This is a genomic window from Streptomyces sp. NPDC091281, from assembly GCF_044757425.1.
GTDB lineage: Bacteria > Actinomycetota > Actinomycetes > Streptomycetales > Streptomycetaceae > Streptomyces.
Map to the genome: position 1 here is coordinate 1 of NZ_JBIVUY010000018.1, position 56,042 is coordinate 56,042.

General features: G+C 74.6%; 51 protein-coding genes, 1 pseudogene and 1 riboswitch (1 of these 53 running past the window's edge). Of the genes and pseudogenes, 27 read left to right on the top strand and 25 right to left on the bottom strand.

The features are described 5' to 3' along the window. The first annotated feature begins 378 nt into the window (after positions 1-378). On the top strand, positions 379-753 hold the full coding sequence (locus tag ACIQPQ_RS34845; RefSeq protein WP_383778832.1) for a hypothetical protein: 375 nt from the start codon (positions 379-381) through the stop codon (positions 751-753). A 213-nt stretch (positions 754-966) separates the two neighbouring features. After that, positions 967-3,753 carry a SpoIIE family protein phosphatase gene (locus ACIQPQ_RS34850; protein ID WP_401312233.1) on the top strand — a complete coding sequence of 929 codons (2,787 nt, stop codon included), beginning with the start codon at positions 967-969 and terminating at the stop codon, positions 3,751-3,753. Positions 3,754-3,777: 24 nt separating this feature from the next. On the opposite strand, the gene ACIQPQ_RS34855 is transcribed toward ACIQPQ_RS34850, so the two are convergent. After that, positions 3,778-4,428, bottom strand: coding sequence for a peptidoglycan-binding protein (locus ACIQPQ_RS34855; protein WP_401312235.1), 651 nt, complete (start codon positions 4,426-4,428; stop codon positions 3,778-3,780). A 113-nt stretch (positions 4,429-4,541) separates the two neighbouring features. Beyond that, a complete protein-coding gene (locus ACIQPQ_RS34860) occupies positions 4,542-5,372 on the bottom strand; it encodes a hypothetical protein (protein ID WP_401312237.1) in 831 nt (276 codons plus the stop codon). 234 nt (positions 5,373-5,606) lie between these two features. On the opposite strand from ACIQPQ_RS34860, the gene ACIQPQ_RS34865 reads away from it, so the two are divergent. From ACIQPQ_RS34865 to ACIQPQ_RS34880, 4 genes are all read left to right on the top strand, one after another. Further along, positions 5,607-6,455 carry a bifunctional methylenetetrahydrofolate dehydrogenase/methenyltetrahydrofolate cyclohydrolase gene (locus tag ACIQPQ_RS34865; protein WP_401312240.1) on the top strand — a complete coding sequence of 283 codons (849 nt, stop codon included), beginning with the start codon at positions 5,607-5,609 and terminating at the stop codon, positions 6,453-6,455. Positions 6,456-6,549: 94 nt separating this feature from the next. Further along, positions 6,550-7,356: a TetR family transcriptional regulator gene (locus tag ACIQPQ_RS34870; protein ID WP_401312243.1), complete on the top strand. Its 807-nt coding sequence runs from the start codon at positions 6,550-6,552 to the stop codon at positions 7,354-7,356. A 284-nt stretch (positions 7,357-7,640) separates the two neighbouring features. Then, the gene (locus ACIQPQ_RS34875) at positions 7,641-8,057 is read left to right on the top strand and encodes a Zn-ribbon domain-containing OB-fold protein (protein WP_401312529.1); all 417 of its coding nucleotides are present in this window, start codon (positions 7,641-7,643) and stop codon (positions 8,055-8,057) included. A gap of 130 nt (positions 8,058-8,187) precedes the next feature. Beyond that, entirely contained in the window at positions 8,188-10,998 is a 2,811-nt protein-coding gene (locus tag ACIQPQ_RS34880; RefSeq protein ID WP_401312246.1) for a hypothetical protein, read from the top strand. 116 nt (positions 10,999-11,114) lie between these two features. Here the strand turns inward: ACIQPQ_RS34880 and ACIQPQ_RS34885 are convergent, their stop codons facing one another. Together ACIQPQ_RS34885 and ACIQPQ_RS34890 are read right to left on the bottom strand one after the other, a co-directional pair. Continuing rightward, positions 11,115-11,495: a PPOX class F420-dependent oxidoreductase gene (locus ACIQPQ_RS34885; RefSeq protein WP_383781857.1), complete on the bottom strand. Its 381-nt coding sequence runs from the start codon at positions 11,493-11,495 to the stop codon at positions 11,115-11,117. A gap of 31 nt (positions 11,496-11,526) precedes the next feature. Then, entirely contained in the window at positions 11,527-12,705 is a 1,179-nt protein-coding gene (locus tag ACIQPQ_RS34890; RefSeq protein WP_401312249.1) for a MalY/PatB family protein, read from the bottom strand. Between the two features lie 25 nt (positions 12,706-12,730). Here ACIQPQ_RS34890 and ACIQPQ_RS34895 point away from each other — a divergent pair, with 25 nt between their 5' ends. Continuing rightward, positions 12,731-13,801, top strand: a complete 1,071-nt coding sequence (locus tag ACIQPQ_RS34895; RefSeq protein WP_401312250.1) for a DUF3800 domain-containing protein — start codon at positions 12,731-12,733, stop codon at positions 13,799-13,801. A gap of 160 nt (positions 13,802-13,961) precedes the next feature. Beyond that, on the top strand, positions 13,962-15,380 hold the full coding sequence (locus tag ACIQPQ_RS34900; RefSeq protein WP_401312253.1) for a S1 family peptidase: 1,419 nt from the start codon (positions 13,962-13,964) through the stop codon (positions 15,378-15,380). Between the two features lie 185 nt (positions 15,381-15,565). Here the strand turns inward: ACIQPQ_RS34900 and ACIQPQ_RS34905 are convergent, their stop codons facing one another. Together ACIQPQ_RS34905 and ACIQPQ_RS34910 are read right to left on the bottom strand one after the other, a co-directional pair. Then, positions 15,566-15,739: a hypothetical protein gene (locus ACIQPQ_RS34905; RefSeq protein ID WP_383781848.1), complete on the bottom strand. Its 174-nt coding sequence runs from the start codon at positions 15,737-15,739 to the stop codon at positions 15,566-15,568. 156 nt (positions 15,740-15,895) lie between these two features. Next, a complete protein-coding gene (locus tag ACIQPQ_RS34910; protein ID WP_401312256.1) occupies positions 15,896-16,591 on the bottom strand; it encodes a L,D-transpeptidase family protein in 696 nt (231 codons plus the stop codon). A gap of 322 nt (positions 16,592-16,913) precedes the next feature. On the opposite strand from ACIQPQ_RS34910, the gene ACIQPQ_RS34915 reads away from it, so the two are divergent. Further along, positions 16,914-18,305, top strand: a complete 1,392-nt coding sequence (locus tag ACIQPQ_RS34915; RefSeq protein WP_401312258.1) for a pyridoxal phosphate-dependent decarboxylase family protein — start codon at positions 16,914-16,916, stop codon at positions 18,303-18,305. A gap of 112 nt (positions 18,306-18,417) precedes the next feature. After that, positions 18,418-18,969 carry a hypothetical protein gene (locus ACIQPQ_RS34920; protein WP_401312261.1) on the top strand — a complete coding sequence of 184 codons (552 nt, stop codon included), beginning with the start codon at positions 18,418-18,420 and terminating at the stop codon, positions 18,967-18,969. 121 nt (positions 18,970-19,090) lie between these two features. Here the strand turns inward: ACIQPQ_RS34920 and ACIQPQ_RS34925 are convergent, their stop codons facing one another. The 4 genes from ACIQPQ_RS34925 to ACIQPQ_RS34940 form a co-directional block, all read right to left on the bottom strand. Beyond that, complete coding sequence (locus ACIQPQ_RS34925) at positions 19,091-20,005, bottom strand: SDR family oxidoreductase (RefSeq protein ID WP_401312263.1); 915 nt, start codon at positions 20,003-20,005, stop codon at positions 19,091-19,093. A 157-nt stretch (positions 20,006-20,162) separates the two neighbouring features. After that, a complete protein-coding gene (locus ACIQPQ_RS34930; protein WP_401312265.1) occupies positions 20,163-20,543 on the bottom strand; it encodes a DUF4180 domain-containing protein in 381 nt (126 codons plus the stop codon). A gap of 120 nt (positions 20,544-20,663) precedes the next feature. Then, positions 20,664-21,293, bottom strand: a complete 630-nt coding sequence (locus ACIQPQ_RS34935) for an MBL fold metallo-hydrolase (RefSeq protein WP_383781831.1) — start codon at positions 21,291-21,293, stop codon at positions 20,664-20,666. Next, entirely contained in the window at positions 21,293-22,381 is a 1,089-nt protein-coding gene (locus tag ACIQPQ_RS34940; RefSeq protein ID WP_401312269.1) for an S-(hydroxymethyl)mycothiol dehydrogenase, read from the bottom strand. The genes ACIQPQ_RS34935 and ACIQPQ_RS34940 overlap by 1 nt, the downstream gene beginning before the upstream one ends. Positions 22,382-22,599: 218 nt before the next feature. Here ACIQPQ_RS34940 and ACIQPQ_RS34945 point away from each other — a divergent pair, with 218 nt between their 5' ends. Next, complete coding sequence (locus ACIQPQ_RS34945) at positions 22,600-24,393, top strand: ABC transporter ATP-binding protein (RefSeq protein ID WP_401312531.1); 1,794 nt, start codon at positions 22,600-22,602, stop codon at positions 24,391-24,393. 91 nt (positions 24,394-24,484) lie between these two features. On the opposite strand, the gene ACIQPQ_RS34950 is transcribed toward ACIQPQ_RS34945, so the two are convergent. Then, a complete protein-coding gene (locus tag ACIQPQ_RS34950) occupies positions 24,485-24,781 on the bottom strand; it encodes a hypothetical protein (protein ID WP_401312271.1) in 297 nt (98 codons plus the stop codon). A gap of 246 nt (positions 24,782-25,027) precedes the next feature. Here ACIQPQ_RS34950 and ACIQPQ_RS34955 point away from each other — a divergent pair, with 246 nt between their 5' ends. The 6 genes from ACIQPQ_RS34955 to npdG all read left to right on the top strand — a co-directional run bounded on the left by ACIQPQ_RS34955 (position 25,028) and on the right by npdG (position 30,642). Further along, positions 25,028-25,393 (top strand): nuclear transport factor 2 family protein, encoded by a 366-nt coding sequence (locus ACIQPQ_RS34955; RefSeq protein WP_401312273.1) that lies wholly within the window; start codon positions 25,028-25,030, stop codon positions 25,391-25,393. Positions 25,394-25,614: 221 nt separating this feature from the next. After that, a riboswitch (ZMP/ZTP riboswitch) is annotated at positions 25,615-25,697 on the top strand. 22 nt (positions 25,698-25,719) lie between these two features. Next, positions 25,720-26,577, top strand: a complete 858-nt coding sequence (locus ACIQPQ_RS34960) for a bifunctional 5,10-methylenetetrahydrofolate dehydrogenase/5,10-methenyltetrahydrofolate cyclohydrolase (protein WP_401312275.1) — start codon at positions 25,720-25,722, stop codon at positions 26,575-26,577. A 479-nt stretch (positions 26,578-27,056) separates the two neighbouring features. Next, positions 27,057-27,428: an antibiotic biosynthesis monooxygenase family protein gene (locus ACIQPQ_RS34965; protein WP_401312278.1), complete on the top strand. Its 372-nt coding sequence runs from the start codon at positions 27,057-27,059 to the stop codon at positions 27,426-27,428. A 28-nt stretch (positions 27,429-27,456) separates the two neighbouring features. Then, positions 27,457-28,167 carry an EthD domain-containing protein gene (locus ACIQPQ_RS34970; protein ID WP_401312281.1) on the top strand — a complete coding sequence of 237 codons (711 nt, stop codon included), beginning with the start codon at positions 27,457-27,459 and terminating at the stop codon, positions 28,165-28,167. Between the two features lie 262 nt (positions 28,168-28,429). After that, positions 28,430-29,899 (top strand): MFS transporter, encoded by a 1,470-nt coding sequence (locus ACIQPQ_RS34975; RefSeq protein ID WP_401312283.1) that lies wholly within the window; start codon positions 28,430-28,432, stop codon positions 29,897-29,899. Continuing rightward, positions 29,896-30,642, top strand: a complete 747-nt coding sequence (gene npdG, locus ACIQPQ_RS34980) for an NADPH-dependent F420 reductase (protein WP_401312286.1) — start codon at positions 29,896-29,898, stop codon at positions 30,640-30,642. Before ACIQPQ_RS34975 ends, npdG begins: the two co-directional genes overlap by 4 nt. A 239-nt stretch (positions 30,643-30,881) precedes the next feature. Here npdG and ACIQPQ_RS34985 read toward each other — a convergent pair whose 3' ends face one another. The 9 genes from ACIQPQ_RS34985 to ACIQPQ_RS35025 form a co-directional block, all read right to left on the bottom strand. Beyond that, positions 30,882-31,598 carry an antibiotic biosynthesis monooxygenase family protein gene (locus tag ACIQPQ_RS34985; protein WP_401312289.1) on the bottom strand — a complete coding sequence of 239 codons (717 nt, stop codon included), beginning with the start codon at positions 31,596-31,598 and terminating at the stop codon, positions 30,882-30,884. Positions 31,599-31,679: 81 nt separating this feature from the next. Then, positions 31,680-32,123 carry a TIGR03618 family F420-dependent PPOX class oxidoreductase gene (locus tag ACIQPQ_RS34990; protein WP_401312292.1) on the bottom strand — a complete coding sequence of 148 codons (444 nt, stop codon included), beginning with the start codon at positions 32,121-32,123 and terminating at the stop codon, positions 31,680-31,682. Between the two features lie 250 nt (positions 32,124-32,373). Then, complete coding sequence (locus tag ACIQPQ_RS34995; RefSeq protein WP_401312295.1) at positions 32,374-34,008, bottom strand: FAD-dependent monooxygenase; 1,635 nt, start codon at positions 34,006-34,008, stop codon at positions 32,374-32,376. Beyond that, complete coding sequence (locus ACIQPQ_RS35000) at positions 34,005-35,105, bottom strand: alcohol dehydrogenase catalytic domain-containing protein (RefSeq protein WP_401312298.1); 1,101 nt, start codon at positions 35,103-35,105, stop codon at positions 34,005-34,007. Before ACIQPQ_RS35000 ends, ACIQPQ_RS34995 begins: the two co-directional genes overlap by 4 nt. 63 nt (positions 35,106-35,168) lie before the next feature. Next, positions 35,169-36,152, bottom strand: a complete 984-nt coding sequence (locus ACIQPQ_RS35005; protein ID WP_401312301.1) for a hypothetical protein — start codon at positions 36,150-36,152, stop codon at positions 35,169-35,171. Positions 36,153-36,227: 75 nt separating this feature from the next. Beyond that, entirely contained in the window at positions 36,228-37,019 is a 792-nt protein-coding gene (locus ACIQPQ_RS35010) for a dienelactone hydrolase family protein (protein ID WP_401312303.1), read from the bottom strand. Between the two features lie 162 nt (positions 37,020-37,181). Then, positions 37,182-37,889, bottom strand: a complete 708-nt coding sequence (locus ACIQPQ_RS35015; RefSeq protein ID WP_401312306.1) for a class II aldolase/adducin family protein — start codon at positions 37,887-37,889, stop codon at positions 37,182-37,184. After that, positions 37,886-38,899, bottom strand: coding sequence for a TAXI family TRAP transporter solute-binding subunit (locus ACIQPQ_RS35020; RefSeq protein WP_401312309.1), 1,014 nt, complete (start codon positions 38,897-38,899; stop codon positions 37,886-37,888). Before ACIQPQ_RS35020 ends, ACIQPQ_RS35015 begins: the two co-directional genes overlap by 4 nt. Before the next feature lie 268 nt (positions 38,900-39,167). Continuing rightward, complete coding sequence (locus ACIQPQ_RS35025; RefSeq protein ID WP_401312312.1) at positions 39,168-39,896, bottom strand: FadR/GntR family transcriptional regulator; 729 nt, start codon at positions 39,894-39,896, stop codon at positions 39,168-39,170. A 306-nt stretch (positions 39,897-40,202) separates the two neighbouring features. Between ACIQPQ_RS35025 and ACIQPQ_RS35030 the strand changes: the two genes are divergently transcribed. The 4 genes from ACIQPQ_RS35030 to ACIQPQ_RS35045 all read left to right on the top strand — a co-directional run bounded on the left by ACIQPQ_RS35030 (position 40,203) and on the right by ACIQPQ_RS35045 (position 43,940). Next, entirely contained in the window at positions 40,203-40,733 is a 531-nt protein-coding gene (locus tag ACIQPQ_RS35030) for a flavin reductase family protein (protein WP_401312314.1), read from the top strand. A 174-nt stretch (positions 40,734-40,907) separates the two neighbouring features. Beyond that, a complete protein-coding gene (locus ACIQPQ_RS35035) occupies positions 40,908-42,080 on the top strand; it encodes an acyl-CoA dehydrogenase family protein (protein ID WP_401312317.1) in 1,173 nt (390 codons plus the stop codon). A 67-nt stretch (positions 42,081-42,147) separates the two neighbouring features. Next, entirely contained in the window at positions 42,148-43,005 is an 858-nt protein-coding gene (locus ACIQPQ_RS35040) for a fumarylacetoacetate hydrolase family protein (protein WP_401312320.1), read from the top strand. A gap of 14 nt (positions 43,006-43,019) precedes the next feature. Beyond that, on the top strand, positions 43,020-43,940 hold the full coding sequence (locus tag ACIQPQ_RS35045; RefSeq protein WP_401312323.1) for a VOC family protein: 921 nt from the start codon (positions 43,020-43,022) through the stop codon (positions 43,938-43,940). 155 nt (positions 43,941-44,095) lie between these two features. Here the strand turns inward: ACIQPQ_RS35045 and ACIQPQ_RS35050 are convergent, their stop codons facing one another. Beyond that, positions 44,096-44,899, bottom strand: a complete 804-nt coding sequence (locus ACIQPQ_RS35050) for an IclR family transcriptional regulator (RefSeq protein ID WP_401312326.1) — start codon at positions 44,897-44,899, stop codon at positions 44,096-44,098. Between the two features lie 87 nt (positions 44,900-44,986). After that, positions 44,987-45,499, bottom strand: a complete 513-nt coding sequence (locus ACIQPQ_RS35055) for a VOC family protein (protein ID WP_401312328.1) — start codon at positions 45,497-45,499, stop codon at positions 44,987-44,989. Positions 45,500-45,658: 159 nt separating this feature from the next. Between ACIQPQ_RS35055 and ACIQPQ_RS35060 the strand changes: the two genes are divergently transcribed. The 6 genes from ACIQPQ_RS35060 to cofC all read left to right on the top strand — a co-directional run bounded on the left by ACIQPQ_RS35060 (position 45,659) and on the right by cofC (position 52,801). Next, complete coding sequence (locus tag ACIQPQ_RS35060; protein ID WP_401312331.1) at positions 45,659-46,516, top strand: fumarylacetoacetate hydrolase family protein; 858 nt, start codon at positions 45,659-45,661, stop codon at positions 46,514-46,516. A gap of 332 nt (positions 46,517-46,848) precedes the next feature. Next, positions 46,849-47,220: an antibiotic biosynthesis monooxygenase family protein gene (locus tag ACIQPQ_RS35065; RefSeq protein ID WP_401312334.1), complete on the top strand. Its 372-nt coding sequence runs from the start codon at positions 46,849-46,851 to the stop codon at positions 47,218-47,220. A gap of 46 nt (positions 47,221-47,266) precedes the next feature. Continuing rightward, on the top strand, positions 47,267-47,713 hold the full coding sequence (locus ACIQPQ_RS35070) for a MarR family winged helix-turn-helix transcriptional regulator (RefSeq protein ID WP_401312337.1): 447 nt from the start codon (positions 47,267-47,269) through the stop codon (positions 47,711-47,713). A gap of 360 nt (positions 47,714-48,073) precedes the next feature. Continuing rightward, positions 48,074-49,135: a pyridoxamine 5'-phosphate oxidase family protein gene (locus ACIQPQ_RS35075; RefSeq protein WP_401312340.1), complete on the top strand. Its 1,062-nt coding sequence runs from the start codon at positions 48,074-48,076 to the stop codon at positions 49,133-49,135. 221 nt (positions 49,136-49,356) lie between these two features. Continuing rightward, positions 49,357-52,092 (top strand): bifunctional FO biosynthesis protein CofGH, encoded by a 2,736-nt coding sequence (locus tag ACIQPQ_RS35080; RefSeq protein ID WP_401312343.1) that lies wholly within the window; start codon positions 49,357-49,359, stop codon positions 52,090-52,092. Between the two features lie 4 nt (positions 52,093-52,096). Then, on the top strand, positions 52,097-52,801 hold the full coding sequence (cofC, locus tag ACIQPQ_RS35085; protein WP_401312345.1) for a 2-phospho-L-lactate guanylyltransferase: 705 nt from the start codon (positions 52,097-52,099) through the stop codon (positions 52,799-52,801). Here the strand turns inward: cofC and ACIQPQ_RS35090 are convergent. From ACIQPQ_RS35090 to ACIQPQ_RS35100, 3 genes and pseudogenes are all read right to left on the bottom strand, one after another. Next, positions 52,776-53,468, bottom strand: a complete 693-nt coding sequence (locus ACIQPQ_RS35090; RefSeq protein WP_401312348.1) for a response regulator — start codon at positions 53,466-53,468, stop codon at positions 52,776-52,778. The genes cofC and ACIQPQ_RS35090 overlap by 26 nt on opposite strands. Continuing rightward, the gene (locus ACIQPQ_RS35095; protein WP_401312351.1) at positions 53,465-54,739 is read right to left on the bottom strand and encodes a sensor histidine kinase; all 1,275 of its coding nucleotides are present in this window, start codon (positions 54,737-54,739) and stop codon (positions 53,465-53,467) included. Before ACIQPQ_RS35095 ends, ACIQPQ_RS35090 begins: the two co-directional genes overlap by 4 nt. 116 nt (positions 54,740-54,855) lie before the next feature. Further along, positions 54,856-56,042, bottom strand: a pseudogene (locus ACIQPQ_RS35100) (MMPL family transporter) (it continues 1,152 nt past the right edge of the window).

Consider the following 56,042-nt stretch of genomic DNA (forward strand, 5'->3'; position numbering starts at 1 on the left):
CGGATCAACGTGCTGTTCGCGATGCTCCGCGACGGCACCTTCTACGAACCCCGAACCCCACGCCTCGCTTGACGAAAGACATAGAGGCACCCCCCACTGGTACAACCCAGAGGGCTCATTGCGGACCAATCGAGCATGAATGTTTTCATACTCCTTGAAAAGACGACGGCATATATAAATACTGCTCACGGCCGCACCCGCCCACCAAGGGCGCACACACGGGCACCCGGTGTCGCCGTCTCCCGCCCGGGACGGCGACCGGGGTGTTCGGGGCCTCGCCCGTGCGAGTGCCCGTGGCGGCCCCGGCCGACCCCTGGGCCGGGGCCGCCCCGAACCGTCGGACCACCGTCCCGACGCCACACACCGGAAGCGAAGATCATGCCCCTGACGACTACGCGCATCAGCCCGGACTGGCCGTGCCAGGTCAAGACGCCGGGCAGCTACGACTGGGAGCGCTCGGCCGCCAAGTGGCTGCGCGAGCTGGTGCCCGCGCGCTACGCGAGCTATCCCGCGCTCCTGCGTCATCCGGTGCTGCTGGCCCGCCACGCGCAGATCCAGGTCCAGCACGAGATCCGGGTGGCCCGTACCGCGCTCCAGACCGCGCGGGCCGACCTGCCCCGGCTGGGCATGCCCGAGTCCGTCATCGAACACACGATCAAGCTGTACGCCGCCGAAGTCCTTCAGCTCCAGCACATCGCGCGCAGTGTCCGCGCGGTCAGCGACGCGCTCGTGGAGAGCAGCGTCGGACGCTGAGCCGCAGCTGAGCCCCCCTCCCCCGGCTCACTCCGGCCGTCCCCGGGCGCCCGTCCGGCCGGTCTTCGCGGCCCGCCCGGCCGCCGTCCGGGGCGTGGTGGCGGGGGACGTCCGCGCGGCTCCCCGGCCCGCGCGCGTCGGCCCGCGTCCTCGCCTACGAGAGGGTTTCGCCGGACCGTGATCGGAACGCGGCGGCTGTGCCATGCTCAAGTCGTGACGAGCGAATCCGCCCGGGCCGCCCCCTCCGGCGCCGCTCCCGGACCGACACCCCCGACCCAGGTCGCGGCCCTGGCCGAGGTCGTGGCCCGCCAGCGCGCCGAACTGGACCGGCTACGCGAGTCGGCCGCCAACACGGCCTTGGTCGAGCGCGCCACGGGCGCCCTCATGGCCCGCACGGGCCGCTCCCCGGACGCGGCCCGCGAGGCGCTGTCGCGCCGGGCGAAGGAGAACGGCCGGAGCCTGCTGGAGGAGTGCTGGGCCACGCTGGGCGCGCTGGGCGGCGGTCCGGGCCCCGAGGGTCCCGGTCCGGGTCCCGACCCGGGCGACGGTCCGGACGCGGGCGACGGTCCGGGCCGGGACGCGGGCATCGCCCAGGACAGGACCCCTGCCAGCACTCCCGGCACCCCCGACAGCACCGGCCCGGCGCCCGCGTTCGCGGGCGGGCCGGCCCCGGACCGGGCCGAGGCCGAGGCGCGCGCCCGGCTCGCCCGCGCCTTCCTGCGCGCCGACGGCCCGCACGGTCTCGCCCGCGTCCTGCTGAAGCACCTCGGCCCGGACACCGGGGCCGACGCGGTGGTCCTCCTCGCCCGGCAGCCCGGCGGAAGGGAACCGGAACTGATCGGGCACGCCGGGATCGACGACGCCGACGCGCGCAGGTGGAGCATCGTGCCGCCGCTGTCCACCGGCGCCGGACCGGACGGCCCCGACCCCGGACTCGACCTCGCCCTCGACCTCGGTGAGGCCCGTTGGCTGGAGGGCCCGGCCGATCCGGCGCACCGCTCCCCGGCCGGGGAACCGCCCGCGCCCTGGGGCTCGGTGGCCTGGCTGCCGGTGACGGCCGACGGCCCGCCCGGCACCGACCGCGAGGCCGCCCCCACCCACCGGACCACCCAGGTCGCCCGAGGTGCCCAGGGCTCCGAGACCCGCCCGGTGCTGGGCGTGCTCGGCGTCCTGCGCCGTCGGGAAGGGCCCTTCGGCCCTGCGGCCCGGCAGCGGCTGACGGCCGCCGCACGGCTCTGCGCGGGCCCCTTGCGCACCCTCGCACCACGGCTCCCGGAGCAGGACCTCACGGCGGGCGGTACCGTCGACGCCGTACGCGCGGTGTTCGAGCGGCTGCCAGTCGCCGCGGTGCTGCTCACCCCGGTGCGGACGGCGGACGGGGCGACCGAGGACTTCCGGATCGCGGCGGCGACCGCGGGCACCGCCGACAGCCTGGGCCGCGTCGGCCGTGACCTGGTCGGACTGCGGTTCCTGGAGTGCTGGCCGGCCGTGGCCGCGTCGCCGTTGTGGCACGGCTGCCTGGGCACGCTGGCCTCCGGGCGCACCTTCGAGGGCGAGCTGTCCGCCCGGCGCCGCACCGCGACCGGACCGGTGACCGCGGCGATGTCCGCCCCCCGCGCGCGGGACACCGGGACGGGACCGGTCGAGGACACCAGAGACACCAGGGACGCGAGGGACACGCCGGACGCGAAGGACGCGAAGGACGCCGCGGAGTCCGGCGACTCCGCGGCCGACGCCGAGACGCCGCACGTCGCGTCGGTGTCGCGGGTCGGGGACGCGCTGGTCGTCAGCTGGATCCGGCTCGACCCCTCGGCCCGCCAGCGGCAGCGCCTCGCGGACGTCCAGCGGCTGGGAAACCTCGGCTGGGCCGACTGGAACCTGGTCACCGGCGAGGTGACCTGGTCCGCTCAGGTCTTCCGGGTCTTCGACCGGGACCCGGCCGGGGGTGCCGTGGCGCTCGCCGGGCTGCCCGCGCTGGCCCTGCCCGAGGAGGTGTCCGCGCTGGCCCGCGCCATCGGGCTGCTGGTGCGGGAGGGGCTCCCCTGCGACCTGCCGTTCCGGACGGTCGCGCGCGACGGCGGCATCCGGCACCTGCGGGTGGTCGCCGAGGCGGTGTGCGACGAGCGGGGCGTGCCCGTCGAGGTGCACGGCTTCGTGCAGGACCTCACCGCGCAGCGCAGCGCCGAACTCGCCCTAGTCGCCAGCGAGCGGGCCAACCTGGTGCAGCACGGGGTGCTCCAGTCCGAGCGGACGGTGGCCGGTCGCCTCCAGGAGGCGCTGCTGCCGCTGCCGAGCAGGCCCGTCCTGCTGTCCGGGCTGCGGGTCGACATCGCCTACCTGCCCGCGCAGGCCGGGCTCAACGTCGGCGGCGACTGGTTCAGCGCCGTCGCCCTGCCCGACGGGGACGCCCTGTTCGTCGTCGGCGACGTCGCGGGGCACGGGATCGACGCGGTCGCCACGATGGCGCTGCTGCGGTTCACCGCGAAGGGCATGGTGATCACCGGTTCCTCGCTCACCGGGGCGCTCACCCGCCTCAACGCGCTGCTGCTGCACTCCCGTGACCCGCTGGGCACCGCGACCATGGTCCTGGCCCGCTACAGCCCGCGCGAGCGGCGGCTGACCTGGGCCCAGGCCGGGCATCCGCCGCCGCTGCTGCTGCGCGACGGCACGGCCCGCTACCTCGCCCGCCCGGTCGGCATGCTGCTCGGCGCGGGCGACACCCCGCGCTACGACGAGGCCGAGTGCCTGCTCACGCCGGGCGACCGGATCGTGCTGTACACCGACGGTCTGATCGAGCGGCCCGGGGAGAGCATCGACCGCGGTCTGGAGCGCCTCGCGCGCGCCGCGACGACGACCTCCGTACCGGTCCCGGGCACGCCGCCGCCCGACGAGCACCGCGCCGAGCCGCTGGAACGGCTCCTCGGCGCGCTGCTGGACCCCGAGCGGCGCGACGACGTCTGCGTCCTGGACATCCGGCTGCCGCCGGACGCTCCTGCCTGAGCGGCGGCCCTCCCGGCGGGCGGGTCAGGTGCGCGCCTCCAGGTCGCGGCGCGTGTCGTCGCCGTAGACGCCGCTCTCGTCGCCGCGGACGCCGTACCAGAGCTGGAAGCGGGCCACCGCCTCGGTGAGGAGGGTGTCGTAGCGGCCGTCGGTGGCGCCGTCGGCGTAGACGTCGGGGACGCGCCGCAGGCGCTGCTGGAGGTCGGTGACCTCGGGGCCAGTGGCTCCCTCGCGGAGGGTTCCGGGGCCGTCGGGGTCGTCGGCCGCCGCGGGCGGCGGGTCGGGGACCGGGGCGGTGGCCGGGGGTATGCGGGCGGTCGCCGGGTCGCCGTCGCCGCCGTCCAGCAGCAGGGCGGCGCCGAATCCGGCGAGGGCCGCGGTGAGGACGACGCCCGCGGCGACGAGCGCGCCGCGCGGCCCGGCCCGCCGCCGTCCCGCGCGCCGTTCCGCACGGCGGCCCGGGGGCGGGACGGCGGCGGGGACCGGGGGGATCTCCTCGGTCGGCGTCTCCGCCAGGGGCTCCACGGCCTCGTAGGGGCCGCCGTCCTCGGTCAGCTCGCGGAACAGCTCCGCGAGGGCGTCGGTGTTGCGGGGTCTGAGCACCCGGACGGGCTCCAGGACGGGGCCGCCCCCGCCGGTCCCGTCCTCCGGTCCGGGCCTCGCTGGTGCCGGCACGCCGCTCTCCCTCCGTCCGTACCGGAATTCCTCGGGGAGGGATACGGAGGGCGGGCGCCCCGGGTTCAACGGGCCGGGCGGGGCCACGCGGCCCGGTCGGCCCGGCGCGCCGTTCAGTCGGCGAGGAAACGGTGCAGGGACCGGACGAAGGCGGTGACGAAGGCGTCGCGGCGCGTGTCGTCCAAGGCGTCCAGCGACAGGTACGGGTTGAGGTCCTCCAGCTCGACCAGGAGGAGTCCGCCGTCGCGCGTGCGGCAGGCGTCGACGCGCTGGATGCCGTGCGCGAGGCCGTTCCACTCGACGAAGCGGCGCGCGAACTCCAGGTCGGCGACGGTGGCGTCGTACGGCTCCAGCCGCCAGCGGCGCTCGGGGTCGGGGGCGTAGAGGGCGTACTGGTAGTCGTGGTCGACGAAGTAGAACGACACCTCGTGCTCGAAGTCGACCAGCGGCTGGACCAGGGTGGCGCCGTCGCCGAGATCGGGCAGGGCGTCGGCGGCGACCACGCGCAGGCCGATGGAGTCGGCGCCGAGCTTGGGCTTGACGACGTAGCGGTCGGCGGCGGGCAGCCGGTGCAGGTCCTCGGCGCGGTCGACGGTGGGGACGACCGGGAAGCCCTGGGCGCTCAGGTCGGGCAGGTACTGCTTGCCCGCCATGTCCGCGCGCCCGGTGAGCGGGTTGTAGACGCGGGTGCCCGCGGCCAGGGCCCGCGCGCGGAAGGCCTCGTACTCCTTGCGGTGGCCGAGGACGGGGCCGCTGTTGCGGACGACGACGCCGTCGAAGGCGTCCATCAGCGCGGCGGCGTCCAGCGGGTGGCAGAGGGCGAGATCGAAGTGGGCGCGCAGCCGGGAGGTGAGGAGGACGTCCTCGTCGCCGTAGCGGCGCCCGCGGGCCTCGTAGGCGAGGTCGGTGACGTAGAGGAGGCGGGGGCGGCGGGCGGCGGACATGCGGGCTCCCTGGTGGTGCGGACGTGCGGGCGCTTCACCGCTACGGCGGTGCGGTGACTGTACGTCGCGCTCTGGGGAGAGATCGCAGGGGGGCCGCGGTCGGGCCGGACGGGCGAGGGGCCGGTGGGACGTACGATGGAGGGTGCCGGGTATCGGATCGTACGACCGGTTCCGGAGCGTCGTCCCCGGCCGGCTCCGCCGCCTCCGCCGTCTCCCGAAGGGCCCTGGACTTCCGTGACCACCGCAACACTGCTCGACGGCAAGGCCGCCGCGTCCGACATCAAGAAGGAACTCGCGCTGCGTGTCGAGGCGTTGAAGGAGCGCGGCATCGCCCCGGGCCTCGGCACCATCCTGGTCGGCGACGACCCGGGCAGCCGGTCCTACGTCGGCGGCAAGCACCGTGACTGCGCCCAGGTCGGCATCGCCTCGATCCGGGTCGAGCTGCCCGCCGACGCCTCCCAGGCCGACGTCGAGGCCGCCGTGCTGCGCCTCAACGCGGACCCGGCCTGCACCGGCTTCATCGTGCAGCTGCCGCTGCCCGCCCACATCGACACCCACGCCGTGCTGGAGCTGATCGACCCGGTCAAGGACGCCGACGGCCTTCACCCGGCGAACCTCGGGCGGCTGGTGCTGGGCATCCCGGGCGCGCTGCCCTGCACCCCGCGCGGCATCATCGACCTGCTGCGCCGCAATCACGTGCCGATCACCGGCCAGCAGTTCTGCGTGATCGGCTGCGGGGTCACCGTCGGCCGCCCGCTCGGCCTGATGCTGACCCGCAGCTCCGAGCACGCCACGGTGACGCTCTGCCACGAGGCCACGCAGGACGTGGCGGCGCACGCGCGCGTCGCGGACGTGGTCGTGGCGGCGGCCGGGGTCGCGCACATGGTCACCCCGGACTGGATCAAGCCGGGCGCGACCGTGCTGTCCGTCGGCCTGACCCGGACCGTGGAGGGCATCCTCGGGGACGTCCACCCGGACGTCAGCGACGTCGCCGGGTCGTTCGCGCCGCCCATCGGCGGGGTCGGCCCCATGACCCGCGCGATGCTGCTGACCAACGTGGTGGAGGCGGCCGAACGGCTCTGACGCCCCACCGGGCGCACACCACGGCGACGGCACTCGGTTCCCCGCGGAGGGAACCGAGTGCCGTCGCCGTGGGTCAGGTGTTACGTTCCCTGCCATGAGCGCCAGTGACCGCGGGACGTCCGCCGGGCCCGCCGCCGCGAAGCCGTCCATGCGGGACGCCCTGGTCGCGGCGGCCTTCACGCTGTTCCTGGAACGCGGCTACGAGCAGACGACGGTCGACGACATCGTCGCCCTCGCGGGCGTCGGACGGCGCTCCTTCTTCCGGTACTTCCCCTCGAAGGAGGACGTGGTCTTCCCCGACCACGAGCGCTGCCTGGCCGACATGACGGCCTTCCTGGCCGTCAGCGACCCCACCGCCGAGCCGGTGCGGCGGGTGTGCGACGCGGCCCGCCTGGTGCTGCGCATGTACGCGGAGAACCCCTCCTTCTCCGTGCAGCGCTACGGCCTCACCCGGCAGGTGCCGGGCCTGCGCGCCTACGAGTTGTCGGTGGTGTGGCGCTACGAACGGGCCCTCGCCGGATACCTCCGGGCCCGGTTCGCGGACCTGCCGGGCGGCGCGCTGCGCGCCGACGTCGTCGCGGCGGCCGTGGTCGCCGCGCACAACAACGCCCTGCGCTCCTGGCTCCGTTCGGCGGGCCGCGACGACCCGAGCACGACGGTGGACCACGCACTCGCCTACGTGCAGGCCGCGTTCGCGGACCCGGCCGGAGCCTCCGCCGAACTCCCGCGCGGCCCGCACGAGTTCATGGACCCCGGCGACCCTGGCGCCCAATACGAACCCGGTGATCCGGGCGATCCCCGTGACGTGGTGGTGGTCGTCTCGCGGCGCGGGGCGCCGCTGTGGCGCGTGGTCCAAGAGGTCGAGACGGCCTTCGGCCGGACGCCCGGCGGCGGGCGCTGAAGCGGCCGCGACGCACCCGCACGGCCACGGAACCGCCGCGGGAACGCCGTGATACCACCACGGAACCGCCGCGGAACTGCGGTGGGAACGCCGCGGAATCGCCGTGGGGCCACCGCGAACCGCCCCGGATCGGCCCCAGATTCGGGGTACGCAGTACCTTTACGCCTGGCACTGAGTGCCATACGCTGAGCTCCGTGCACGGTGGCACGGCGAACCGGGCACGCCTGTGCGCGGGGGCGCCGCGCACCCAGGGAAACCCGGTCGAGTGCAGGGAGTTGGCCAGCGTGTACCACCACTCAGGAAGCGCCGTACCGCAGGCGCCGGGCTCCGTCGCGGGGCTCCTCGACCGGCGGACCGGCACGGACACCGACGCGATCCTCTTCCAGCGCTGCACCTGGTGCGCGACCGCCATGTACCAGCGGCTGCTGTGTCCGGTGTGCCAGGGCAGCGATCTGCGCACCGAGCGCAGCGAGGGCACCGGCACGGTCCGCCACACCACCGTGGTGCACCGCAACACCCCGTCCGCGCGCAACGTCTCCCTGGTCGAGATGGCCGAGGGCTTCGTGGTGCGGGGCCGGGTGATGGGCCCGCTGATCGGTATTCACAGCGGTGACCGCGTACGGCTGTCGACGGCGAAGGACCCGGTCCGCGGCGAGCCGGTCTTCCAGTTGCTGGACGAGCCGTTCCGCGGCTGGCACTGACTGGATTCCGCCTCCGGGCGGACGGAATCGATCACAACAGGCAACCTGGCGGGCGGGTTTCGTCTCCTCCGTGACGCGAGGGGTTCCCGGACGGTCGGGGCCCAGCGCTCCGACTGCGAGGAGTGAACCCTTGATCCGTGCCGGACGCATCGGCGTCACCGCCGTGGCCGCGCTCGCGGCCCTGGCGGCAGCACCCGGACCGGCGCAGGCCGGTCCCCCCGACGGACCGATACCCGCGGCCGCGACGACCCCGTCGGAGGCGGCGGACGCGCTGCCGCCCGGCTGGCGGCTGGCCGGCGAGGGCGCGGGGCGCGCCCTCGTCTGGCGGTCGGAGCGGCCCGTGCCCATGGGCGACGCCCGGGTGGAGTTCCACGCGGGCGGACGGCTCCTCGGCGTCCCCCGGGCGGACGGGGACGGGCGGACCTTCCGGCTCTCCCTGGACCCCGCCGACCCGCGCGGCGCCGACCTGCCCGGTGCCGAGGCCCTGAAGGACCTGAGCGTGCTGGCGAGCGGGCGCCGCCTGGACGTGCCGCCGGGCGACTCCGGTCCCGGGAAGCGCGGTACGGCGAGCGCCGCCGCGCCTCCCCCGGCCGCGCTCCCGGCGAACCCGGTGGACCCCGGCAAGCCGGGCGCGTACCGCACGGTGACCGGCTCCTACGACCTCGCCCCCGTGAAGCTGCCCGGCTTCCCGAAGCCGGTGGAGATGCGGGCGGTGGTCGTCTCGCCGAAGGGCGCCACCGGCAAGCGTCCGCTCGCGCTGTTCCTGCACGGGCGGCACAGCACCTGCTACAAGCCGGGCACCGACGAGGTGACCGGCGACTGGCCCTGCCCGGCCGGGACCCGCGCGATACCGAGCCACAAGGGCTACGTCCGCGACCAGAAGCTGCTCGCCTCGCAGGGCTACGTCACCGTGTCGATCTCCGCGAACGGGATCAACGGCCAGGACTGGCAGGCCGACGACGGCGGCGCGCAGGCCCGCTCCTCCCTCGTCCGGCAGCACCTCGCGCGCTGGGCCGACTGGGCCGCGCGCCCCGCTACCGCCCCGGCCGGCGTGCGTGGCGTACCGAAGGCCGATCTGTCGAAGGTGCTGCTGTACGGGCACTCGCGCGGCGGCGAGGGCGTCAACCGGGCCGCCATGGACAGCCTCTACCCGCCGCCGAAGGCGCAGGACGGCTACCGCGGCCCGGTCCGCTGGAAGATCCGCGGGACCGTCCTCGTCGGACCGACGATCTTCGGCCAGAACCCGGTGGCCGACGTCCCCTCCATGACGATCCTCCCGGGCTGCGACGGCGACGTCTCCGACCTCCAGGGCGAGGTGTACGTCGACGGCACCCGCGGGGTGAGCCGGGGCACCGCCCTGCACAGCGCGGTGTACGTGGTCGGCGCCAACCACAACTTCTTCAACTCCGAGTGGACGCCCGGCACTTCGCAGGCTCCCTCGGACGACGACTTCTACGACGACCCGGAACACCGGGACCCCGTGTGCTCCCCCGGCACCCGCACCCGGCTGACCGCCGACCGGCAGCACCGGGCGGGAGCGGCCTATGTCGCCGCCGCGGCCCGGCTGTTCGTCGCCGGGGACGACCGGGTGCGCCCGCTGCTGGACGGCTCCGGGAAGAGCGCCCCGTCCGCCGGTCCGGCCCGCGTCCTGACCCACGCGGTCGGCGCCCGCCGCACCGGCGGCTTCCTGCCCGACGCTCCCGTGAAGGTGACCGGGGGCAGGCTGTGCGCGGCGGTCGACCCCGACCCGGCCAGGGCCTGCCTGGGTGAACGGGACAGCGCCTCACCGCACTTCGCGTCGTGGGAGACCGACAAGGAGGCGGGCCGGGGCGCGGTCGCGCTGAAGTGGTCGACGCCCGGCAAGGCGGCGAAGGTCACCCCGCCGAAGCCGGTCTCCCTGTCCGGCGCGAAGCGGCTCGCGCTGCGGGTGTTCGTCCCGCCGAACACCACCGGCACCAAGCTCGACGTGGCCGTCACCGATACCGCAGGTCGCCGGGCCGTGCTCGGCCGGGTCACCGTGGACGGTCTGCCCGGCAGCGCACGCACCGCCTCCAACTGGGCCCGTGAGCTGCGCGTCCCGCTGACCGCCGCCACCCGCGCGGGACTTGACCTGCGTCATGTGAAGTCCCTTCAGCTGACGCCGCGTTCGGCCTCCGGGCGGGCCTGGCTGATGGACGCCTGGGGCTGGGCGCCCGGCACCCCGGCGGTCACCGCCGCCAAGCTGCCGCGCGTCGACATCGGCCGTCTCTCGGTCGAGGAGGGCGACTCCGGGAGCCGCACCTACCGCATCCCGGTGCGGGTCTCCGGGCAGGGCAGCGGCACGGTCCGCTTCTCCGTGCTCGACCCCGACACCGGGCGGGCCGTGGACCGGCTGGTGACCGTCCGGCCGGGCGTCACCCCCGTCGACGTGCCGGTGACGGTGAAGGGGGACACCGTCTACGGCTACGGGCGGCAGCAGGACATGGTCGCCAAGGCGGTGCGCGGCGCGGTCGTGGGCAGCCACCGGGGCGGCGTCACGGCCGTCGAGGACGATCCGGCGCCCGTGACCACCCTGACGCCGGTCACGGACCGGGTCACCGAGGGCGGCACGCTCGCCTGGCGGATCTCGCTCTCCGAGCCCGCCGCCGTCGATCTCTGGGCGCCCGTGCGCCTCTTCCCGGTCACCGAGGGCGCCGCGCTCTCCACCAAGGACGTGGACCCGCAGTGGCTGTCGGACACGTCCGGCGCCCCCGCCGACCCGGAGCGCCCGCTGTCCGACGCCGACCTGTGGGTGTGGATGGGCATCCCGGCGGGGACCGTCTCGCTCGACGTCACCGTGCCCACCGTGCGGGACACGGTGGCGGAGCCCGCCGAGACGCTCCGCATCGCGCTGACCGACGACAGCGGCCGCCCGCTCCCGGGCGAGCCGGTCCGGACGGGGACGGTGACGGACCCGGCGTAGTCCCGACCGGGCGGGGGCGCCCACCGACCGGCACACGCCCCCGCCCGCTCAGGCCCCCCTCCACTCGGCACTCCCCCGCTGAGCGCCCTCCCGCTCGGCACCCCTCCGGGGGCCGGTCAGAGGGTGATCCGCACCCCCACCGTCCCCTTGGTCCCCCGGCGCAGTCGGCTGCCGAGCAGCGTCAGGCGGCCGGTGACGCCGTACTTGCGGGCGATGAGCTTGCGGTAGCGGGCACTGGTGGCCTCGTCGCAGATCTCGGCCGTGCCGGGGACCTGGGGGCCGGTCGGCCGCCCGCGCAGGTCGCAGGGGCCGACGAGGACGTCGCCGCGCGCCCGGATGCGCTTCACCTTCCAGGAGTCGGCGGCCGTCCAGGCGCCCAGCGCGTCCCCGTCGCGCACCACCCACACCGGCGTGGCGACCGGGGTCCCGTTCTTGCGGTAGCTGGTGATCAGCAGGTACTTGCCCGCGGCCAGCGTGTCGAGCGAGGTTGCGTCCATCCCGGAAGTGTAGGCAGGCCGACCCGCCCGGTCAGGCGAGCGCCGACGCCATCCGGCGTACGCCCTCGGTGAGGATCTCCGGTGTGGTGGCCAGGTTCAGCCGTACGTGCCCGGCGCCGCCCGTGCCGAAGTCGGGACCGGCGCTGAGCGCGACCCGGCCGCGCTCCAGGAAGACGGCCGCCGGATCGTCGCCGAGGCCGAGGGCACGGCAGTCCAGCCAGGCGAGATAGGTCGACTCACCCGGCCGGTGGCGGACTTGGGGAAGGTGCTCGGCCAACAGCTCCCGCAGCAGGTGCCTGTTGGCGTCCAGCCCGGACAACAGGGCGTCCAGCCAGGCCGTTCCGTCGGTGAGGGCCGCGGTGTGGGCGAGGACGCCGACGTGACTCGGTCCGTGGCTGACCTCCTCCGGCAGCCGGGCCAGGTCGGTGGCGGCGGCCGGACCCGCCACCGCGAGGGCCGCCTTGAGCCCGGCGAGGTTCCACCCCTTGGACGCCGACATCAGCGACAGCCCGTTCTCCGCGCCCGGCACGCTCAGGTACGGCACGAAGGGGGTGCCGTCCGCGGTGAGGGGGGCGTGGATCTCGTCGACGACCACGCGGACGCCGTACCGGTCGGCGAGGGCGGCCAGGGCGGCGAGTTCGTCCGCCGTGTGGACGGTGCCGGTCGGGTTGTGCGGGCTGCACAGCAGGTGCGCGGCGCGCCCGCCGCCCGCGGTGGCCGTCCGGTAGGCGCGGGCCACGGCGTCCAGGTCGAGGCGCCCGTCGGCGCCGAGCGGCGCCTCGGTGACCCGGCGGTCCATGTGCGCGACGAACTGGAAGAACGGCGGATACACCGGCGGGTTCAGGACCACCGGATCACCGGGTCCGGTGACCAGGTGGAGCATCTCGACGGCGCCCATCATCACGTCGGGCACGATCGCGGTCCGTTCGACGGCGAGGCCGTGCCAGTCCCAGCGTTTCGCGGCGAAGGCGGCCAGCGCCTCGGCGTAGGCGGTGCCCGCCGGATAGCCGGTGTCGCCGAGGGCTAGGGCGTCGGTGACCGCGCGGACGACGGGTTCGGCGAGCGGGACGTCCATCTCGGCCACCCACAGCGGCAGGACGTCGTCGGGGTGGGTGCGCCACTTCATGCTCGTACGGCGGCGGAGGCGGTCGAGACCGAGGGCGCGGAGGGGGTTCGGTTCACCGGGCGCGTCGTGCGAGATCCTGGTCATGGCGACACGTTAAGGGGGCAGGTACATGACCTGGGATCACCGGAACCGGACAACATCCGCGCTCGGGCCGTCGGGCGCGCGGGCGGCGGGCGTGGTGGACGTCGCCTGCGACGAGTCGGGGTCGGACGGGGAGAACCTCGTCGCGGGGAACACGCCGGTGTTCGCGCACGCGGGGGTGCGGATGCCGGTCGACGTGGCCGAGGGGTACGTACGGGAGATCCGCGACCGAATTCGTTCGCCGGCGGAGGAGTACAAGGCGAACCACCTGCTGCGGGAGAAGCACCGGCCGGTGCTGGAGTGGCTGCTGTCGCGGGCCGGGCCGCTGGACGGGCACGCCCGTGTGCATCTGGTGGAGAAGGCGTTCCTAGTGGTGGACCGGGTGGCCGGGCTCCTGCTCGACGATCCGGCGGCGGCGGTGACGCTGTTCCGTACGGGGCGGCCCGCCGTGGGGGACGCGGCGTGGCCGGAGTTCCTGACGGCGGCCAACCGGCTGCTGCGCGTCCGGTCCGACGGGGCGCCGGGCGCGCCGGCGCCTGTCGACGGGTTCCTGCGCGCCGTGGACCGGCTGGCGCGCGAGCGTCCCGGTGGTGGCGCGAGTGAGGTCCTGGAGCGGCTGGGCGGGGCGCGGGAGCGGGCGCTGGCCTACCGAGAGGAGGTGCGGGACCGGCCGTACGTGGTGGCGCCGCTGCTCGATCCGCTGCTGCCGTCGGTGGTGGCGACCGCGGCGCACTGGAGCGCGGGCGGGCGGCCGGTGCGGCTGACGCACGACCGGCAGAACATGCTGACGCCGGAGCGGATCCGGTGGATCGAGGAGCGGGCCCGGCGGCGGGGCATCGCCCTGGTGGAGTTCCGGCTGGTGCGGGCGCGGGACGACGCGCGGGTGCAGTTGGCGGACTTCCTGGCGGGGACCGCGCAGCGCATCGCGTCGGACGAGCTGGCCGGGCACGGCGACCCGGTGCTCGGCGGGCTGCTGCGGACGTTCACCGGAGCGGACGCCGTGTGGGGCGACGAGGAGAGCTGGGCCCGGCTCGGCCCGGAGGCGGAGCGCGGCACGGCCGACGCGGCACACAACTCGGCTGCGGGGGAAGCCCGTTGACCGGTACGGCCGGGGGCTGACGGGCGGTCACGGTGCGCGTGGACGATCAGCGGCTCGCTGAACGCGGGGGCGTCCGCGCACGTATGGGAGCCAGGGGCGCTCGACGACCGGAGGGCCCCCGCGGTGTGGACCGCGCGTTCGGGGTTTCGGGAGCCAAGGCATGAGGCACGTACGACGACGGACCGTCCGGCGGGCGACACGGCTGGCGGCCGTCGGCGGACTGCTCCTGGGCGGCTTCATGGTCACCCAGGCGGCGATGGCCACGGAGCCCGCGGGCGCGACCAGGGCGGCGGACAAGGCGGCGCGATCGGTCGCGGCGACCGGCGAGAACCTGGTGAAGCGGCTGGGCGCGGCGCGTACGGCGGGCACCTGGGTGGACGCGCAGGGGCGGCCGGTGGTGGCGGTCACCGACGAGCGGTCGGCGGCGGCGGTGCGTGCGGCCGGGGCCGAGGCGAAGGTCGTCGGGCACAGCATGAACGAGCTGAAGTCGGCGGCGGGCGCGCTGCGTTCGGCGCCGCGGGTGGCGGGGACGGCCTGGGTGATGGACTACAAGGCGAACCAGGTGGTGGTGCGGGGCGACCGGACGGTGTCGGCGGCCGACTGGTCCCGGCTGACGCGGGTGGCGGCGGGCGCGGGCAGCTTCGTACGGATGGAGCGCACCGAGGGCACGTTCACGACGCGGCTGAACGGCGCGCAGCCCATCCTGTCGACCAACGGCCGCTGTTCGGCGGGGTTCAACGTGACGAACGGGTCGGACGACTTCATCCTGACGGCCGGGCACTGCGGGCCGACCGGTTCGACCTGGTTCGCCGACAACCAGGCGGAGCGGCGGGTCGGGCAGACGGTGAACTCCACGTTCCCGGGGTCGGACTTCTCGCTGGTGCGGTACGCGAGCGGGGACGCCGGGGCGGGGGCGGACGTCGTGGCGATCGGCGACGGCAACGGGGTGCGGATCACCGGCGTGGGCGAGGCGGCCGTGGGGCAGCGGGTGTTCCGCAGCGGCAGCACGACCGGGCTGCGCGACGGTGAGGTGACCGGCCTGGACGCGACGGTGAACTACCCGGAGGGCACGGTGTCGGGGCTGATCGAGACGACGGTGTGCGCGGAGTCCGGCGACAGCGGCGGCCCGATGTTCTCGGAGGGGGTGGCGCTCGGGGTGACCTCGGGCGGCAGCGGGGACTGCACGACGGGCGGGACGACGTTCTTCCAGCCGGTGACGAAGGCGCTGGAGCAGCTGGGGGTGCAGCTGATCGTGGCGGCGCCGTCCGGGGGCACGGACGCGGGCGGGGCCGCCGCGCCGACCGCCTCGCAGGGGGCGGCGCAGGCGCCGTCGACGACCGGTGGTGCGGCGGGGGACGGCGGGTCGGGCGGGGGTGCGGTCACGCCGGGTGCGACGGCTCCGGTGACCGGGGACGGGATCGGCGCGACGCTGGCGGCGCGGCTCACGGACCCGCGGGTCATCGGTCCGGGGCTGCTGGTGATCGCGGGCAGTCTGGTGGCGCTGGTGGGGGCCCGTTATCTCCGCGCGGAGCAGGACCGCAAGGCGTACCAGCGGCGCTACTCGGCGACCTGGAGCTGAGCGGGCGGGAGTGCGCGGGCGGGTTGATGGCCCCCGGGAGACGGGGGCCGGGTCACGACGGTCGGCGTGACGCGGGCCACGGACGACGGGTGGGTCGGCACGGGGCGGACGGCACGCGGGCGACGGGTCGACACGGGGTCAACGGGAAGAGGACGACGGGACGTGGTTTCGGCCTGGACGGCCGGTCAGGCCGCCTCGTCGGGCTGGGGGGCCACGGAGGCCCACTCCAGGACGAGCCGCTGGTACTCCTTGCGCTGCTCGCCCGTCAGTGTCCCGCCCGACCGGAGCCACAGGGCCCGGATCTCCTCGTTGACCTCTTCGGCCGATCGCTCGGAGAGGGGTTCAACAGTGGTGGACATGGTGTGAATCTTACGGCGTCCGAGGTGAAGGGGCCGTGAGCAATACCTGTGACAAACAGACAAAACGGACGTGTCACTGATCACGTCCGTCTGCCCGTCACACACCTGTCCGCGCACCCCTCACGGACCTGCCCCGCACCTCGGCGCGGGGGTCTGTCAGGTGCCCGGCTTGCGGCCGTACACGTAGACGTCGTCGCCGTTCTTCAGCAGCGACCAGTACTTCTTCGCCGTGGTCTTCGTCATGTTGACGCAGCCGTGCGAGCCCGGCGGGTTCCACATGCTGACGCCGACCGAGTGGAAGGCCTGGCCGCCGTCGAAGAACTGGGCGTACGGCATGGGGACGTTGTAGATGGTCGACACGTGGTCGATGTTCCGCCAGTAGATCTTCTTCAGGCCGGTGCGGGTCTCGTAGCCGTTGCGGCCGGTGCGGACCGGGACGGGGCCGTGGACGAGCTTGCTGCCGTCCTGGATCCAGCTGATCTGGAGGGTGAGGTTGACGCAGGCGATGCGGCCCTTGTTGGTCGGGCACTTGCCCGCCTTGTTGGGCTTGTTGCCCACCGCCTTCTGCTTGTTCATGAGATCCATCACACCCCAGGTGACGGGTCCCGCGTAGCCGATGTTCGGCGTGATGCCGTGCTTGGTCTGGAAGGCGCGGATGGCCTTGCAGTCGGCCGACGACTGCTTGCCGTCGACCGGGCGGCCGAGGAACTTCTCGACCTGCTTCTGGTGCGGTCCCGCCTGCGTGCTGCAACTCGCCGCCTGCGCGGGCGCGGCGCCCAGCGCGAGCGTGAGCGGCGCGATCAGCCCCGTGACGCCGAGCACGACGGCTCCTCGTCTGCGTATGTCCCCCATGACTGCCCTCTCCCTGGCCCGAATTCCGGCGACTCCACCCACTAGACCCGCCCGGCGCCGGTTCGGTTGTGGCCCTGCGCGGGCTGTAGCGAAACGGTGAACTTCCGGCGGGTCGGACGACGGCGACGCCTTGGCCGACGGTAAGGGGTCCCGTTCCGGTCGACGGCGTCGGGGGTCCGCCCCCGTTCCGGTCGACGGCGTCGAGGTCCGTCCCGCGCGGACGACCGTAGCCGGTTCCCGTCCCGCGCGGACGACGGTAACCGGTCCACTTTCCGCGCGGTGGACCGGGTGCGCGGCCCGGCCGCCGCCCTACGCTCCCGGCATGCACCGCCACCTCGCCGACGACCTCTCCCGGCTCCCCGATCTGCTCCGGTCCGCCCAGGACTTCGCCGCGCGCGAGCTGGCCGGTCTCGCGGCCCGCCCCGTCGCCCGCCTCGACGGGGCGCCCGGACCGGCCCCGCTGCCCGCCGACGGCACCGGCGCCGAGGGCGCCCTCGCCCGGTTCGCGGACCGGTGGGCGCCCGGGTTCTCGGCGTCGGCCGGACCCCGCTACCTCGGCTTCGTCACCGGGGGCGCCACACCCGCCTCGGTCACCGGGGACTGGCTGACGAGCGCCTACGACCAGAACGGCTCCGGCGCGGCCGGTTCCTGGGCGGCGGCGCTGGAGCACGAGACGGTGCGGTGGCTGCGGGAGCTGTTCGGCCTGGGCGAGGAGCACACCGGGGCGTTCGTGACCGGCGCCACGGTCTCCAACACCGTCGGCCTCGCCATCGGCCGGGAGTGGCTGGGCGAGCGCCGGGGCGTGGACGTCTCCCACGCGGGCGCCGCCGCGCTCGGACCGGTGCACGTCCTGTCCGGGACCCCGCACTCCAGTGTCGCAAAGGCCCTGTCGGTGCTGGGCATCGGCCGGGACCGGCTGCGGGAGGTGCCGGTGCTGCCCGGCGGGCGGGAGGCGGTCGACGTGGCCGCCCTGGACGCCGCGCTCTCCGCGCTGGACGGCCGCCCGGCGATCGTGGTGGCGAACGCGGGCACGGTGAACACCGTCGACTTCGACGACCTGCGGGCGATCGCCGCGCTGCGGGAGCGGCACGACTTCTGGCTGCACGTGGACGCCGCGTTCGGCGGCTTCGCCGCCCTCTCCCCCGCCCACGCGCACCTGGTCGACGGGCTCGACGCGGCCGACTCGGTCTGTGTGGACCTCCACAAGTGGCTGAACGTGCCCTACGACGCGGCCGTCCAGTTCAGCCGCCGCCGCGACCTCCAGACGCGGGTCTTCCACAACGCCTCCCCCTACCTCGGACTGCCCACCGGGGAACCGGACTTCCTCCACCTCACCCCGGAGAACTCCCGCCGGCTGCGCGCGCTGCCCGCCTGGTTCTCCCTGACGGCGTACGGGCGGGACGGGCACCGGGAGATCGTGGAGCGCAACGTGGCGCTCGCCGCCCGGTGCGGTGCCGGGATCGCCGCGACGAACGGGCTGCGGCTGCTGGCTCCGGTCCGGCTGAACGTGGTCTGCTTCACGCTGTCCGAGGACCCGACGCCGGAGCGCGTGGCCGCGCTCGCCCGGTCCGTGGCCGCCTCCGGGGAGGCCTTCCTCACGCCGACCGTGTTCGGCGGGGTGCCGGGGCTGCGGGCCGCGTTCAGCAACTGGCGTACCACGGACGCCGACGTGGACCGGGTGCTCGCGGCGCTGGCGGCGGCACCGACCGGCTGACCGCCCTGCCCTGGCCCCGGACACGGCACCCGCTCCGGCACCCGGTACGGCGATCGCGCGGCGGCCCGGTCCCGTGTGCCGACCTGGTCAACGGCCCGGATACGGTGCGCACATGGCGTCCTTCCTCCAGCAACTCCCCGCGCTCATCGGTGTCGTGATCGGCGCCCTGGGGTCCTATCTGGCGCTGGCCCGCAGCGACCGCGAGCGGTTCCGGCGGGAGCGGGCGGCCCGCTGGGAGGAACGGCGGCTCGCCGTGTACGCCGACTACGCGCGGACGTTGAAGAAGTCGGTGGTGCTGACGTACCGGGTCTCCGCCCATCTCGGCAACGACCCGCATCCGCACCCGATGCCGTTCGCGGAGGCTGAGCCGCTGATGGCGGAGGCCACCGACGGCCGCGACCCGACCGGGGAGGCGCTGATCATGCTGGGCAGCCCCGAGGTGGTGGAGGCGGCCCGGACCTGGGTGACGGTGGTGATGGAGATGGAGCGCTTCGTGCGCACCGCGACGCATGAACCACGTTCGTGGCTGGCCCTGTTGGAGCGGCAGCGGGCCGCCCGGCAGGTGTACTACGGTGCCGTCCGCGCCGATCTGGAGCTGCCGCCGGGGCACGGGGCGCGCTGGCCCGCCGCCCCGGTCGGGGACGACGGGCCGGACGACGCCTGAGCCGTCGGACGGGGGGGTGACGGGCCGCGTGCTCAAGCCGTCGGACGGGGGCGACGGGCCAAATGCCGGGGTCCAGGGTCCAGGGTCCGGGATCTGGGATCTGGCGGCTGCGGGCTGGGGGTCAGCGGTAGCCGGTGGTGTCGGCGGGCTTCCCCGCGTCCTGCACCTCGACGAGGTAGCGCCAGGCGTCGGGGCGGCTGCCGTCGAGGTCGGTGAAACCGTAGTCGCGGGCGAGGCCGCCGCTGGAAAGGGACTGCCCGTTGCGGCGGGCCACGTCCGGGTCGGCGGCGAGCGCGGCGACGGCCCGGCCGACGTAGCGGGGCGACTCGGAGATGGCGAAGTGGGGTTCCCGCTCCAGGGCGTCGCGCCAGGTGTCCTCCTCGACGCCGAAGTGGCCGAGCATGATCTCCGAGCGCATCCAGCCGGGGGTGAGGGCGACGGCGGTGGCGCCGCGCGGGCCGACCTCGTGGGCGAGCGCGAACGCCATGCGCAGCACGGAGGACTTGGCGAGGTCGTAGAAGAAGCTCACGCGGTAGGTGTCGCGGTTGTAGTCGGCGGTGCCGTCGGTGACCTCGACGACCAGTCCGCCGGGGTGGCGCAGCAGCAGCGGCAGCGCGTGGTGGCTGGTGATGGCGTGGGTCTCGACGGCGAGCCGCAGCAGGCGCAGGCCCTTGTCGAGGTCGTGCTCCCAGACGGGCGCGTCCCAGTCGAAGAGGTGCTCGGCGCCCCAGATGTCGTTCACGAGGACGTCGAGGCGGCCCTGTTCGCGGTCGACGCGTGCGACGAGGGCCCGCACCTGGTCCGGTTCGAGGTGGTCGGTGGGGACGGCGATGCCGCGTCCGCCCGCCGCGGTGACCAGGTCGGCGGTGTCCTCGATCGTCTCGGGGCGGTCGTACTCGGAGCGGCGGGCGCGGGTGCTGCGGCCGGTGACGTAGACGGTGGCGCCCGCCGCCCCCAGTTCGACGGCGATGCCGCGTCCCGCGCCCCGGGTCGCCCCCGCGACCAGTGCGACCCTGCCGTCCAGTGGACCTGTCATGTCCGGCCTCCTGTGCGTGTGCCTCGTTGCCCGCTCCGGGACGGTGGTGTCCCGGAGCCGTCGACCGAGGATCGCGTGGAATCCCGACAGGTTCTGTCGCCTTTTCCCGGGCGGTCCGGGGATTCACCCGGCCGGAGCCCGGTCGGGGGCGGGGGGCTCAGTCCCTGGTGGGGGCGAGCCGGTCGTCGAGGTCGCGCTCGTCGGTGAGGAACCACAGCTGGTGGCCCCGGTTGGACTCGCGGACGAAGTCCCGCAGCGCCGAACTCGCCTCCAGGTGGGCAGAGATGTCACCGAGTACGGCGAGCCGCAGCCGGTAGTTGGCGAACTTCTGCACCACCGCGCCCGCGACCCCGGACCGCAGCCGGAAGAACTCCGAGCCGACGCGCTCGGCCGGGACCGTGACGAGCTGGGCGTCCCGGCCGAAGGCGTCGCCGATCAGGTCGAGCGCCGCGCTCTCCCCGTCGAGCGCGGGGCCGTCGGAGGGGCAGGTCAGGACGCGGGTGCCGTGCACGGTCCGCAGCGTGTTCTCGGTGGTCATGCCCGGGAGCCTAGGGTCCCGGGCCCCGGCCCGCCGAGCGGTTTTCCCGCCCGCCGGGCGCCCGCCGGGCGAGCACGGGACGGCCGGGCGGGGTCAGTGGCCGCGGGACGGCCGGCGGAGTCAGTGGCCGCGGGCGATCCACTCCTCCAGGTGGGGTGCCTCGGCGCCGATGGTGGTGGGGTCGCCGTGGCCGGTGAGGACCTTGGTCTCCGGGGGCAGGGTCAGCAGCCGGTCGCGGATGGAGTCGATGATGGTCGGGAAGTGGGACCAGGAGCGGCCGGTGGCGCCGGGGCCGCCCTGGAAGAGGGTGTCTCCGGTGAACAGGACGCCGAGCCCGGGGTCGTGGAGGCAGACCGCGCCGGGCGCGTGGCCGGGGGTGTGCAGCACCGTGAGGTCGGTGCCCGCGGTCTCGATGACCTGCCCGTCGGCGAGGTGCGCGTCGGGTTCGCGGTCGGGGTGGGTGAGCTTCCACAGCGGCAGGTCGTCGGGGTGCAGCCAGATCGTGGCGCCGGTGAGGTCGGCGAGGGCGGGGGCGGCGCCGACGTGGTCGTTGTGGGCGTGGGTGCAGACGATCGCGGTCAGCCGGCGGTCGCCGACGGCGCGGGCGATGGCCTCGGCGTCGTGGGCGGCGTCGATGACGACCACCTCGTGGTCGTCGCCGACGATCCACACGTTGTTGTCGACGTCCCAGGTGCCGCCGTCGAGGGTGAACTGGCCCGAGGTGACGAGGCGTTCGATGCGGGCGGCCATCACAGCACCACCACCGAACGCAGCACGTCGCCCTGGTGCATGCGGTCGAACGCCTGCTCCACCTGGTCGAGTTCGATGGTCTCGGTGACGAACTTGCCCAGGTCCAGGCGGCCTTGCAGATGCAGGTCGATCAGCATGGGGAAGTCGCGGGAGGGGAGGCAGTCGCCGTACCAGGACGACTTGAGGGAGCCGCCGCGGCCGAAGACGTCCAGGAGCGGCAGGTCGAGCTTCATGTCGGGGGTGGGGACGCCGACGAGGACGACCGTGCCCGCCAGGTCGCGGGCGTAGAAGGCCTGCCGATAGGTCTCGGGGCGGCCGACGGCCTCGATGACGACGTCGGCGCCGAAGCCGCCGGTCAGTTCGCGGATCGCGTCGACGGGGTCGGTGGCCTTGGAGTTGACGGTGTGGGTGGCGCCCATGGTGCGGGCGGTCTCCAGCTTGCGGTCGTCGATGTCGACGGCAATGATCCGGGCAGCGCCCGCGAGGTGGGCTCCGGCGATCGCCGCGTCACCGACGCCGCCGCAGCCGATGACGGCGACGGTGTCGCCGCGTCCCACGTTCCCGGTGTTGATGGCGGCGCCGATGCCCGCCATGACGCCGCAGCCGAGGAGTCCGGCGACCGCGGCGGAGACCGACGGGTCGACCTTGGTGCACTGTCCGGCGGCGACGAGGGTCTTCTCGGCGAAGGCGCCGATGCCGAGCGCCGGGGAGAGTTCCTGGCCGGTGGCGGCGAGGGTCATCCTCTGCCGGGCGTTGTGGGTGTCGAAGCAGTACCAGGGGCGGCCGCGCAGGCAGGCGCGGCACCGGCCGCACACGGCACGCCAGTTGAGGATCACGAAGTCGCCGGGCGCGACGTCGGTGACGCCGTCGCCGACGGACTCCACGACGCCCGCGGCCTCGTGGCCGAGGAGGAAGGGGAACTCGTCGTTGATACCGCCCTGTTTGTAGTGCAGGTCGGTGTGACAGACCCCGCAGGCCTGGATCGCGACCACGGCCTCGCCGGGGCCGGGGTCGGGGATCACGATCGTCTCCACCCGTACCGGTTCGTTCTTCCCCGGTGCGATCACTCCGCGCACTTCCTGCGCCATGGGTCGGCTCCTTTCGTCTGCGGCGGTCCGTCCCCCACCGACCCTACGCGGCGGGGGTCGCGCGGGGAGGCGCAACAGGCCAGGTCACCGGCGGGAACCCCGCCTGGTGGCGGAGGGCGCGCGGGGCCGACGTAGCCTGAACGGCGCCATCCGAACGGCACCGAGGAGTCAGTCCCGTGACCATCGCTGAGACGTCCGCCGCGCAGCCCCCGTGGCGGATGCTGCTGGGCTACGTACGACCGCACCGCTGGACGCTGCTGGCGGGGGCGCTGCTCTCCCTGGTCACCGGGGCCACCGGGCTGCTGCTGCCGCTGGTGGCGCGGGGGCTGATCGAGGACCTGTCCGACGACCGGCCGATCACGGGGGCGTTGCTGCTGCTGTCGGTGCTGGTGCTGGCCAACGCGGCGCTGGGCGCGCTCGGTTCGTACGTGCTGCGGCGCACCGCCGAGTCGGTGGTGCTGGGGGCGCGGCGGGCGCTCTCCTCGTACCTGCTGCGGCTGCGGATCTCGGCGGTGGACCGCAGCGAGCCCGGTGACCTGATGGCGCGAGTCACCTCGGACACCACGCTGCTGCGGGAGGTCACCACCGACTCGCTGGTCGGGTTCGGCACCGGCGGGCTGACCCTGCTGGCCACGGTCGTGCTGATGGGCGTGGTCGATCCGGTGCTGCTCGGGGTGACGCTGGCGGTGATCGTGGTGGCGGGCACCGTGCTCGGTGTGATCGTGCCGCGCATCAACCGGGCGAGCAGGCAGGCGCAGGACGCGGTCGGGGTGATGGGCGCCTCGCTGGAGCGGGTGCTCGGCTCGCTGCGCACGGTGAAGGCGGCGGGCGCCGAGGAGCGGGAGGAGCGGGCGCTGCACGCGGCGGCCGAGGAGTCGTGGCGGCAGAGCGTGCGGGCCGCCAAGTGGTCGGCGGCGGCGGGCAACACGGCCGGTCTGGCGATGCAGTCCGCGTTCATCACCGTGCTCGCGGTGGGCGGGGCGCGGGTCGCGACGGGCGCGATCAGTGTGGCGACGCTGGTGGCGTTCCTGCTGTACGTCTTCTATCTGATGTCGCCGATCCAGCAGGTGGTCGGCGCGGTCGTGCAGTACCAGTCGGGCGCGGCGGCCCTCAGCCGCATCCAGGAGACGCTGCTGCTGCCCGCCGAACCGCCCCCCACCGGCACCGGCACCCCGGTCGGTGCCGACCCCGTACCGGCGCAGAAGGCCGCAGCGGACGCGGTGGACTCGGTGGACTCGGTGGAGCAACTGGACCCGGTCGCCCCGGACGGCCCGGCCTCGCTGTCCTTCACCGACGTGCGCTTCCGGTACGCCGACGATCTGCCGTACGTGCACCACGGGGTGACCTTCGAGGTGCCGCCGCGGGGCATGACCGCGTTCGTCGGCCCGTCCGGCGCGGGCAAGACCACGGTGTTCTCGCTGGTGGAGCGGTTCTACGAGCCCGACTCCGGGACGGTCTCGGTCGACGGGCTCCCGGTACCGGACTGGGAGCTGGACCGGCTGCGCGCCACGATCGGCTACGTCGAGCAGGACGCCCCGGTCCTCTCCGGCACCCTGCGCGACAACCTGCTGCTGGGCCGTCCGGACGCCGACGAGGAGACCGTGCGGCACGTCCTGGAGACGACGCGCCTCGACGGTCTGGTGGGCAGACTGCCCCAGGGGCTGGAGACGCTGGTGGGCCACCGCGGCACCAAGCTGTCCGGCGGGGAGCGTCAGCGGGTGGCCATCGCCCGCGCGCTGCTGCGGCGGCCCCGGCTGCTGCTCCTGGACGAGGCGACCTCGCAGCTCGACGCGGTGAACGAGGCGGCGCTGCGGGACACGGTGGCGGAGGTGGCACGGACGACGACCGTCCTGGTGGTGGCGCACCGGCTGTCGACGGTCACTTCGGCGGACCGGATCGTCGTCATGGACGCGGGGCGGGTCCGCGCGGTGGGCACCCACCGTGAGCTGGTGGCGGGCGATCCGCTGTACGCGGAGCTGGCGGCGACGCAGTTCCTCGCGACGGCGCCCTGAGACCGGGAGCGCCGGGGGCGCCGGGAACGCGGGTGGGGGCCGCCGCCCGGTGTCCGGGCGGCGGCCCCCACGCGTGGTGCGGGTCCGCGGTTCAGCCGACCGCGGGGAGCAGGCCGGTGACGGGCGCGACGAGGTCGGTGATCTGGTGCAGCTCGTTGAGCTGCCGGAGCTGACCGACCTTGTTCAGCTCACCGAGCTGGCCGGAGAGCGGGGGGAGTTCGTCGCGGTGCTCGGCCGGGATCTGGCTCTCGGTGAGCGTGTCCAGCGTGGTCATCGGGTTCAGCCGGCCGGCGTCCGGGGCTTCGGCGGCGGACGCCAGCGGCGCCGCGAGGCCCGTGACCCCGACGGCGAGAGCGGCGGCGGCGACGATGCGTCGAGTGGAGATCATGACCTGGCCAACGCGCCGGGGGGCCGTTCGGACACGGGCGGACGGGGCGGCTCACCCGTGAGGCGGATCGGCCCCGCCGGGGCGCGGCGTCGGGCGGAGCCGCGCGACGCGGGGCGGCACGGGGACCCGCACCCGCCCCGTCGCCCGCCGGGCCCCGCGCTTGCCGCGTCCCCCGCGGGGGAGGACGCTCGGAGGTGGGGCCGACGGCCCGTGTCCGGCGGTCCGGGGCCCTTCGAGGAGGTCGCCATGGACACCGTGCCAGGCTCCGCGTTCGACGCCGACACCCTGCGCAGGGGCATCGAGGCGGACACGTCGGCGGGGCTGCTGTCGCTCTACGCCGACGACGCCGAGATCCACCTCGTGGACCGCGACCGCACGCCGAGCCACCCCACCGTGATCCGCGGCCGGGACCGTATCGCCGAGATGCTCGACGACGTGTACAGCCGCGACATGACCCATCACCTGGAGGAGTGCGTGGTCGAGGGCGACCGCGCCGCGTTCAGCGAGTCCTGCCGGTACGCGGACGGGATGCGCGTGCTGTCGGAGTCGATGGTCTCGCTGCGGGACGGCAAGATCGTCGAGCAGACGATGATCCAGGCGTGGGACGCGTAGGCGCGCGGGCCGGCGGGGTGCGGATCACTTCCCGGCTGAGCTGGAGCTTCTCGATCCGGGGCGGGCCGCTACGGGCCCCTCGGCACACCGCGCGGCCCGCGGGCGGGCACCGCCGACTGCGCACCGCCGTCCCGGCCGCGCTGGCCCGCGCGGCACTCCGGGCGGCCCGGCCCCGACGGGACCGACGCCACTGACAGCGGCCCGGCGGCCCCGCTAAGCTCGCTGCGGGCCGTGACTGGCGCTGAGGTGGAGCACCACCGGGGAGCGGCCCGCACCGTTCCCGCCGTGCGCCTGGGCGACCGTATGCGATCACCCAGGAGTGGATCATGTCGCAGGCCCGGCTCATGGACGGCACCGCCCTCGCCCGCCGCAGCACCGAGCAGACCGCCGCCCGCGCGGCCGCCCTCACCGCCCGGACCGGCGTCACGCCCTGTCTGGCGACCGTCCTGGTGGGTGAGGACCCCGCCTCCGCGACGTACGTCCGGATGAAGCGCAACCGCTGCCGGGCGGCGGGGATCGACTCGCGGTCGGTGGCCCTGCCCGCCACGACGACCACCACCGAACTCGTCCGCGCGATCCGGGAGTTGTCCGCCGATCCCGCCGTGCACGGCATCCTGCTCCAGCATCCGGTGGGCGAACACATCGACGAGCGGGCCGCGTTCGAGGCGATCGCGCCCGAGAAGGACGTCGACGGCGTCACGTTCGCCTCGTTCGCCGCCATGAGTTTCGGCCTGCCGGGCTTCGTGTCGTGCACGCCCGGCGGCATCCTGCGGCTGCTCGACGCGCACGGCGTCGACCCGGCCGGGAAGCGGGCGGTGGTGGTCGGGCGCAGCGCCATCCTGGGGAAGCCGGTGGGGATGCTGCTGCTGGCACGGGACGCGACGGTGACGTACTGCCACTCGCGCACCCAGGACCTGGCGGACGTCGTCGGGGAGGCGGACCTCGTGGTCGCCGCCGTCGGGCGCCCCCGACTGATCAAGGGCCAGGACGTCCGGCCGGGAGCCGTAGTGGTCGACGCGGGCTACAACGCGGGCAACGTCGGGGATGTGGACTTCGACTCGGCCGCCGAGCGGGCCTCACTGATCACGCCGGTGCCGGGCGGGGTGGGCCCGATGACCATCGCGACCCTCCTGGAGCAGACCGTGGAGGCGGCCGTACGGCAGTCGGGGGCGACGGGGGTCTGACCCCGGCCGGTTCAGGACGTACTGGTGGCGCCCGTGCCGCGAGTTCGGCGCGGGCGGCCTCCGGCAGGGAAAGGGAAGCGGCTGGTTCGGACGCCCCGTTGGTGACCAGGGCGTAGTGCGCGGCACCGGCGTGCGGGTCTATGAGGAGCAGCCGCCTGCTGCCGGTGCCGCCTGACTCGGAGACGGTGCCGACCAGGGGGCGGCGGCGGAGGCGTACGGCGGCGGGACCAGCCCGCGACACCCCCCTCCTCTCGGGACACAGGGCGGAGCACGGGGGCGTACAGCCCTCGGCAAACGGAGGCGGACAGCCGTCGGCACCCGGAGGCGGCCAGTCGTCGGCAAATCATCATATTCATTGATGGCACGCCTCTTGACTGGCTGCTTCAGCAGCGTGCAACCTCGCTGTAATCATCATGATGAATGACATGCGCGGTCCCGGCGAGGACCGGACAGCCCCTTCCCTCCCCCCGAGGAATCCCATGATCGACCTCAAGGACATCCAGCCGGACTCCCCCTTCCTGGAGCAGCTGGCGCTCACCGGTGACGGCCCGGTCACGCTCGTCAACACCTTCGTCGCCCCGCCGGGGGAGATCCCGGCGGTGGTCGAGGCATGGCGGCGGGACTCCGAGATCATGAAGGGCCGTCCGGGTTTCGTCTCGGCCCAGTTGCACCAGGGCGTCGGCACGAGCCACGTGCTCGTCAACGTGGCGGTCTGGGAGTCGGCCGACGCGCTGCGCGAGGCGTTCCTGCACCCGTCCTTCCAGGCGACCCTGCCGCTGTATCCGGACGGGTCCGTGTCCTATCCGGTGCTGACCCGGACGGTGGCCGTGCCGGGAATCTGCGTCGCCTGACCGGACCGCCGCCTTCCCGAGGAGACCCATGTTCAAGGACCTTCTGGTGACGCGCAGTTCGCGCGTCTCGCACCGCAGGACCGGCCAGGACCGCATCGCGGACGGACACAGCGCGCTCGTGATGGCGACGCCCGCCTTCGAGGGCGTCTTCCGGCGCTTCACCATGAACCGGGTGGTGACCGCGGCCGAGGGCGTCGACGCGCCCGGCCTCTACGCCCGCGACCCCGACGCCCTCGTCGTCGTGGAGCACGTCTGCGTCTCGCACGAGGCGTTCGCCACGGCGTCCCGCGACCCCGAGTACCTGAGCCGGGTCAAGGCCGACGAGGAGTACATCGGCCGGGAGATCCTCACCGGACCGCCCGTCGCCTACGACGTGCGCGAACGGACGGTGTTCGACAGCGGCGACGCGGGCGCGCTGCGCGTGTTCGACTTCCTGGCCCGCCGGGAGACCGTGCCGGTGGAGGCGTTCCTCACCGCGATGCGGGCGGAGGGGGAACGGACCGCCGCCGACCCCGCCCACCGGGCCGTCGTCCGCCGTCAGGTGCACGACCGGGTGACGGGCGACCGGCCCTCGCTGTACGCGCACGACGGCACCGGGCACGACCTCGTCGTCGAGAGCTGGGTCACCGGCTTCGCCGACCTCGAACCCCTCCACCGCACCCTGCGCGCCCGCTACGCCGACCTGGTCGACCCCGACCGCAGCTTCTCCGCCTTCACCCTCCAGCAGACGATCGTCTGACCCGGCCGCCCGTACGGCTGTCAACGCACCCCGGTGCCGCCCGTACGGCCGTCACCCCACCCCACCGCGACACTCCCGCGCCACCCCGGCACGCTCGCGCCGCCGCACCCCCGCGCCTCGTGGCCCGCGTTCCCCCGTCTCCTCTCCGCCGCTCCCCCCACTCCCCCGTCCTCGCGCCGGTGGCGGCCCCGCCCCGCCCGTGTGCGGCACCGCGGGGCGCCTGCCCGCGTGAGACCTCCCTCAGAGAACCAGGAGCCGCACCATGACCACCGTCAGACCTCCCGAAGCCGTCGCCGAGGCGCCCCGCCCGATGTCGCGCGCCCGCTACCTCTACCTCGTCGCCGCCGTGACCTGGCCCGCCCAGGTGATGGCCGTCGTCGGCACCATGAGCGGCAACGCGCAGGCCGCCGTCGCACAGCACTTCCGGACCACCCACATCGCGTGGTTCACGGTCACGCTGTTCATCGTGACGCTGGCGATCACCCCGTTCGCCATGCGTCTGGGCCAGATCTACGGCAAGCGCAAGGTCATGCTGGTGCTCATCGCCGTCGGCCTCGTCGGCGACGTGATCGCGGCCCTCTCCCCCAGCTACGGGATCATGCTGCTAGGCCGGTCGCTGGCCGGGTTCTACGGGCCGGTCGCCGCGCTGGTCTTCGCCTCCGTACGCGACCTGTTCCCGAAGGAACGGATATCCGGGGCCTACACGGTCATCGGGGCGGCGATGGGTGTCGCCACCCTGCTGTCCCCGCTCGTGGCGGGCCTGCTGATGGACCATCACGGGTGGCGCAGCGTGCTGTGGACGATGGCCGGGGTCACGGTGGTCTCGTTCGTCTGCGTCGCGCTGATCCCGGAGACCCCGACGCACGGCCTGCTCGCCGGACTCGACTGGGCGGGCGGCGTCCTGCTGGGCGCCGGTATGGCGGCGCTGGCGATCGGCTTCGGGATGGGCGGGGAGTGGGGGTGGTCCAGCGTGAGCGTCCTGGGCTGCCTGATCGGCGGTGGCGTCCTGTTCGCGCTGTTCGTCGTGGTCGAACTGCGCACCGCCCGGCCCATCTTCGACGTCCGCATCCTCGGCCGCCGGTCGGTGTCGACCGTGCTGACGGGACCGGCGCTCATCGTCGGCACCTCCAACATCGCGCCGACCGTCCTGACGTTCCTGGCGCTGTTCCCGGCGATCCCGCAGGTCTCGGCCAGCCTCGGCTGGAGCCTCACGCACCTGGCGCTGGTCGGCATTCCGGCCGCCCTGGCCTGGGTGGCCGCCGGGCTGCTCACCGGCCGCGTGCTGCGTACGGTGCCGCCGCGGCCGGTGTGGATCGCGGGCAGCGTGACGCTCACCGCCGGGCTCGTGCTGTGCGCGCTGTACCACCGCACCGCCACCGAGATCGTCCTCACGGGCATCGTGGTCGCCGTCGGCACGGGCGTCATCCAGGGCACGTCCAACGCGATGATCGTGTCCGTGGTCGGGTCCGAGGACCAGGCGCCCGCCAACGGGCTCAGCGGGATGCTCGGCGCCGTCATCGCCATCCTCGGACTCCAACTCCTCTTCATCGTCATGTCGAACGAGTCCCGGGTCGTGAACGGGGTCGCCTTCTACCAGGACACCGCCTTCACCCACGGCTACTACCTGCTCGCCGCGATGGCCGCCCTGGGGGTCCTCGTATCCGCCCTCATGCCCCGCGTCGCCCGGCCCGCCGACGCGCTCGCCGGGGAACCGGAAGGAAGCCGTCCATGACCGCGGGAACGACGGAGAACGGACCTGCTAGCAACGCGCCCGCGGCGGACGTACCCGCGCACAACGCGCCCGCGAAGGACCCGTGGGAGCTGCCCGACGTCTCCGGTCTGGTGGTGGGCGTGCTGGGCGGGACGGGCCCGCAGGGCAAGGGCCTGGCCTACCGCCTCGCGAAGGCGGGCCAGAAGGTGATCATCGGCTCGCGCGCCGCCGACCGCGCCCGCGCCGCCGCCGACGAACTCGGCCTGGGCATCGAGGGCGCCGACAACGCCGACACCGCCCGCCGCAGCGACATCGTCATCGTCGCCGTCCCCTGGGACGGCCACGGCGCCACCCTCGAAGCCCTGCGCGACGACCTGGCGGGCAAGCTGGTCGTGGACTGCGTCAACCCCCTCGGCTTCGACAAGCAGGGCGCCTACGCCCTCACGCCCGAGGAGGGCAGCGCCGCCCAGCAGGCCGCCGCCCTGCTGCCGGACTCCCGCGTCACCGCCGCCTTCCACCACCTCTCCGCCGTCCTCCTCCAGGACCCGGCCGTCGACGCCATCGACACCGACGTCATGGTCCTCGGCGAGGACCGCGCCGACGTCGAGACCGTCCAGGCCCTCGCCGGACGCATCCCCGGCATGCGCGGCGTCTTCGCCGGACGCCTGCGCAACGCCCACCAGGTCGAATCCCTCGTCGCCAACCTGATCTCCGTCAACCGCCGCTACAAGGCCCACGCCGGACTCCGCGTCACCGACGTCTGAGCCGGCCCGAGCGAGCCGCCCGCCCCCGGACCGGGAGCGGGCGGCGCGGCGTGTGGCCGCCCTCGTCGGAGGCCGGGAGCCGCGACACCGGCCCCGGACCGGCCGCTCACCCCGACACCGGCGGGGCGGCGCCGGGCACGCGCGAAGACCCCGGCCGGGGCCGGGGTCTTTGTGGAGCGGGGACGGTGGAGCGGGAACCGGCGGCGGACGCGGAGGCCCGCGCCCGCCCGGGTCCGGGGTCAGCCCGCGGAAGGGCGGGCGGGCGCCGGGTGGACGGCCCGTGTCGTGTAGACGCCGCCGTCGACCTTCACGTAGGCGCTCGCCCGGCCGAGGGCGGAGCGGAAACCCTCGTCGGCGGTCGCCGCGCGGAACGCCTCCGGCGAGGCCCAGCGGATCACCTCGGTGAGCCGCGTCCCGTCCTCCGCGAGCAGGAAGGCGCCCCCGACGAAGCCGGGGACGAACCTGACGGTCTCCTCCGCGGCGGTCATCAGATACGCCAGGGCGGCGGCCGCGTCCTCGGACTCCCCGAGCAGGACCAGGGTCACTCCCCCGTCCTCGCCGAGGGTGAACTCCCCGGCGCCGGACGGGGTCACGATCCCCTGGAGATGCTGGAGCCCGCCCTGGACGCGGACGGCCCGCCCGTCGGGCAGCGCCCCGGACGCGACGGCACGGTCGACGGCGCCGGTGGCGGTGTGCCCGGCCGGGCGCTCCCACCAGACCAGTTCTACGATCCGCGCCGCGGCGGCGCCCTCCGGCGCCGGGACGGCGTCGCCGTCCCGGCGCACCGGATGCAGATCCCGGCGGCGGGTGAACCAGGCGGCTCCGGCGAACCCGGGCAGCCCGTCCCACCGGAGCGCGCCGCCGCGCGCGGCGGCGATGACGGCGGCGGGGTCGCCGGTCGTCTCCCACGCCGCGACGTGCACGGCCGGTGCCGCACCGGTCAGCGTGAACCGCACGGCGCACCTCCCTGCCCGTGCGGAGCGGCCCTCGCCGCAGACGGCGTGTCCCCCGCCCCGGACGGCCGCCCGCCGGTCCGGCTAGGCACGCCGGTTCTGAAGGCGCTCGGGGCCCATCCGGCTGGGGTCCAGCTCGTGGTAGCCGACCTTCCGGGGCGTCACACGGATCTTGACCACCGTCGCCTCGGGGGCGACCCGGCCGGCCTCCTCGGGCAGGTCGTACTTCTCGGCGTGGTCCCTGAACGTCTGGACCAGGTCGGCGCCCTTGGTCTCCTCGATGACGGCGGTGCCGCGCACCTCCACGTACCGCATGGGGGTCTCGGGGTCGATCGCGAGGATGTTGATGCGGGGGTCGGCCCGGAGGTTGTCCAGGCGGCGGGCGCCGGGACCGGTGTGGGAGACGAGTTCGTCGCCCTCGATGACCACACCGGCGATGACGGAGTGCGGGCTGCCGTCGGGCAGCAGGGTGGTGATCACTCCGGTGACGCGCTTGCTGAGCAGGGTGACGACTTCTTCCGGGAACATGGCGGATCTCCTCGCTCGGGACGACGGGTGCCGAGGCGCCCACGACGCGCGGGTGCGCGGGGGCAGGGGGACGGAGAACGGAGGTCGGGCGGCCGGTCGTCGGCCGGCGCGGCCCGCCCCACTTCGTGCAGTCCTGCCGCACAGCGGCCGGCAGTTCTGCCACTAGTCCTGTTATTCGAGAGAGTACTCTCGACATTCACTACACTGCAATGGATCGTTCGCGGAAAGGACCGTCCGCCGACGGAGTCGTTCAGCCCGGTCCGCCCGTACGCACCGGGCGGAGCCCGGTGACCGGCAGATGGCGGCGCAGGGCCGCGGCGACGGCTGGGACGTCCCGCGGCCCGAGGACAGCGGCCACGTAGCGGTCGGGCTTGACGAGGACGAAGCGGTTGCGGGCGGCGCCCAGGGCCTCCTCCAGGGCTCGGTCGGCGTCGGCGACGGCGGGCCGCGTGCCCCCGGCGGGCGGCAGCCGGTCGCCGAGGAGGACGTCGATCCGCCGGATGCCGAGGGCGCCGTCCGGCCAGTCGGGGGTGTCGAAGCAGGCCCAGGCCGTGCCGGGCACGTCGACGCCGAGCAGGGCGTACGCGGTGCCGAGGACGTCGTCGAGCGGGCGCGGGCGCAGGCTCGGGGGAACCAGGACGCGGGGCTGTGGCAGTTGGGTGCCGGTGAGGGGGTGGTCCCCCACGACGAGGCCCGCCCGGTGCCGGGAGACGGGCCGGAACCGCATCTCCGTGAGGTGGCGCCGCCCGGCCGGGACCCGCAGCAGCGTGCGGACGGCGAGGTCGCGGGCGAGGGCGCGGACGGGCGAGGTGGTCATCACGATGCCGCCGAGGCGCTCGGAGTAGCGGACCACCTCGGTGGCGTGCGGGCGGCGCTCCGCCTCGTAGGTGTCGAGGAGGCTGTCCCCGGCGGTGCCGTGCCAGACGTCGGCCACCTTCCAGGCGAGGTTCGCGGCGTCCCGTATCCCGGAGTTGAGGCCCTGTCCGGCGAACGGCGGCATCATGTGCGCGGCGTCGCCGAGCAGGAGGACGTGGCCGTCGCGCCAGCGGTCGGCGACGACGGCGTTGAAGGTGTACGCGACGCACCGCTCGACCTGGTCCTCCGTGACCTCTCGGTAGGGGGCGACGAGGTCCCTCAGCAGGGCGAAGCCGGGCGTGGCGCCCTTCTCGCCCTCGCCGGGGCGCAGCAGGAACTCGTAGCGGCACCGTCCGCCCCGGCCGGGCACGATCACGGTGGGCCGGTGCGGGGTGCCCCGGTGCATGCCGTAGCGCTCGTCGTGGTGGTCGCCCGTCAGGTCCGCGACCAGCCAGACCTGCCGGTGGCTGGTGCCGGTCATGTCGATGCCGAGCAGTTCGCGCACGGTCGACCGGCCGCCGTCGCAGGCCAGGAGGCGGGCGGCGTCGAGGAGTTCGGGGGTGCCGGTGCCGCCGGGCGGGCCGAGTCCCGCGGTGACGCCGCCGCCGTCCGCCCGTTCCCGGACGGTGCGCAGTTCGGTGCCGAACCGGACGTCGGCGAGCGGGTGGGCGGTGAGGGCGTCGAGGAGGACGCGCTCCAGCTCGGGCTGGGCGAACTGGCTCTTGAAGGGGTGGCCGAGGCGGTACGGGCGCGGCCCGCGGGCGTGCAGCAGGGGGCGTCCGCGCCGGTCGTAGTAGCGGGTGCCGGTGCCGGGGACGACGATGTCGAGGACCGGGCCGTCGAGTCCGGCCTGCTGGAGCGTGCGCAGGGACTCGTCGTCGAGGCTGATCGCCTTGGCCTCGTCGCTGGTGGTGGCGTTGCGCTCGACCAGGAGCACCGGCACGCCGCGGGCCACGAGGAGGTTCGCCGCGGTGAGCCCGACGGGGCCGCCGCCGACGACGAGGACCGGGGCGCGGCCGTGCGCCGTCACGGGTTGACCACCGCCATCCAGATGGGATCGGTACGGCCCTGCAGCGCGGCGACCGCCGCGTGGGCCTCGGCCAGCGGGTAGCGGTGGGTGATGAGGTCGTCGGCGCGCAGCGCCCCCCGCGCGAGCAGGTCGAGGACCTCCCGGGCGTCGGTGCGGGTGCAGGCGCGGGTGCCGACGACGCGCCAGCAGTTGACCATGACGGCGGCCAGCGGGAGCTGGAGGGGCGCGCCGTTGGCGCCCATGTGGACGAGGGTGCCGCCGGTGGTGAGGGCGGCCATCGCCTGGACGCTTCCGGGGCCGTCGGGGAGGTAGTCGAGGACCGCGTCGGCGCCCTGCGGGACGAGGGCGCGGATCGCCCGGGTGAGGCCGTGCGCGGCGGGCCAGTCGGCGGGCAGGTCCTCCAGGGCGACGGTGTGGGTCTCGACACCGTCGGCGAGGGGGCGGACGGCCGCCAGGCGGTCGGCGCTGCGGCCCACGAGGACCAGGCGGGAGACGCCGAAGTGGCGGGCGAGCCGGATCGTGGCGGTGCCCATGGTGCCGGTGGCTGCGGTGATCACGAGGGTGGCGCCCAGCGGGAGGTCCGCGCACTTCAGGGCGCGGACGGCGTTGGCGAGGTCGTGGACCTTGGCGCCGACGTCGAAGGAGACGTGGTCGGGCAGCGGGTCGACGAGCCAGTGCGGGACGCGCAGGTACTCCGCGAGGCCGCCGTCGTGGTACCGGTCGTAGAGCGGCATGGGGACGTCGCCGAAGGCGGCGTGGCCGATCATGGCCTGCTGGGGGCACATCATGTCCCGGTCGGAGCGGCAGGGGCCGCAGGCACGGCAGTTGAGGTTGGGGTGGACCCGGACGCGGGTCCCGGTGGCGATGCCGGTGACCTCGTCGCCGACGGCGGCGACGGTGCCCGCCGCCTCGTGGCCGAGGGTGGTGGGCAGGTGCTTGAAGGCGCCCCTGGCGAGCAGGGTCATCATGCCGGGGGCGAGTCCCGCGGAGGCGACCCGGACGAGGACGTCGGAGGGGCCCGGCCGGGGGACGGGGATGCGTTGCAGGTGCAGGGCGTCGGAGTTCTGCCGGGCCCGTGCGGCGAGCATGTCGTTCATGTGCGGCTCCTGGTAGGGGACGCCGGGGCGGGGTGTGTCGTCGCCCCGGCGTCGCGGGGAACGTCAGGCGAGCAGGTCGGTCAGGTCGCCGGGCGCGGGATACACGGCGGTCTTGGTGGCCGGGGCGATCTGCGGGAGGTCGCGGTCGGACCAGAGGGCGAGGTGGCGGCTCTCGCCGGAGCAGAGGGCGGTGTGGGCGACGCCGAGGGGGATGCGGACGAAGTCGCCGGGGCCGAGGTCGACGACACCGCGCTGGCTGACGAGGGTGCGGCGGCCCGAGATCTGGTACTGGATCTCGTCGGCGTCCAGCGTGCGCGTGTAGGTCCGCGGCGCGGCGGCGGTCTGCCGCACGGCCGCCAGGACGAAGGCGTCGGAGGCGTACAGGCGGGTCGCGCCGGGCGCGTCGGGCAGGTCCAGGACGTTCAGCCGCCGCTCGTCGAGGAGTACGTGGTCGAGCAGGCGCAGTTCGTCGACGGGGGCGACGGTGATGTCGTGCCCGGGGGTGCCCATGCACTGGGTGACCGCCTCGTTGACGTCGCCCGGTTCCCAGCCGGGGAAGGGCGGCAGGACGGGTGCGGACCTGCGGTCCGGGGCGGCCTCCTCGGTGACCGGGGCGGGCGAGTAGAACAGCAGATGGCTCTCCCGGCGGCCGAGGTTGTCGTGCGCGACGCCGCGGGGGATGCGGGAGAACTCGCCGGGCCGGTGCTCGACGACGCCGAGTTCGGTCATCAGGGTGCGCTCGCCCGCGATCTGGTACGAGATCTCGTCGACGTCGCAGTTGCGGTGGTAGAAGGGCTGCCGGTTGTCCATGGTCTGCCACTCGACGCGGACCCGGGCGCTCTCGTAGACGCCGCGCGGCGGGGCGAAGGGCACCGCCTCGTACTCCTGCGGGAAGTGGACCACGCTCAGCGGCTCGTGGTCGCTCCAGAGTTTCACCGGGAACGGGTTGGGGTGGGGCGGGGAGAGCAGCAGCAGCTCGTCGCGTTCGACCCGGGGATCCGGCCGGTCGGAGAACACGGTCGCGAGCACTTCGGTGACGGTACGCATGGGAGGTCCTTGCGGGTCGGGGCAGGGCGGGTCGGGGGATGGGGATGGGCGGTGCCGGCTCGGGGCGGGGTGGGGTCAGGGGGTGGCGGGGAGGTGACGGTCGAGGAAGGCGTGGGTGCGCAGCCAGGCGAGGAGCGCGCGGTCCTCCACGTACAGCTGCGGGCGGGCGTCGCAGGCGAAGGCGTGGCCAGCGCCGTCGTACACATGGCTCTCGAAGTCGGCCCCGGCCGCCGCGAGGGCCCGGTCGATGGCGGTGACCTGCTCGGCGGGGATGGTGGGGTCGGCGGAGCCGACGTGCAGCAGGACGGGCGCGTCGATGCTCCCGGCGCGGTCCACGACGGCGTGCGGTCCGGCGGCGATGCCGGGGCCGTAGAAGACGACGACGGCGCCGAGCCCGGGGATGCCGGTGGCGGCGGTGAAGGCCGCCCGGCCGCCGAAGCAGAAGCCGTGGACGGCGGTACGGTCCGCGGCGACGCCCTCCGCTTCCGCCAGGTGGGCCAGGACGGCGCGGACGTCGGTGAGGACGGCGTCCGGTCCGATCGCCCCGATCAGCGGCATCGCCTCGGCGTGCTGCGTGTAGGCGAGGGTGCCGGTGCCGGTGCGGTGGAAGAGGTCGGGCGCCAGGGCCAGCCAGCCGCGGCGGGCGTAGCGGTGGGCGATGTCCTGGATGTGGTCGTTGACGCCGAACGCCTCCTGGAGGACGACGACGGCACGGCCGGTGCCGGTCGCGGGGCGGGCGGCGTACACGCGCATGGGTCCGTCGGCGGTGCCGACGGTGAGCCACTCACCGCCGGGGCGGGCGGTGACGGCCTGGTCGGCCTGCTCGGCCTGCTCGGTCTGGTCGGTCTGGTCGGTCTGGTCGGTCATGGTGCTGGGTCCTTACGGGATACGGCGGTACGGGTGGGAGTGCGGGGTGCGGGATGCGGGGTGCCGCTCGTCGGGGGTGTGGAGGGGCGAGGGGCGGTGGCGGGCGTACGCCGGGGCGCGTGCCTCGCGATGTCCGGGCGCGGACCGTCCCGGTGCGGGCGGTCAGGCGGGCGGCAAGGTGCCGTGGGCGCGGCGCAGGAGGTAGTGCCAGCCGGCCTCCAGCTGGCTCTCGGGCCAGCACTCGGCCCGTTTCGCGCGGGCCTCGGCCCGGTCGGAGTGGACCAGGATCTCGCCCGCCGCCGCGGCGCGCAGCTGGACGGCGCAGGCCCGCTCCAGCAGGACGGCGTGCAGGACGGCCGACGGCACGGTGCGGCCCGCGGCGACCAGACCGTGCCTGGGCAGCAGGGCGGCGGGCGCGGCGCCCAGGTCGGCGGCGAGGGCCACGCCGAGCGCCGGGGTGCTCACCAGGCCGCCGGTGGCCCGGAACCGGGGGACGTCGGCGCCGCCGAAGAGGGTGCCCTCGTGGGAGAGCGGGAGCAGCGGGACGCCGAGGGCGGCGAACGCGACGGCCGCGGTGGCGTGGGTGTGCACGGTGCACGTCAGGTCCGGTACGGCGGCGAGCAGCCGCAGGTGGATGTGGCACTCCTTGTGCGGGGTGCCGTCGCCGCGCAGGACCGTCGCGTCCCAGGAGACGAGCTGGAGGCGGTCCTCGCGCACCTCGTCGAGCCCCCAGCCGGGCGCCTTGATCCAGATGCCGCGCCCCTGCGGATCGCGGACGGCGGCGTGTCCCCAGACCAGGTCGCCCTGTCCGGCGGCGGCCAGCGCGTGCGAGGCCTCGACGGCGGACCGCTGGGCCTGACCCGGTGTCATGGCCGGGGCAGGGCGTCGTAGTAGCGGGCGGCGCCGGGGTGCAGGGGGACGGGTGAGCGGCCCATGGTGACGGGGTCGAGGGGGTAGGTGACGGGGCTGCGCTCGGGCGGCAGGTGTCGGTACTGCGCCTCGATGACGTGCCGGGTCTCGCCGAGCACCCAGGCGATGGCGTGGGCGACGTCGTCGGGGAGGTCGGCCCGGGTGAGGACGAGGAAGTCGGAGAAGTCGAGGGTGCGGAAGCCGTCGTGGCCCGTGAACCAGCCGTCGTCGACGAGGGCGTCGGGCCAGCCGAAGTCGGCGCGCAGGCTGTCCAGGACGTCGTCCTCGACCGGCAGGAAGCGGAAGTCGCGGGCGACGTCCTGCCAGGCGGGCAGCATCACCGCCTCGTGCACGAGGGCGTTCGCGCGGCCCTCGCGGGCGTGGTCGAGGGACTCGAAGGGCCGCTCGTCCTCCAGCAGCCGTCCGCCCCACCCGGTGACGTCGACGCCGGAGCGGGTGAGCACCTCGTGCGCGGCGAGCCCGACGTGGTTGACGCCGTCGTGGACGGAGGTGGCGAGGCGCAGGGCGGGCTTGTGGGCGCGCAACTCCGCGAAGGTGGAGATGCCGAGGTCCCGATGGACGGCGACCACCAGCCGGTCGCGCTGCGGGACGACGCCGAGGGCGCGCAGGTCGGGGTAGGAGGCGTCCGTGAAGACGCCCCGGCCGTCGAGGGCGGCGGTGGCGAAGGCGGCGGGGGTGGTCAGCGCGACCTGGACCTCGCCGCGGCCGACGGCGTGGACGGCGTCGCTGAAGCCGCGGCTGTTCCAGGTAGCGATACGGGTGTGCGGGCCGCACCGGTCGGCGAGTTCCTGGGCGATCCAGCCGCAGACGCGGTGCAGGTTGGCGCTGCCCCAGTCACCCCGCAGATGCAGGGTGAGGGAGCGGTCGATGCGGGGTTCCGGGGGGCGGGGCCCGGCGGGCGCGGTAGGCGCGGCGGGCGTGGTCGGGGGTGTCGGGTGTGTCGGATCCATCACCACTCCTGTCCTGAATATACGGACACCTGTCCTGCTTGACGATACGCAGGCGAGGTGAGTGCCGGAAGACTAGAGCCACATTTATCTCTAATGCTAGACCTATATGGCTAGACCTATGATGCTAGACTCAACGGACCCGGCCCCCACCGAAACGCGACCCGCACCCCGCAGGGCCGCCGGCCGCACGGGGCCGACCCACCCAGGGCCGACGACACAAGGCCCCCAGCGGACACGGCCGACCAAGGCCCCCACCCGCGGCAAGGCCTCACGTCCCGACCCCACCCGAGGGCCGGGACCCGTCAGCCGTCCTCCGCCCTGAGTCCTCGTCGGCCACCGCGTCGTGGTCGGCGACCAGCCGCATCAGGACGGCGCCGTCCCGCGCGTCGAGCGCGTCCACCATCGCCGCGTGCAAGCGGTGGCGCTCCAGGACGTACTCGGCGAGCGACCGGCCCGCGCCGGGCCGGACCTCCGCCGCGTGAGCGGCCACGAGATCGAGGAGGTTCCCGTACAGCGACCGCAGGAGCGGGGAGGGCGCGACCTCCGCGACCCGTTGGTGCAGGCCCCAGTTGGCCTGGACGAACGCGTCCGCGTCGCCCGCCTCGGCGGCCTCCCGCATCCCTTCCAGGATCACCCGCAGATCACGGACGTCCGCGGGCGAGGCGTGCCACAGCGCGTCCTGCCACAGCAGGGGCTCCAGCGCCCTGCGGATGCGCAGGGCCTCGGCCACGTCCGCCTCGGAGGCGTCCAGCGCCAGCACGGAGTGGCCGAGCCGGACCATGGGCGTCTGCCGGGCGGCGAACAGACCACCCCCGGAGCCCGGCCGGACCGTCACCACACCGCGGGCCAGCAGCAACCGGAGCGCCTCGTTGAACGTGCCCACCGACACCCCGCACCGCAGCCGCAGTTCCTCCTTGGTCCCCAGCCGGGCATCCGGCTCGGCGTCCGCGGCGAGGCGGGTCACGAAGTCGGCGGCCATCTCCGCCCGTGAGGTCACGGGCGCCTGGCCCCACTCCGTCCGCCGCAGCGCGGGCGGGTCCGGGTGCCGCCCCGCCGCCCCCTGCCCGCGCCCGTCACGGCCCACCGCTCCGCCTCGCCCCACCACAACCGCTCCCGTCCGCCGTCCAGATCGCCGAGATCGTCCAGACCGTCGAGCCGACCGCCCTGTCAGCCGTCGCGTCGACCGCCGGTTCAACCGCCGATTCATTGTGGTGGACAGCGTCGCACCTCTTGACGCTCAGCAAAACCGGGATGCAGCATCACCCTAATCATCATGATGAATGAAGAGCCCCCTGGAGGCACGATGACCGCCACCCTCGGTGAACAGGAGTTCCGCGATCTGATGGCCGCCGTCTGCGCGCCGGTCACGGTCGTCACGACCGCGACCGGGGGCACTCCGCACGGCGCCACGGTGAGCGCGTTCGCGTCGCTGTCGCTCCGTCCGCCCATGGTGACCGTGGCCCTGGACCGCGGTTCCCGGGTCCTCGGGCACATCGCCGCGACCGGCCGCTTCGGCGTCAACGTCCTCGGCCACGCCCAGGGAGACCTCGCCCTCGGGTTCGCCCGGCGCGACGCCGACCGGTTCGGCGGGGTCGACTGGCACCTCGACCACGGGGTGCCCCGGCTCACGGCGGCACCGAGCTGGCTCGTCTGCGACCTCGCCCGGACCGTCGAGGGCGGCGACCACCTGCTGCTGCTCGGCGCGGTCGTGCACGCGCGCACCGTCCCGGCGGCTCCCCTGGTCTACGGCTACCGCACCTTCGGCACCCACTCCGGGTACGCGCAGCGCCCGCGCCGCCCCATCGGGGACCAGGTCGCCGCGTTCGCCCGCTGAGCCCGGACGCGCACCACCCCGGCCCGCCCCGCATCACCCGCCTCGCCACCCCACGAACCCCACCTTCCTCCACCTTCCTCCACCTCTTCACCTCTCTTGACCCTTGACCTTCACCCCCCTCCTCGTCGCCGCGGACGTCCCGTTCGTCGGGCGACCCCGACAGAGAGACGCACGATGACGACCCACGACGAACTCCTCGCCAGGGCCGTGGCCCTGCAACCCCTGCTGCGCGAGCACGCCGCCACCACCGAGAGCGGCCGACGCGTGCCGGACGAGGTGATCGACGCCCTCGCGGAGTCCGGCCTGTTCAAGCTGGCCACACCGCGGCGCTACGGCGGCCACCAGTCCTCCATGCGGACCATGCTGGAGGTGTCCGCCGCGCTCGCCGAGGGCGACGGCTCCACCTCCTGGGTGGTCACCCTCGTCAACGTGTGCAACTGGCTGACGAGTCTCTTCCCCGCCAAGGCGCAGGACGACGTGTTCGGCTCCGACCCGGAGGCGAAGGTCACCGGCGTGCTCACCCCGACCTCCACCACCGTGAAGGTGGACGGCGGCTGGCGGGTGTCGGGCCGCTGGTACTACAACTCCGGTTCCCCGCACTCCGGATGGGCGGTGCTCGGCATCCCGGTGACCGACGCCGACGGCACGGTGGTGGACCAGGGACTGGCCCTGATACCGCGGGAGGACCTGGACCTGGAGGACACCTGGTTCGTCGCGGGCATGAAGGGCACCGCCTCCAACTGCCTGATCGGGGAGGACGTCTTCGTCCCCGAGCACCGGGTGATCTCGGTGCCTGACGCCATCGAGGGCCGCTACGCCACCGAGTACGAGGACGAGGTCCTGTCCCGCTCCGCGTTCGTGCCGATCCTGTCGCTCGTCCTGGCCGGACCCCAACTCGGCCTCGGGCGGGCCGCGTTGAAATACGTCACCGACAAGGCCGGGCAGAAGCCGATCTCGTACACCTTCTACGAGACGCAGGCCGAGTCGGTGGCCGTGCAGCTCCAGGTCGCCGAGGCCGCGCTGCGCATCGACACCGCCACCCTGCTCGCGGAGCGGGCCGCCGCCGAGATCGACGAGGCGGCGGCAGCGGGCAGGTATCCGGACTTCACCGAGCGGGCCCGCGTGCGCGCCTACACCGGCTGGGCGATCCAGAACGTGCTGGACGCGATCGGCATCCTGCTGAACGTGCACGGCGCCGCGTCCTTCGCCGAGTTCAACCCGCTCCAGCGGATCTGGCGGGACGCCAACACCGCCGGTCGGCACGCCGTGGCCGCGCCGACCGTGGCCCTGGAGGTCTACGGCAAGGCCCTGCTCGGCGTCGACGAGACCATCACCCCCCTCGTCTGAACGCCCTCCCCCCGATCCGGGGCCCAGCGGCCCCCTCCCCCACCCGCACCGTGAACAGGAGCAGTTCGTGCGCACCGCACATCTCTCCGGCCGGCTCGTCCTCGTCACCGACGAGGGGCTGGCCGTGGACGTCGAGCAGGCCAGCGACGGCCGGTTCGGCCCCGATCCGCAGGACGTCTACGAGGTCTGGTCGGCCTTCCGCGGCTGGCAGGCCACCGCCGTCCTGCCGCCGGGACGCCCCTTCTCCCCCGAGGAACTGGGCGCCCCCGCGCCCCGCCCCCGCCAGGTCTTCGCCGTCGGGCTCAACTACCGCGCCCACGCCGACGAGTCCGGCTACGAGGTCCCGAGCACCCTGCCGCCGGTGTTCCCCAAGTACGTCTCCAGCATCACCGGCCCGGTCACCGAGGTGGACCTCCCGCCGGACGGCCGGACCGACTGGGAGGTGGAACTCGTCGCCGTCATCGGCCGACGGGCCCACCACGTCGCCGAGGACGACGCCTGGCTGTATGTCGCCGGGCTCACCGCCGGACAGGACCTCTCCGAACGCGAAACCCAACTCGCCGGACCAGCACCGCAGTTCGGGCTCGGCAAGTCCTTCCCGGGGTTCTCCCCCACCGGCCCCGTCCTGGTCACCCCCGACACCTTCGCCGACCCCGACGACCTCGCCCTCGGCTGCACCCTGAACGGCGAGGAGATGCAGAAGGGCCGCACCGGCGACCTCGTCTTCTCCGTCCCGGCGCTGGTCGCCCGGCTGTCGGCGGTCCTGCCGCTGCTTCCCGGGGACGTCCTCTTCACCGGCACCCCCGCGGGGGTCGGCCTGGGCCGCACCCCGCAGCGCTGGATCTCCCCCGGCGACGTGCTGGTGAGCGAGGTCGAGGGCATCGGGGAGCTGCGCCAGACCTTCCGCGCCCGACCGCACCGCTGACCGAGGAGTCCGCCATGGCCCTGCACCGACTGTCCTCGATCGTGATGGGCGTCCCCGACCCCGCCCGGACGATCGCCTACTACACCGAGTTCGGCCTCACCCCCGAGGACGGGGGCTGGCTGAGCACCCGCGACGGAGGCCGCCAGCTGCGCGTCGTCCCCGCGCCCACCCGTCGGCTGGTGGAGCTGTCGATCGGCGTGGACAGCCCCGACGACCTCGACCGGGTCGCGGCCCGCCTCACCCGGCTGGGCGTCCACAGTCACCGGGACGGCCCCACGCTCACCGCGATCGAGCGGACCACCGCGCTGAACGCCGTGCTGCGGGTCGAGCCCCGCGTGGTCCAGCCGGAGACCGCCGCCACGCCGTACAACGGCCCCGGCCGCACCGAACGCGTCGACCGGCGCGCGCCCGGCCTGGTGCGGGAGCGGCCGGTACGGCCCCGCAAGCTCGGGCACGCGGTCGTCGGCACCACCGACTTCGCGGCGACCACCGGGTTCTTCCGGGACGGGCTCGGCCTGAAGGTGTCGGACCTGATGGGCGACGTGGGCGCGTTCCTGCGCTGCTCCACCGACCACCACAACGTGCTGGTGCTGTCGGCGCCGGTGCCCTTCCTGCACCACACGTCCTGGCAGGTCGACGACGTGGACGACGTCGGCCGGGGTGCGATGGCGATGCTGGAGGACCACCCCGAGCGGCATGTGTGGGGGCTCGGCCGCCACCACGCCGGTTCGAACTTCTTCTGGTACCTCAAGGACCCGGCCGGGAACTTCTCCGAGTACTACTCCGACATGGACTGCGTGGTGGACGACCAGCTCTGGAAGCCCGAGGTCTTCGACGACGCCAAGGGACTGTTCAACTGGGGGCCGCCGCCGCCCCCTTCGTTCATCAAGCCGGACGATCTGGCCGGTCTGATGACGGGCGCGCACAGCGTGTAGGCCGCGTCGTGCCGCCAGCTGCGCAGAGCGCACGACTGGCGGCTGACGCTGACGGCCGATGGCTGATGGCTGATGGCTGATGACTGACCGCGTACGGCTGACGGCCGCGGCGTCTCCCTCGGGAGGGGTCGCGGCCGTCGGCGCGCGCTCCCCCGTCAGCCGGCGCCCATGCGCCTGATCTGGTCGGAGAGTTCGGCCGCCGCCTCCCGCACCGCCTTGACGTAGCGCGGGACTTCGCGGTCGGGGACGCGGTGGGAGAGCGCGGCGATGCTGAGCGCCGCGACGACCGCGCCGTGGTCGTCGGTGACCGGGGCGCCGACGCCGAGGACGTCGGGGTCCAGCTCGCCGCGGCCGATGGCGTGCCCCTGCTCGCGGATCTCGGCGAGGCGGGCGCGCAGTTCGTCGGGGTCGGTGTGGGTGGCGTCGGTGTAGCGGGGCAGCGGTCCGGCGAGCAGTTCGTCGAGTTCCGCCGCCGGGGCCCAGGCGGTCAGGGCGAGCGCCGCGGCCCCGGCGTTGACCGCGAGGACCTGACCGCGCTCGTAGGAAAGGCGCAGCGCGGTGCCCGCCTCCTCCCGTTCCAGGCAGACCACGGCCCCGCCGGAGCGCCGGGTGAGCAGGGCGGGTGTGCCGGTGCGCTCCACCAGCTCCCGCATGACGGGACGGGCCAGGTCGGAGAGGCCGACGCCCTTGCGGGCCAGCCGGGCGAGGTCGATGACCCGGGGGCCGAGGCGGAAGCCGGAACCGGCGCTCTCCTCCAGGAAGCCGTTGGCGGTGAGGCTCTGGAGGTAGCGGTAGGCCGTGGAGCGGGCCACGTCGAGCCGGGCGGCGACCTCGGTGGCGGAGAGGTCGAGCCGGTCGTCGGTGAACATCAGCAGGATGTCCAGCGCCCGGTCCGCCGTGGAGTTGCGTCCCCGGTACCCCTGGCCGCTTCCTGTCTCACGTCGCGTGATTCCTGACATGCAGGAAACGTATCAGGGTTCCCGCCGGTGCCGGATGCGCCGGCGACGGCCCGCGGCCCCGGGCCGGGGTCCGCGCGCCGTCGGCCTTCAGCGCACCGGCTGGTAGGGGTCGCCACCGTCGGCGAGCAGCCGGTCGGCCTCGGCGTAGATCTCCGCCGCGGGCAGGCCGAAGTCGATGCTCTTGCGGAACGGCTGGCGGACGTCCCGCTCGACGCGGAGATAGACCTCGTTGCGGTTGCCCTCGGGGTCGAAGAAGTAGATGCCGAAGGCGTTGCCGTGGGTCACTTCCTGCTGGACAGGGACGCCCTCGGCGGCGAACCGCTCGTGGAACGCGCGCAGGTCCTCCAGCGTGTCCACCCGCCAGGAGATCTGGTGCTGCTGCCTGTCCCCGATCGCGGCGGTCCGGCCGCGCTGGAGGACGAACTCGTGGTGCTCCTCCTCCGGCCGGGCGCTGAAGAAGACGATCTCCAGCCTGTCGTCGGAGTCGGTGACCGTCAGGCCCAGCACCCGCTCGTAGAAGTCGCGCATCTTCTCCAGGTCGTACACCCACAGGCCCGTGTGGCCGAGTCCGGTGATCGCCACCTCGTTCTCCCGTCTCATGTCGTCGATCTCCTCGATGTCCTGTCTCGTTTAGCAGGACACCTTTCCTGTATTTCGCGACTAGCGTACGATCTGGTGCCACGGCAGGTCAACGACGGACGACACCGACGAACACCGACGAACGCCGGCAGGCACTGACGACGGAAGACGAGGCACCTCATGCGACTCGCCACACTGCGGGTACGGGAACAGACCTACGCGGCACGGCTCGACGGGGACTCCTACGCCCTGCTGCCCCACCCCGACGTGGGCGCCCTGCTCGCGTCAGGAGCGGACTGGCGCCGGGTCACGGCGGACGACCACTGGGGGCGGGTGGCGGTACGGGAGGCGATCCACGCACCGGTGGTGCCCCACCCGAACAAGATCGTCTGCCTGGGGCTCAACTACGCGTCCCACATCGCGGAGATGGGCCGGGACACACCCCGTCACCCCACGCTCTTCGCGAAGTTCGACGGCGCTCTGATCGGCGCCCGCGACCCCATCACGCTGCCGCACGTGAGCGACCGCGTCGACTGGGAGGCGGAGCTGGGCTTCGTGATAGGCCGTCCCGCCCGTCACGTGCCGCGCCACCGGGCCCTGGACCACGTGGCCGGGTACACGGTCGTGAACGACGTGACGGTCCGCGACTACCAGCGCCGGACCCGCGAGTTCCTGTCCGGCAAGACCTTCGAGGCGACCACCCCGCTCGGCCCGGAGCTGGTCACGTCCGACGAGTTCGGGGACCGCGAACCGGACCTGGAGATCCGCTGCGAGGTCGACGGGGTCGTCATGCAGCGCTCCCGCACCTCGGACCTGCTCTTCGGGATCGCGGACATCGTGGCGTACGTCAGCGAGATCGTCACCCTGCTGCCGGGCGACGTGATCTGCACGGGAACGCCGGGCGGGGTGGGCGACGGGCGCAGCCCGCAGGTCTATCTGCGGGAGGGCCAGGTCCTGCGGACCGTGATCGAGGGCCTGGGCGAGACGCTCAACGAGTGCGTCCAGGAGAAGCCGCCCGCCGCCGACCCGGAAGACTGACCGGACCGGGTGCCGGGCCGGACCGGGTGCCGGGCCGGCGGCCCGCGCCGGGGAGGGCCACAGGCCGGGGGAAGTCTTGACCCGCCACGGGGGTGCGCTTCATAACCTCTAGTAGTAGAGTCAAATTCCCGGTGGTCGCGAGCGCGGAACGCGCCGTTCCCACCGCCCCGGGACGGGCGCCGTACGGCGGACGCCGCACCCCGGACCTCTCCCGCCGGTCCTCACCGGCCGTACCCCGCCACCGGCCGGACGGCACCGACCGCGCCCCGGCGGGGCTCCCACCCGCACATCCGGCCGCGCTCTCGCGCGGCGGCGAAACGGAGACACACACCATGATGGACATCAGGGACATCGACAGCAGCTGCCCGTTCTTCACGCAGGTCGAGCAGTCGGGCGACAGCCCGGTCACCGTCATCAACACCTTCATCGCGCCCGAGGGGCAGATCGACGCCTGTCTGGAGGCGTGGCGGCGGGAGTGCGAGGTGATGACGGTCCAGCCCGGCTTCATCTCGGCCCAGCTCTACCGGGGGGTCGGCGACAGCCGGGTACTGACCAATGTCGCGGTCTGGGAGTCGGGGGACGCGCTCAAGGCCGTCTTCGCCCGCAAGGACTTCGCGGACTCCCTCATCCTCCCGCCCGACGGCTCGGTCGCCTACCCCGTCCTCTACGAGAAGATGGCCATGCCCGGGATCTGCGTCGCCTGACCGGACGTCACCCGGCCCGCGCCGGGGCAGGAGGTACAGTCGCGTCATGCCCCAGCAGGATCTTCCCGCCGACCTCGCCCGACTGGTGTGGACCCTGCATCGCACGCTGCTCCAGGCCACGCGGGCCCCGGCCGGTGAACACGTCCGGCCCCCGGCGCAGGTGGAGCTGCTCCAGCTCGTGACCGACCAGCCCGGCGTCAGTGTGCGGGAGGCCGCGCGGCTGCTGCGCATGCAGCCCAACAACGTCAGCACGCTGGTCACCCTGCTGGTGAAGGACGGACTCCTGGAACGGGCCCCCGACCCGGCCGACCGGCGCCAGGCCCAACTGCGGCCCACCCCCCGCATGCTGGCGGAGGGCCGCGAGGTCAACGCGGGCATCTACCGCAACGTCGAGGCGGCCCTGGGCACGCTCAGTCCCGATGCGGTCGACCGCATCGCCGCCGCCCTGCCGCATCTGCGGGACCTCGCCGAGGCGGCCCACCGGACCGGCTGAGGCCCCGGCCCCGCTCCCGGTTCCCCCGCGTCCCGACCGGAACACGCGGTCCTCAGAGCCCCGAATCCCCGTGACGCCACGGGTCCACAGGCCGACTGACCCACAGACCGGCAGATCCACGGACCTACCGACGCGCGGACGTACCGACGCGCGGTCTACGGACTCGCGGACCCGCGCTCCCCACACATTCCCCCCTTGCTCACCTCCCCGTCGCCACCGCTCACGCCGGTCGGCCCCCGCGTCTTCCCTCCCCTCCCTTCCCGGACGGCGCGGCTCCGACCGGCTCCCTCACCCCTCGACACGGGTCGCCGAGCGCGCTCCGCCGAGCCGACGCGCCGGGCACCCGCCCTAGGAGCCACCATGTTCCCTCCGGAAGCCGCAGCTCTCCTCAGCAGCAAGACCCCGGCCACCTTCACCACCCTCCTGCCGGACGGCAGTCCGCACTCCGTCGTCGCCGGAGTCGTGCTGGACGGCGACCAGCTGGTGTCCAACACCGCCCCGACCGCGAAGCGGCTCAAGAACATCCAGGCCGACCCCCGGGTCAACGTCCTGGTCATCGACCCCGCTTCGCCCATGCGGTACGTCGAGGTGCGCGGCACGGCGACCGTCCACGAACTCCAGCGGGAGCAGAAGGCCCGGCTGCTCGAGGGCCACGCCGAGGAGGGGGGCACCGCCGCGCCGACCGAGCGGGAGCAGGCGGAGGTCACCGTCCTCCAGATCCGGGTGACGCCGTCCAAGGTCGCCTTCCACAGCTTCGACCCGCGGCAGCTCGGCCCGGCGAACCGGCAGCGGCCCGGCGGCCGGCCCGCCGGGAGCGCGCCGGAGGGCGACGCGGTCCCCGAGACCGCGCCGGACGGCGTGGTCCGGGAGGACGAGGCGGGCCGCTGGATCGAGTTCGCACGGCCGGTGGCCCACGCGCCCGAGGCGGTCTGGGCGGCGCTCACCGACCCCGCCCGGCTGACGCTCTGGCAGCACCCGGTGGACTTCTTCCCGGAGTTGCGGGAGGGCGCCACGGTGTACGCCCATCTCAACCCCCAGACCAAGGCGTTCGCGCTGGGCAAGGTGACCCGCGTCGATCCGCCGCACGCGCTGACCTTCCGGTGGACGACGACCCACCCGGCCCTCTCGCCGGACCTGATGCTCTCCTACGTCCTCGACGACGGCGTTCTCAAGGTCTCCTACGGTCCGTTCGGCAAGGACGACGCCGTCCTGCCGATGATGGCGTCGTTCCACGTCCACCTGGACCATCTGGACCTGGCCGTCACCACCCCGGACGGCGCACTGCCGGCCCCGCCGTGGCCGGAGGTCAGCGTCGTCACGAAGTCGGGCCGGATGCAGTCCACGGTCGGCGCCTACGCCGCGGCCCGCCCCGAACTGGCCGGCGGGCCCGGTCGGCCCGGCGGCCCCGGCGGGCGTCCCTGACCCGCCCCACCGACGCCCCGCCCCGTGGAGGGACGCCCCGTTCGGGCGCCACCGCCACCGGGCGGGGCCCGGGGTGCCGCGGACGGTCCGCCGAGGGGACCGGTCCGCGGCACCACCGCCCACCCACCACGGGCCACACCCACACCCACCCCCGCACACCCACACCCACCCCCGCACGCCCTCACACCCCTCCCGTATCCCCGCACGTCCCGAGGAGAGCCATGACCGGTTCCGACGGCGCCGCCGCTCGCGGCAGGCCGACCGCTTCCGCCCTGCGCCGGGCGCTCAGACGGGCGGACGACGGGGTGACGCTCGACGTCGGGGAGGCCGCCGTCCTGCTCCAGGCGCGCGGCCCCGACCTGACCCGGCTCGCCGCGGCGGCGGCCCGCGTCCGGGACGCCGGGCTGCGGGCGGTCGGCCGCCCCGGCGTGATCACGTACTCCCGGAAGGTGTTCGTGCCGCTCACCAGGCTGTGCCGGGACCGCTGCCACTACTGCACGTTCGCCACGACACCCGACCGGTTGCGGCGCGCGGGCGAGGAGCTGTTCCTCGGGCCGGACCAGGTGCTGGACCTGGCCCGGCGCGGGGCGGAACTGGGCTGCAAGGAAGCCCTGTTCACCCTCGGGGACCGGCCGGAGGACCGCTGGCCCGAGGCGCGCGCCTGGCTCGACGCGCACGGCTACGACAGCACGCTCGGCTACGTCCGCGCGATGGCGGTCCGGGTGCTGGAGGAGACGGGTCTGCTGCCCCACCTCAATCCGGGGGTGCTGACCTGGACCGACCTCCAGCGGCTGAAGCCGGTCGCGCCGTCCATGGGCATGATGCTGGAGACGACGGCGGCCCGGTTGCACACCGAGCCGGGCGGGCCGCACCACGGTTCCCCGGACAAGGCTCCCGCCGTACGGCTGCGGGTGCTCCAGGACGCCGGGCGCAGCAGTGTGCCCTTCACCACGGGCATCCTGATCGGTATCGGGGAGACGCCCGAGGAGTGCGCCGCGTCGCTGTTCGCGCTGCGCGCGGTGGCGCGGGAGCACGACGGCGTGCAGGAGGTGATCGTGCAGAACTTCCGCGCCAAACCGGGCACCGCGATGCGGTCCGTGCCGCACGCCCCGCTGGACGGGCTGGCCGCCGCGATCGCCGTGGCGCGGCTGGTGCTGGGTCCGTCGGCGCGTATCCAGGCACCGCCGAACCTGGTGGGCGGCGAGCACGCGTCGATGCTGGCCGCCGGGATCGACGACTGGGGCGGTGTCTCCCCGCTGACCCCGGACCACGTCAACCCCGAGCATCCCTGGCCGCGGATCGGGGAGTTGGCCCGGTGGACCGCCGAGGCGGGCTTCAGCCTGCGCGAACGGCTCACCGTGTACCCGGAGTTCATCCGCCGGGGCGATCCGTGGATCGACCCGCGGGTGCTGCCGCACGTGACGGCGCTGGCGGACCCGGAGACGGGGCTGGCCCGTGAGGGCGCGGTGCCGCGCGGGCTGCCGTGGCAGAGCGCGGACGCGTCGCTGACCCTGTCCGGCCGGACGGATCTGCACCGGGGCATCGACACCGAGGGCCGGTCGGCCGACCGGCGGAGCGACTTCGCGAGCGTCTACGGCAACTGGGACGCCGTACGGGAGAACGCCGCGTCGGTCGGTGCGGTGGAGCGGCTGCCGGGGGACGTGCGGGCGGCGCTGCGGCGGGCGGCCGACGATCCGGCGCGGCTCACCGACGGCGAGGCGGGCGCCCTGTTCACCGCGGACGGTGCGGCGCTGGACGCGCTGTGCCGGATCGCCGACGACGTGCGCCGGGACACGGTCGGCGACACCGTCACGTACGTCGTGACGCGGAACATCAACTTCACCAACGTCTGCTACACGGGCTGCCGGTTCTGCGCGTTCGCGCAGCGGCGGAGCGACGTCGACGCGTACACGCTGTCGCTGGCGGAGGTCGCCGACCGGGCCGAGGAGGCGTGGCGGGCGGGGGCCACCGAGGTGTGCGTGCAGGGCGGCATCCATCCCGACCTGCCGGGCACGGTGTACTTCGACATCGCCCGCGCGGTGAAGGAGCGGGTGCCGGGGCTGCATCTGCACGCGTTCTCGCCGATGGAGGTCGTCAACGGGGCGGCGCGCGCGGGGCTTTCGGTCCGGGAGTGGCTGACGGCCGCGCGCGACGCCGGGCTCGACAGCGTCCCCGGTACGGCGGCCGAGATCCTCGACGACGAGGTGCGCTGGATCCTGACCCGCGCGAAGCTGCCCGCCGCGACCTGGGTCGAGGTGGTGGAGACGGCGCACGAGCTGGGCCTGCGCTCCTCGTCGACGATGATGTACGGGCATGTGGACCATCCCGGCCACTGGCTGCGCCATCTGCGGGTGCTGGCCGGGATACAGCGGCGCACGGGCGGCTTCACCGAGTTCGTGACGCTGCCGTTCGTGCCGGACAACGCGCCCGTGTACCTCGCCGGGATCGCCCGGCCCGGTCCCACGCCAAGGGAGAACCGGGTGGTGACCGCGATGGCACGGCTGCTGCTCCACGGTCTGGTGCCGCACGTCCAGACCAGCTGGGTGAAGCTCGGCGCGGAGGGCGCGGCGGAGATGCTGCGGTGCGGCGCCGACGACCTCGGCGGCACGCTGATGGAGGAGACGATCTCCCGGATGGCGGGCTCGCGGCACGGTTCGTACCGGTCGGTGAGCGAGCTGGAGGCGGTGGCGCGGGCTGCCGGGCGGCCCGCCCGGCAGCGCGGCACGCTGTACGGTGCGGTGCCGGACGAGCGGAGAGCGGCCGCCGTGGCGTCCGACGGCGTCCTGCCCCGTCTGCCGCCGCGGCCGGGTTCCGGCGGTGCGGCAGGCTGCGAGACGGCACCGCCGCGTTCCGGCGGGGTGGCCGCGGGGCGGTTGCTTCCCCTGCTCACCGCTCCCTCGTCGGCGCCGTCGTCGTGTCCCGCGTCGGCCGGTCCGCCCGCGGCGTCCGCGGAGTGACGCGGTGGCGGCCGACTGGACCGTCCTGCTGCCGGTGAAGCCGTTCCACCGGGCCAAGTCCCGGCTGTGGTGCCCGGATGAGGCGGACCGCGCGGCGCTCGCCCGCGCCTTCTTCCGGGACACCCTCGACGCGGTCCTGGCCACGACCGGGATCGGTGCGGTCCTGGTCGTGACGGACGACGGGACGGCGGCGGCCGACGCCCGGTCGGCGGGGGCGGGCAGCGTGCCGGACGGTCCCGCCGCCGGCCTCAACTCCGCCGTACGGGCCGCCGCGGCCGGGCTGGCGGCGGCGGGCGGGAGCGGTCCCGTGGCGGTGCTGACGGCCGATCTGCCCGCACTGCGCAGCGCCGAGCTGACCGAGGTGCTGGCCGCCGCCGCGCACCACCCGCGGGCCTTCCTCGCGGACCACACGCGGCGCGGCACCACGCTGCTCGCGGCGGGGCGCCCGGACGACCTCCTGCCGTGCTTCGAGGGCAACTCCCGGCTGCGGCACCGCCGTCGCGGGGTGTGGGAACTGACGGCCCCGGCGGTGCCCGGCGTCCGGCTGGACGTGGACACCCTGGACGACCTGCGGGCCGCCCACGCCCTCGGTACGGGCCGGTACTCGCGCGCCCTGGTCCCGGCCGTGCTGGACCGCGCCGACGGACACGCCACCGGCGGGCGCCCCGACGCCGTCCCGGCGGTCAGTCCCAGGGGTGCCCGACCCTGACCAGTCCCGTCCGGTAGGCGAGCGCGACGAGGTGCGCGCGGTGCCGGGCGCCCAGCTTCGTCATGGTCCGCTGCACATGGGTGCGCACGGTGAGCGGGCTGAGGTGCAGACGCAGGGCGATCTCCTCGTTGGACAGACCGCGCGCCGCCTGCGCCATGACCTCCCGTTCGCGCTCGGTCAGCCGGTCCAGGGCCGCGGGCACCGCGTCGCCGCCGTGCGGGCGGGAGAGGTAGGCGTCGACGACCGTGCGGGTCGCGGCGGGCGACAGCGGCGTCTCGCCCGCCACGACGGCGCGGATGGCGTCTATCAGCCGCTCGGGCGCGACGTCCTTGCCGAGGAAGCCGTGCGCTCCGGCACGCAGCGCGCCGGACACGTACTCGTCGGTCTCGAACGTGGTGAGGATGAGCACGCGCGTCCCGGCGAGGGCCGGGTCGCGGCGGATCTCGCGGGTGGCGGCCAGGCCGTCGGTGCCGGGCATCCGTACGTCCATGACCACGACGTCCGGGCGGGTGGCGCGGGCCCGGTCCAGGGCCTGTGCGCCGTCGGCGGCGAGGCCCACCACCTCCATGTCCGGGCAGGAGTCGATGAGCAGTTGGAACGTCCTCAGCAGGAGGGCCTGGTCGTCGGCGAGCAGCACCCGGATCGCCGTCCCGTCGGTCCGGCTCACGGCCGCTCCGCCCGCGCGTCGTCGTTGCCGGGCGCGGCCTCGCCTGCGGTGGCGGTGTCCGGGCCGTGTCCGGCCGGGCACGGCAGTTCGAGGTGGACCTCGAAGCCGCCGCCGGGGCGGGGTCCCGCCCGCGGGCGGCCGCCCGCGGACCGGGCGCGCTCCCGCATGCCGATCAGGCCGTAGCCCGCGCCGGGCGATCGCGGCGGGCCCCCGCCGTCGTCGGTGACGGTGAGGGTGAGCAGCCGTCCGCCGTAGTGGACGCGGACGGCGGCGGACGCCGTCCCGGCGTGCTTGGACACGTTGGTCAGCGCCTCCTGGACGACGCGGTACGCGGTCAGCTCGACGCCGGGCGGCAGGGGGCGCGCGGTGCCGCGCCGGTCCAGGGAGACGGTGAGTCCGGCGTGGCCGAAGGCGGTCAGGAGGGCGGGCAGCGCGGCGAGGCAGGGGGCCGGGCGGAGCGGTTCGTCCGGGTCGTCCGCCCGGCGCAGCAGCCGTACGGTGGCCCGGATCTCCCGCATCGCGGCGGCGGTGGTGTCGTCGAGGTGGCCGATGACCTGGGCGGCGCGGTCGGGCCGCTCGCGCAGGAGGTAGCGGGCGGTGCCCGCCTGGATACGGGCGAGGGCGATGTGGTGGGCGACCACGTCGTGCAGGTCGCGGGCGATGCGCATCCGCTCCTCGCTGACCCGCAGGCGGGCCTCGTCCTCGCGGGTGCGTTCGGCGAGTTCCGCGCGGGCCTCGACGGCGGCCACGTAGTCGCGCCGGTTGCGGGCGGAGTCGGCGACGGCCGCGGAGAGCAGGACGAAGCCGAGCAGGCCGACCTGCTCGGGGCGCAGGAGGAAGCCGCCCGCGTCGCCCCCGGCTCCCCCGCCGCCCCACACGACGGAGGCGACCAGCAGGGCGGCCGCGGCGGCGGCCGTGTGGACGACGGCCGTACGGCGGTCGGTGCGCAGGGCGAGGGAGTAGAGGGCGGCGAGCGTGGTGCAGGCGGCGAGCGGGGAGAAGTCGGCGTCCGGGGAGCCGTGCAGGGCGCCGACGGCGATGACGCAGGCGGTGGTGACGGCGACGGCGGTGCGGGGTCTGCGGCGGTGCGCGAGCAGGGCGGCGGCGGACACGGCGACGACGGCGCACACCGCCACCGGGGGCGGTCCGGTCACCTCCGGGGGCCGGGACATGGCGCCGGCGAGGGCGGTGAGGCCGCACAGCGACAGCGCGAGGGCCGCGTCCGTCACCCGGGGATGGCGCCGCGTCCACTGCCGTCCTTCGAAGATCACGTGCTCTCCTCCTCTCCTCTTCGTGCGTCCCTGTCCCGGGTGCCTGTCCCGGGCGGGCCGGGGCAGGCCGACGGGTCGGACCCCGGCCCGCCCGCCTGCCCCGGCTCCGCGGCCGGTCAGACCCGCGCCCGTACGGGATCGCGGCCCGCGGCCGGTGCGCCGTCGGTGTCGCGGGGGCCGTCCGGGTGCTCCAGACGGCGGGTCAGCCGCTCGCCCTCCACGTCGAGGTCGGGCAGGACCCGGTCCAGCCGTCGCGGGAGCCACCAGGCCCGGTCGCCGAAGAGGGCGAGGGCGGCGGGGACGAGGGTCATGCGGACCACGAAGGCGTCGAACAGGACGGCCGAGGAGAGCCCGACGCCCATCATCTTGATCAGGGACTCGCTGAAGCCGATGAACCCGGCGAAGACCGAGATCATGATGACGGCGGCGGCCACCACCACGCGGGCGCTGTGCCGGAACCCGGTGACGACGGCGTCGCGCGGGGACTCGCCGTGGACGTAGGCCTCCCGCATCCGGGTCACGAGGAAGACCTCGTAGTCCATGGCCAGGCCGAAGACCACGCCGATCAGGAAGATCGGCATCATGCTCATGACGGGCCCGGTCTGTTCGACGCCGATGAGGCCGCCGAGCCAGCCGTACTGGAAGACGGCGACGATCACGCCGAACGCGGCGGCCACCGAGAGCAGGAAGCCGAGGGCGGCCTTGAGCGGGATCAGCAGCGACCGGAAGACGACCGTCAGCAGCAGGACGGCGAGGCCGACCACGACGGCCAGGTAGGGCACCAGGGCGGCGGTGAGCTTCTGCGAGACGTCGATGTTGACGGCGGTCGTGCCCGTCACGAGGAGGGTGGCGCCGGTCGTCCGCTCCAGGGCGCCCCGCTCGAAGCGGATCGTCCCGACCAGGTCCTCGGTCGCGGCGGTGCCGGGGCCGGTGGCGGGGACGGCGGTGAGCAGAGCGGTGTCGCGGGCGTCGTCGAACACCGGGGGCGAGACCGAGACGACGCCGTCGGTGGCGGCGAGGTCCTTCGCGGCCCGGTCGACCGCCGCCTGCGGGTCCCGGGCGCCGCGGGCGTCGACGACGACGGTGAGCGGCCCGTTGAATCCGGGGCCGAAGCCCTCGGCGAGGGCGTCGTAGGCCCGGCGCTGGGTGGTCGAGGTGGGCTGCGCCTCGTCGCCGGGCAGGCCGAGCCGCAGGTCGAGGACGGGCAGGGCGAGCACGCCGAGGCCGAGGACGCCGAGCAGCAGGGCGGCGACCGGGCGGCGCAGCACGAGGCGGGCCCAGCGGGTTCCGGCGGACTCCTTGG

Coding starts and splice junctions, on each gene's coding strand:
- ACIQPQ_RS34845 (WP_383778832.1), top strand. CDS start 379: ATGCCCCTGACGACTACGCGCATCAGCCCGGACTGGCCGTGCCAGGTC.
- ACIQPQ_RS34860 (WP_401312237.1), bottom strand. CDS start 5,372: ATGTCCGCCGCCCGCCGCCCCCGCCTCCTCTACGTCACCGACCTCGCC.
- ACIQPQ_RS34870 (WP_401312243.1), top strand. CDS start 6,550: ATGAGCGCCAGTGACCGCGGGACGTCCGCCGGGCCCGCCGCCGCGAAG.
- ACIQPQ_RS34885 (WP_383781857.1), bottom strand. CDS start 11,495: ATGGACGCAACCTCGCTCGACACGCTGGCCGCGGGCAAGTACCTGCTG.
- ACIQPQ_RS34890 (WP_401312249.1), bottom strand. CDS start 12,705: ATGACCAGGATCTCGCACGACGCGCCCGGTGAACCGAACCCCCTCCGC.
- ACIQPQ_RS34895 (WP_401312250.1), top strand. CDS start 12,731: ATGACCTGGGATCACCGGAACCGGACAACATCCGCGCTCGGGCCGTCG.
- ACIQPQ_RS34900 (WP_401312253.1), top strand. CDS start 13,962: ATGAGGCACGTACGACGACGGACCGTCCGGCGGGCGACACGGCTGGCG.
- ACIQPQ_RS34905 (WP_383781848.1), bottom strand. CDS start 15,739: ATGTCCACCACTGTTGAACCCCTCTCCGAGCGATCGGCCGAAGAGGTC.
- ACIQPQ_RS34910 (WP_401312256.1), bottom strand. CDS start 16,591: ATGGGGGACATACGCAGACGAGGAGCCGTCGTGCTCGGCGTCACGGGG.
- ACIQPQ_RS34915 (WP_401312258.1), top strand. CDS start 16,914: ATGCACCGCCACCTCGCCGACGACCTCTCCCGGCTCCCCGATCTGCTC.
- ACIQPQ_RS34920 (WP_401312261.1), top strand. CDS start 18,418: ATGGCGTCCTTCCTCCAGCAACTCCCCGCGCTCATCGGTGTCGTGATC.
- ACIQPQ_RS34925 (WP_401312263.1), bottom strand. CDS start 20,005: ATGACAGGTCCACTGGACGGCAGGGTCGCACTGGTCGCGGGGGCGACC.
- ACIQPQ_RS34930 (WP_401312265.1), bottom strand. CDS start 20,543: ATGACCACCGAGAACACGCTGCGGACCGTGCACGGCACCCGCGTCCTG.
- ACIQPQ_RS34935 (WP_383781831.1), bottom strand. CDS start 21,293: ATGGCCGCCCGCATCGAACGCCTCGTCACCTCGGGCCAGTTCACCCTC.
- ACIQPQ_RS34940 (WP_401312269.1), bottom strand. CDS start 22,381: ATGGCGCAGGAAGTGCGCGGAGTGATCGCACCGGGGAAGAACGAACCG.
- ACIQPQ_RS34945 (WP_401312531.1), top strand. CDS start 22,600: ATGCTGCTGGGCTACGTACGACCGCACCGCTGGACGCTGCTGGCGGGG.
- ACIQPQ_RS34950 (WP_401312271.1), bottom strand. CDS start 24,781: ATGATCTCCACTCGACGCATCGTCGCCGCCGCCGCTCTCGCCGTCGGG.
- ACIQPQ_RS34955 (WP_401312273.1), top strand. CDS start 25,028: ATGGACACCGTGCCAGGCTCCGCGTTCGACGCCGACACCCTGCGCAGG.
- ACIQPQ_RS34960 (WP_401312275.1), top strand. CDS start 25,720: ATGTCGCAGGCCCGGCTCATGGACGGCACCGCCCTCGCCCGCCGCAGC.
- ACIQPQ_RS34965 (WP_401312278.1), top strand. CDS start 27,057: ATGATCGACCTCAAGGACATCCAGCCGGACTCCCCCTTCCTGGAGCAG.
- ACIQPQ_RS34970 (WP_401312281.1), top strand. CDS start 27,457: ATGTTCAAGGACCTTCTGGTGACGCGCAGTTCGCGCGTCTCGCACCGC.
- ACIQPQ_RS34975 (WP_401312283.1), top strand. CDS start 28,430: ATGACCACCGTCAGACCTCCCGAAGCCGTCGCCGAGGCGCCCCGCCCG.
- npdG (WP_401312286.1), top strand. CDS start 29,896: ATGACCGCGGGAACGACGGAGAACGGACCTGCTAGCAACGCGCCCGCG.
- ACIQPQ_RS34990 (WP_401312292.1), bottom strand. CDS start 32,123: ATGTTCCCGGAAGAAGTCGTCACCCTGCTCAGCAAGCGCGTCACCGGA.
- ACIQPQ_RS35000 (WP_401312298.1), bottom strand. CDS start 35,105: ATGAACGACATGCTCGCCGCACGGGCCCGGCAGAACTCCGACGCCCTG.
- ACIQPQ_RS35005 (WP_401312301.1), bottom strand. CDS start 36,152: ATGCGTACCGTCACCGAAGTGCTCGCGACCGTGTTCTCCGACCGGCCG.
- ACIQPQ_RS35010 (WP_401312303.1), bottom strand. CDS start 37,019: ATGACCGACCAGACCGACCAGACCGACCAGACCGAGCAGGCCGAGCAG.
- ACIQPQ_RS35015 (WP_401312306.1), bottom strand. CDS start 37,889: ATGACACCGGGTCAGGCCCAGCGGTCCGCCGTCGAGGCCTCGCACGCG.
- ACIQPQ_RS35020 (WP_401312309.1), bottom strand. CDS start 38,899: ATGGATCCGACACACCCGACACCCCCGACCACGCCCGCCGCGCCTACC.
- ACIQPQ_RS35030 (WP_401312314.1), top strand. CDS start 40,203: ATGACCGCCACCCTCGGTGAACAGGAGTTCCGCGATCTGATGGCCGCC.
- ACIQPQ_RS35035 (WP_401312317.1), top strand. CDS start 40,908: ATGACGACCCACGACGAACTCCTCGCCAGGGCCGTGGCCCTGCAACCC.
- ACIQPQ_RS35045 (WP_401312323.1), top strand. CDS start 43,020: ATGGCCCTGCACCGACTGTCCTCGATCGTGATGGGCGTCCCCGACCCC.
- ACIQPQ_RS35050 (WP_401312326.1), bottom strand. CDS start 44,899: ATGTCAGGAATCACGCGACGTGAGACAGGAAGCGGCCAGGGGTACCGG.
- ACIQPQ_RS35055 (WP_401312328.1), bottom strand. CDS start 45,499: ATGAGACGGGAGAACGAGGTGGCGATCACCGGACTCGGCCACACGGGC.
- ACIQPQ_RS35060 (WP_401312331.1), top strand. CDS start 45,659: ATGCGACTCGCCACACTGCGGGTACGGGAACAGACCTACGCGGCACGG.
- ACIQPQ_RS35065 (WP_401312334.1), top strand. CDS start 46,849: ATGATGGACATCAGGGACATCGACAGCAGCTGCCCGTTCTTCACGCAG.
- ACIQPQ_RS35070 (WP_401312337.1), top strand. CDS start 47,267: ATGCCCCAGCAGGATCTTCCCGCCGACCTCGCCCGACTGGTGTGGACC.
- ACIQPQ_RS35075 (WP_401312340.1), top strand. CDS start 48,074: ATGTTCCCTCCGGAAGCCGCAGCTCTCCTCAGCAGCAAGACCCCGGCC.
- ACIQPQ_RS35080 (WP_401312343.1), top strand. CDS start 49,357: ATGACCGGTTCCGACGGCGCCGCCGCTCGCGGCAGGCCGACCGCTTCC.